This is a genomic window from Halioxenophilus sp. WMMB6 (assembly GCF_033283405.1).
GTDB lineage: Bacteria > Pseudomonadota > Gammaproteobacteria > Pseudomonadales > Cellvibrionaceae > Halioxenophilus.
This window is the reverse complement of sequence record NZ_JAWMQR010000003.1, coordinates 1-57,671: the sequence shown is the minus strand read 5'-3', so window position 1 is coordinate 57,671 and position 57,671 is coordinate 1. Positions and strand designations below refer to the sequence as shown.

General features: G+C 52.4%; 49 protein-coding genes (1 of these 49 running past the window's edge). 26 read left to right on the top strand and 23 right to left on the bottom strand.

Translation table 11 applies throughout. The annotated features are described in order from the left end of the window. Positions 1 to 1,746: the 3' portion of a TonB-dependent receptor plug domain-containing protein gene (locus SBL51_RS09235; RefSeq protein WP_317930629.1), read on the top strand. Its footprint begins 306 nt before the window's first position; only the last 1,746 of its 2,052 coding nucleotides appear in the window; its start codon lies off the left edge, out of view; the stop codon is at positions 1,744 to 1,746. 811 nt (positions 1,747 to 2,557) lie between these two features. Then, a complete protein-coding gene (locus tag SBL51_RS09230) occupies positions 2,558 to 3,874 on the top strand; it encodes a TonB family protein (RefSeq protein ID WP_317930628.1) in 1,317 nt (438 codons plus the stop codon). A 190-nt stretch (positions 3,875 to 4,064) separates the two neighbouring features. Here SBL51_RS09230 and SBL51_RS09225 read toward each other — a convergent pair whose 3' ends face one another. Beyond that, positions 4,065 to 4,313, bottom strand: coding sequence for a hypothetical protein (locus SBL51_RS09225; RefSeq protein WP_317930627.1), 249 nt, complete (start codon positions 4,311 to 4,313; stop codon positions 4,065 to 4,067). A gap of 274 nt (positions 4,314 to 4,587) precedes the next feature. Here SBL51_RS09225 and SBL51_RS09220 point away from each other — a divergent pair, with 274 nt between their 5' ends. Continuing rightward, positions 4,588 to 5,286: a hypothetical protein gene (locus SBL51_RS09220; RefSeq protein WP_317930626.1), complete on the top strand. Its 699-nt coding sequence runs from the start codon at positions 4,588 to 4,590 to the stop codon at positions 5,284 to 5,286. Between the two features lie 7 nt (positions 5,287 to 5,293). Here the strand turns inward: SBL51_RS09220 and SBL51_RS09215 are convergent, their stop codons facing one another. The 3 genes from SBL51_RS09215 to SBL51_RS09205 form a co-directional block, all read right to left on the bottom strand. Next, complete coding sequence (locus tag SBL51_RS09215; protein ID WP_317930625.1) at positions 5,294 to 7,021, bottom strand: SLC13 family permease; 1,728 nt, start codon at positions 7,019 to 7,021, stop codon at positions 5,294 to 5,296. Positions 7,022 to 7,079: 58 nt separating this feature from the next. Continuing rightward, positions 7,080 to 8,816, bottom strand: a complete 1,737-nt coding sequence (gene argS, locus SBL51_RS09210; protein WP_317930624.1) for an arginine--tRNA ligase — start codon at positions 8,814 to 8,816, stop codon at positions 7,080 to 7,082. Between the two features lie 62 nt (positions 8,817 to 8,878). After that, the gene (locus SBL51_RS09205) at positions 8,879 to 9,451 is read right to left on the bottom strand and encodes a tRNA-(ms[2]io[6]A)-hydroxylase (RefSeq protein ID WP_317930623.1); all 573 of its coding nucleotides are present in this window, start codon (positions 9,449 to 9,451) and stop codon (positions 8,879 to 8,881) included. A 243-nt stretch (positions 9,452 to 9,694) separates the two neighbouring features. On the opposite strand from SBL51_RS09205, the gene fabV reads away from it, so the two are divergent. The 6 genes from fabV to SBL51_RS09175 all read left to right on the top strand — a co-directional run bounded on the left by fabV (position 9,695) and on the right by SBL51_RS09175 (position 15,555). Further along, the gene (gene fabV / locus SBL51_RS09200; protein ID WP_317930622.1) at positions 9,695 to 10,891 is read left to right on the top strand and encodes an enoyl-ACP reductase FabV; all 1,197 of its coding nucleotides are present in this window, start codon (positions 9,695 to 9,697) and stop codon (positions 10,889 to 10,891) included. Between the two features lie 59 nt (positions 10,892 to 10,950). Continuing rightward, a complete protein-coding gene (locus tag SBL51_RS09195) occupies positions 10,951 to 11,916 on the top strand; it encodes a lipid A biosynthesis lauroyl acyltransferase (protein WP_317930621.1) in 966 nt (321 codons plus the stop codon). Between the two features lie 163 nt (positions 11,917 to 12,079). After that, positions 12,080 to 12,967: a 4-hydroxy-tetrahydrodipicolinate synthase gene (gene dapA, locus SBL51_RS09190; protein ID WP_317930620.1), complete on the top strand. Its 888-nt coding sequence runs from the start codon at positions 12,080 to 12,082 to the stop codon at positions 12,965 to 12,967. Between the two features lie 120 nt (positions 12,968 to 13,087). After that, a complete protein-coding gene (gene bamC / locus SBL51_RS09185) occupies positions 13,088 to 14,278 on the top strand; it encodes an outer membrane protein assembly factor BamC (RefSeq protein ID WP_317930619.1) in 1,191 nt (396 codons plus the stop codon). Between the two features lie 17 nt (positions 14,279 to 14,295). Further along, entirely contained in the window at positions 14,296 to 15,090 is a 795-nt protein-coding gene (locus SBL51_RS09180) for an MBL fold metallo-hydrolase (RefSeq protein ID WP_317931141.1), read from the top strand. Between the two features lie 174 nt (positions 15,091 to 15,264). Continuing rightward, positions 15,265 to 15,555 carry a PilZ domain-containing protein gene (locus SBL51_RS09175; protein ID WP_317930618.1) on the top strand — a complete coding sequence of 97 codons (291 nt, stop codon included), beginning with the start codon at positions 15,265 to 15,267 and terminating at the stop codon, positions 15,553 to 15,555. Between the two features lie 343 nt (positions 15,556 to 15,898). Here the strand turns inward: SBL51_RS09175 and SBL51_RS09170 are convergent, their stop codons facing one another. After that, positions 15,899 to 16,408 carry a leucine-rich repeat domain-containing protein gene (locus tag SBL51_RS09170; protein ID WP_317930617.1) on the bottom strand — a complete coding sequence of 170 codons (510 nt, stop codon included), beginning with the start codon at positions 16,406 to 16,408 and terminating at the stop codon, positions 15,899 to 15,901. Between the two features lie 278 nt (positions 16,409 to 16,686). Here SBL51_RS09170 and SBL51_RS09165 point away from each other — a divergent pair, with 278 nt between their 5' ends. Further along, on the top strand, positions 16,687 to 17,196 hold the full coding sequence (locus SBL51_RS09165) for a hypothetical protein (protein WP_317930616.1): 510 nt from the start codon (positions 16,687 to 16,689) through the stop codon (positions 17,194 to 17,196). A 22-nt stretch (positions 17,197 to 17,218) separates the two neighbouring features. Here the strand turns inward: SBL51_RS09165 and SBL51_RS09160 are convergent, their stop codons facing one another. Continuing rightward, positions 17,219 to 18,541 carry a phosphate ABC transporter substrate-binding/OmpA family protein gene (locus SBL51_RS09160; RefSeq protein ID WP_317930615.1) on the bottom strand — a complete coding sequence of 441 codons (1,323 nt, stop codon included), beginning with the start codon at positions 18,539 to 18,541 and terminating at the stop codon, positions 17,219 to 17,221. 102 nt (positions 18,542 to 18,643) lie between these two features. Between SBL51_RS09160 and SBL51_RS09155 the strand changes: the two genes are divergently transcribed. Continuing rightward, positions 18,644 to 19,441 (top strand): class I SAM-dependent methyltransferase, encoded by a 798-nt coding sequence (locus SBL51_RS09155; protein WP_317930614.1) that lies wholly within the window; start codon positions 18,644 to 18,646, stop codon positions 19,439 to 19,441. A gap of 20 nt (positions 19,442 to 19,461) precedes the next feature. On the opposite strand, the gene SBL51_RS09150 is transcribed toward SBL51_RS09155, so the two are convergent. From SBL51_RS09150 to moaC, 4 genes are read right to left on the bottom strand one after another with little or no spacing between them, the layout of a single operon-like run. Then, the gene (locus SBL51_RS09150) at positions 19,462 to 19,728 is read right to left on the bottom strand and encodes a hypothetical protein (RefSeq protein WP_317930613.1); all 267 of its coding nucleotides are present in this window, start codon (positions 19,726 to 19,728) and stop codon (positions 19,462 to 19,464) included. An 8-nt stretch (positions 19,729 to 19,736) separates the two neighbouring features. Continuing rightward, entirely contained in the window at positions 19,737 to 20,207 is a 471-nt protein-coding gene (gene moaE / locus SBL51_RS09145; protein ID WP_317930612.1) for a molybdopterin synthase catalytic subunit MoaE, read from the bottom strand. Positions 20,208 to 20,209: 2 nt separating this feature from the next. After that, on the bottom strand, positions 20,210 to 20,473 hold the full coding sequence (moaD, locus tag SBL51_RS09140; RefSeq protein ID WP_317930611.1) for a molybdopterin converting factor subunit 1: 264 nt from the start codon (positions 20,471 to 20,473) through the stop codon (positions 20,210 to 20,212). Between the two features lie 11 nt (positions 20,474 to 20,484). Next, positions 20,485 to 20,967: a cyclic pyranopterin monophosphate synthase MoaC gene (gene moaC / locus SBL51_RS09135; RefSeq protein WP_317930610.1), complete on the bottom strand. Its 483-nt coding sequence runs from the start codon at positions 20,965 to 20,967 to the stop codon at positions 20,485 to 20,487. 481 nt (positions 20,968 to 21,448) lie between these two features. Here moaC and SBL51_RS09130 point away from each other — a divergent pair, with 481 nt between their 5' ends. Then, positions 21,449 to 21,844 (top strand): hypothetical protein, encoded by a 396-nt coding sequence (locus SBL51_RS09130; RefSeq protein WP_317930609.1) that lies wholly within the window; start codon positions 21,449 to 21,451, stop codon positions 21,842 to 21,844. A gap of 155 nt (positions 21,845 to 21,999) precedes the next feature. Continuing rightward, a complete protein-coding gene (locus tag SBL51_RS09125) occupies positions 22,000 to 22,557 on the top strand; it encodes a hypothetical protein (RefSeq protein WP_317930608.1) in 558 nt (185 codons plus the stop codon). Positions 22,558 to 22,620: 63 nt separating this feature from the next. Here the strand turns inward: SBL51_RS09125 and SBL51_RS09120 are convergent, their stop codons facing one another. Together SBL51_RS09120 and SBL51_RS09115 are read right to left on the bottom strand one after the other, a co-directional pair. Continuing rightward, positions 22,621 to 24,006, bottom strand: coding sequence for a leucyl aminopeptidase family protein (locus tag SBL51_RS09120; RefSeq protein ID WP_317930607.1), 1,386 nt, complete (start codon positions 24,004 to 24,006; stop codon positions 22,621 to 22,623). Positions 24,007 to 24,103: 97 nt separating this feature from the next. Continuing rightward, positions 24,104 to 24,919, bottom strand: coding sequence for a pyruvate, water dikinase regulatory protein (locus SBL51_RS09115; protein ID WP_317931140.1), 816 nt, complete (start codon positions 24,917 to 24,919; stop codon positions 24,104 to 24,106). Between the two features lie 67 nt (positions 24,920 to 24,986). Between SBL51_RS09115 and ppsA the strand changes: the two genes are divergently transcribed. From ppsA to SBL51_RS09100, 3 genes are all read left to right on the top strand, one after another. After that, positions 24,987 to 27,377, top strand: coding sequence for a phosphoenolpyruvate synthase (gene ppsA / locus SBL51_RS09110; protein ID WP_411860467.1), 2,391 nt, complete (start codon positions 24,987 to 24,989; stop codon positions 27,375 to 27,377). Positions 27,378 to 27,489: 112 nt separating this feature from the next. Further along, a complete protein-coding gene (locus SBL51_RS09105) occupies positions 27,490 to 28,281 on the top strand; it encodes a hypothetical protein (RefSeq protein ID WP_317930605.1) in 792 nt (263 codons plus the stop codon). Positions 28,282 to 28,481: 200 nt separating this feature from the next. Continuing rightward, the gene (locus SBL51_RS09100; RefSeq protein ID WP_317930604.1) at positions 28,482 to 28,628 is read left to right on the top strand and encodes a hypothetical protein; all 147 of its coding nucleotides are present in this window, start codon (positions 28,482 to 28,484) and stop codon (positions 28,626 to 28,628) included. A gap of 274 nt (positions 28,629 to 28,902) precedes the next feature. Here SBL51_RS09100 and SBL51_RS09095 read toward each other — a convergent pair whose 3' ends face one another. Beyond that, on the bottom strand, positions 28,903 to 30,402 hold the full coding sequence (locus SBL51_RS09095; protein ID WP_317930603.1) for an acyl-CoA synthetase: 1,500 nt from the start codon (positions 30,400 to 30,402) through the stop codon (positions 28,903 to 28,905). A 253-nt stretch (positions 30,403 to 30,655) separates the two neighbouring features. Further along, positions 30,656 to 30,979 carry a hypothetical protein gene (locus SBL51_RS09090; RefSeq protein WP_317930602.1) on the bottom strand — a complete coding sequence of 108 codons (324 nt, stop codon included), beginning with the start codon at positions 30,977 to 30,979 and terminating at the stop codon, positions 30,656 to 30,658. Between the two features lie 308 nt (positions 30,980 to 31,287). Between SBL51_RS09090 and rraA the strand changes: the two genes are divergently transcribed. Continuing rightward, a complete protein-coding gene (rraA, locus tag SBL51_RS09085) occupies positions 31,288 to 31,779 on the top strand; it encodes a ribonuclease E activity regulator RraA (protein ID WP_317930601.1) in 492 nt (163 codons plus the stop codon). A gap of 50 nt (positions 31,780 to 31,829) precedes the next feature. Here the strand turns inward: rraA and SBL51_RS09080 are convergent, their stop codons facing one another. Continuing rightward, positions 31,830 to 32,777, bottom strand: coding sequence for a DUF2971 domain-containing protein (locus SBL51_RS09080; protein ID WP_317930600.1), 948 nt, complete (start codon positions 32,775 to 32,777; stop codon positions 31,830 to 31,832). Positions 32,778 to 33,189: 412 nt separating this feature from the next. Between SBL51_RS09080 and SBL51_RS09075 the strand changes: the two genes are divergently transcribed. Both SBL51_RS09075 and SBL51_RS09070 read left to right on the top strand, forming a co-directional pair. Then, on the top strand, positions 33,190 to 34,212 hold the full coding sequence (locus SBL51_RS09075) for an aspartate carbamoyltransferase (RefSeq protein ID WP_317930599.1): 1,023 nt from the start codon (positions 33,190 to 33,192) through the stop codon (positions 34,210 to 34,212). A 213-nt stretch (positions 34,213 to 34,425) separates the two neighbouring features. Further along, a complete protein-coding gene (locus SBL51_RS09070) occupies positions 34,426 to 34,896 on the top strand; it encodes a hypothetical protein (protein ID WP_317930598.1) in 471 nt (156 codons plus the stop codon). A gap of 30 nt (positions 34,897 to 34,926) precedes the next feature. Here the strand turns inward: SBL51_RS09070 and SBL51_RS09065 are convergent, their stop codons facing one another. From SBL51_RS09065 to SBL51_RS09055, 3 genes are all read right to left on the bottom strand, one after another. Beyond that, the gene (locus tag SBL51_RS09065) at positions 34,927 to 35,976 is read right to left on the bottom strand and encodes a DUF3549 family protein (RefSeq protein WP_317930597.1); all 1,050 of its coding nucleotides are present in this window, start codon (positions 35,974 to 35,976) and stop codon (positions 34,927 to 34,929) included. Positions 35,977 to 36,296: 320 nt separating this feature from the next. Further along, positions 36,297 to 36,593 (bottom strand): hypothetical protein, encoded by a 297-nt coding sequence (locus tag SBL51_RS09060; protein ID WP_317930596.1) that lies wholly within the window; start codon positions 36,591 to 36,593, stop codon positions 36,297 to 36,299. A 201-nt stretch (positions 36,594 to 36,794) separates the two neighbouring features. After that, complete coding sequence (locus SBL51_RS09055; protein WP_317930595.1) at positions 36,795 to 37,295, bottom strand: YchJ family protein; 501 nt, start codon at positions 37,293 to 37,295, stop codon at positions 36,795 to 36,797. A 103-nt stretch (positions 37,296 to 37,398) separates the two neighbouring features. Here SBL51_RS09055 and SBL51_RS09050 point away from each other — a divergent pair, with 103 nt between their 5' ends. Further along, positions 37,399 to 38,592: a 1-acyl-sn-glycerol-3-phosphate acyltransferase gene (locus SBL51_RS09050; RefSeq protein ID WP_317930593.1), complete on the top strand. Its 1,194-nt coding sequence runs from the start codon at positions 37,399 to 37,401 to the stop codon at positions 38,590 to 38,592. 14 nt (positions 38,593 to 38,606) lie between these two features. After that, complete coding sequence (dinG, locus tag SBL51_RS09045) at positions 38,607 to 40,730, top strand: ATP-dependent DNA helicase DinG (RefSeq protein ID WP_317930592.1); 2,124 nt, start codon at positions 38,607 to 38,609, stop codon at positions 40,728 to 40,730. A gap of 3 nt (positions 40,731 to 40,733) precedes the next feature. On the opposite strand, the gene SBL51_RS09040 is transcribed toward dinG, so the two are convergent. After that, a complete protein-coding gene (locus tag SBL51_RS09040; RefSeq protein WP_317930591.1) occupies positions 40,734 to 41,042 on the bottom strand; it encodes a hypothetical protein in 309 nt (102 codons plus the stop codon). Between the two features lie 149 nt (positions 41,043 to 41,191). Here SBL51_RS09040 and SBL51_RS09035 point away from each other — a divergent pair, with 149 nt between their 5' ends. Then, positions 41,192 to 42,739 carry a tetratricopeptide repeat-containing sulfotransferase family protein gene (locus SBL51_RS09035; protein ID WP_317930590.1) on the top strand — a complete coding sequence of 516 codons (1,548 nt, stop codon included), beginning with the start codon at positions 41,192 to 41,194 and terminating at the stop codon, positions 42,737 to 42,739. Between the two features lie 816 nt (positions 42,740 to 43,555). Here the strand turns inward: SBL51_RS09035 and SBL51_RS09030 are convergent. Next, the gene (locus SBL51_RS09030; protein WP_317930589.1) at positions 43,556 to 44,554 is read right to left on the bottom strand and encodes an AraC family transcriptional regulator ligand-binding domain-containing protein; all 999 of its coding nucleotides are present in this window, start codon (positions 44,552 to 44,554) and stop codon (positions 43,556 to 43,558) included. A gap of 351 nt (positions 44,555 to 44,905) precedes the next feature. Continuing rightward, on the bottom strand, positions 44,906 to 47,320 hold the full coding sequence (locus tag SBL51_RS09025) for a LapD/MoxY N-terminal periplasmic domain-containing protein (RefSeq protein ID WP_317930588.1): 2,415 nt from the start codon (positions 47,318 to 47,320) through the stop codon (positions 44,906 to 44,908). Positions 47,321 to 48,954: 1,634 nt separating this feature from the next. On the opposite strand from SBL51_RS09025, the gene SBL51_RS09020 reads away from it, so the two are divergent. The 3 genes from SBL51_RS09020 to SBL51_RS09010 are packed head-to-tail and all read left to right on the top strand — an operon-like array spanning position 48,955 to position 56,147. Then, positions 48,955 to 54,645, top strand: a complete 5,691-nt coding sequence (locus SBL51_RS09020) for a hypothetical protein (protein WP_317930587.1) — start codon at positions 48,955 to 48,957, stop codon at positions 54,643 to 54,645. A gap of 3 nt (positions 54,646 to 54,648) precedes the next feature. Then, a complete protein-coding gene (locus SBL51_RS09015; RefSeq protein WP_317930586.1) occupies positions 54,649 to 55,545 on the top strand; it encodes an RHS repeat-associated core domain-containing protein in 897 nt (298 codons plus the stop codon). A gap of 8 nt (positions 55,546 to 55,553) precedes the next feature. Continuing rightward, entirely contained in the window at positions 55,554 to 56,147 is a 594-nt protein-coding gene (locus SBL51_RS09010; RefSeq protein ID WP_317930585.1) for a tetratricopeptide repeat protein, read from the top strand. 4 nt (positions 56,148 to 56,151) lie between these two features. On the opposite strand, the gene SBL51_RS09005 is transcribed toward SBL51_RS09010, so the two are convergent. Both SBL51_RS09005 and SBL51_RS09000 read right to left on the bottom strand, forming a co-directional pair. Beyond that, positions 56,152 to 56,634 carry a DUF3592 domain-containing protein gene (locus tag SBL51_RS09005; RefSeq protein WP_317930584.1) on the bottom strand — a complete coding sequence of 161 codons (483 nt, stop codon included), beginning with the start codon at positions 56,632 to 56,634 and terminating at the stop codon, positions 56,152 to 56,154. An 87-nt stretch (positions 56,635 to 56,721) separates the two neighbouring features. After that, positions 56,722 to 57,114, bottom strand: coding sequence for a helix-turn-helix transcriptional regulator (locus SBL51_RS09000; RefSeq protein ID WP_317930583.1), 393 nt, complete (start codon positions 57,112 to 57,114; stop codon positions 56,722 to 56,724). Positions 57,115 to 57,207: 93 nt separating this feature from the next. Between SBL51_RS09000 and SBL51_RS08995 the strand changes: the two genes are divergently transcribed. After that, positions 57,208 to 57,564: a transposase gene (locus tag SBL51_RS08995; RefSeq protein ID WP_317930582.1), complete on the top strand. Its 357-nt coding sequence runs from the start codon at positions 57,208 to 57,210 to the stop codon at positions 57,562 to 57,564. Positions 57,565 to 57,671 lie beyond the last annotated feature (107 nt).

Genomic DNA, 57,671 nt, shown 5'->3' with positions numbered 1-57,671 from the left:
CTTTTTTTATACAATGGCGTAGCTCAGCATCCCTATCTACAAAAGGGGTTGTCTACCGTTGAGGCTAATCGCCTCAATCTGCCAGTTTCTGCCATAGACCGCATAGAATTTATCCGTGGCCCAATGTCGGTAATTTATGGAAACAACGCCTTCCAAGGCACGATCAATATTATTACCAACCATAATCAAGAACAGTTTGCAAAATTGGCGATTGGTAGTGATGAGCAAGGTGAGGCTTTTATTCGGGTGAGCCAAAGTTTCGATAATGGCAGCGGTAACTTTCTTGCCAATATCGGAGCAGCGCAGCAGCATGGGTTTTCTGGTAGCTACCGCGATATGCTGGGTGCGGATCAAATTGGTAATTTGGATCCCAATGCGCAAACAACGATGAATGGCAATATGGAGCGAGAGCTCCACTATTTGGATGCCAGCCTTAATTGGCGGGGATGGCAGGCGGATATTAGATATCAAAGTAGTGGATACCCCTTTTTCCCCACCAGTGTTCCGATCCGAGATAACGATTTAACGCTTAAAACTTGGCAGGGATCTTTAAGGTACCACAGGGATATGGGGTCAGAGTGGCAATCCAACAGTTTATTGATAGCCAGTAATGACGAGTACTGCTTGGACGATATCAGTTTTGGTTCACCTAGTTTGAGTGGTTACCAACAGCAGCGGTCGAGCCGCCTGGAGTTTGAGCAAAATTTAATATTTCAGCCGGTAGAGAGTCATTCTTTGTTAATTGGTTATCGCTACAGCGCTCTGGATTCTATTACCAATGATGCTGAAGTAGAACTTTCTGGTAGTTATATTGCCGATACTGATCGTCAAACTGGCAGATATGAGCTGCATGATCTCTTCAGTCAATGGCAGCAAGCGCTTGGTGATCAGTTTGAAGTGGTGCTGGGGTTGCGCTTTAGTCGATTGCCAGAAAAATTTAGATTTACAACCTATAGTGACAAGCTTGGCCAGCCAGCGTTGGTTGAGTATCTCGATACCGAAGATAGAAACCTTATTAATTATCGTGCGGCGTTGCTTTATCAGATATCGCCACGCCAGCAATTTAAAGTTTTGCATGGTACTGCTTCGCAGGATTCAGAAGAGACAATCTTCTCCGATCCAAAGTCTATTCAGACCAGCGAGCTTGTTTATGTGTTGCAAGGTGATAATTGGCAAATAAATCAGAGTATCTACTACAACGAAATTGAGAGCGTTGTACGGCGCGTACTAATGTTCGACGGTAGTCGATTTGTCTCCTCTTCCGTTAATGATGGCGTGTGGCGTACGCGTGGTTACGAAATGAATGGTGAATTCAGAGTGGGGGGGCAGTGGCGTCTCTATACCTCGTTAAGCACTCAGTCAACCGAGGATGTTAATGGTGAGTTGAGCATAGGCTACTCACCCGAAAATTTATTTAAGTTAAAGGTTGATTACCGTGCAGGCGCTAATGTGTGGGCCCTTTATGGTAATTACGTTGATGCCCGTGATACCGATTGGCGTTATGAGGATACTAATAACGATGGTGAACTCGATACGGCGGCAAGATTGGGCAGAAGAGCTAAAGCGTATTGGTTGATAGGGGCTAACTGGCGTTATCAGGCAACAGCCCAACTGTTGTTCAATATCAATATTTCCAATGCATTGGATAAAGATTACCGATACCCCGCTAATGAGGTCAGTAACTTGGAGTATGGTTTGATTGGTGCTGGCCGGGCTATAACGGCTAATGTGCAGCTGGGATTTTAGCGAGTGGTTACCGGTGGCGGCTACTAGCAGTTGTATAGATGCAAAAAGCATATTGCTAGTTTCTAGTGTTTATTGCAGCCTGGGCTAGACGGTAAGGCCTGCGTTTTTTGGCTGCCTTTCTCTTATTTCTCTTGCCCATTTTATTGATCACTCTAAACCGAAATCCCTGGTCTGGAAATTATATCGGAATATTTTAGTTTTCATGGTTTGGTTGACTTGCCTTGCTGTGTAGATTCCCCCAACGCAGAAATTCGCATCAGTTATCTATGTTGAAATAGGTGACGTTATTTGTTCTGCTCACTCAATGCCCCATCGAACAGACTAGTCGTGTGAAGAGAGCCTTATTGGGCGGCTATTAATAAGCGTTTGTAAATGACTGGATAATTGGTGATGGCGGGGTCAACCACAGGCAACTTGTCTACCTTCGATTGTTGTCGAAACTGAGTGACCAGGAATTACAGCTCCTTCATGAGTTCATCTAACAACTTCATTAATTTTGTTCAATAGCGGAGAAAATTTATCGGCATTTGGTTATCAAATTTAATTTCTTAGAGCATTTCCTCATGTGTTCCCAGTTTATGTTGGATTCAGCGACATTTCTCTGCTAAATAATAAAGCTGGCGTTTAAATTAACTCCTCTATATACCCTTTTTGTGTCTATAAATGGCATTCTAGACAAACTTATTCTAAAGCCTGGGAAGGTGGTAAAGGTTGTGAGTAGAGTGGGTGGTTAGGCCGATAGACTTTTTTATTTGTTCCCAGGCTAATTAGACCTTTGGGTGTTTTTCAATAACGGAGTTTTGTGAATCGAATGAATCGATACCTTCAATTGTTCGTTTTACTGCTGGCATCACTCGGTGCGGTGTTTGTGCAGGCGCAGTCTTGGGTCGACGGTAACTTTGCCCGTTACGACCAGTACAAAAGGCCAGTTTTTATTGCGCATCTACAGAGCACTACAGCCAAATTGGAGGCCAGTGATCTATTGGCTGGCCGTTCTGCTTTTCGCTTGGATCTCGCCATAGAAGCTGAATACTTTTCAGATCGACGTTTTAATCGTCTCTGGCGCGAGTCGCTAGGTATTAATGTCGGTGCTGCGCAAATAGCCGATGAGAGTGACAATATTGAGAAGCTCTCCTCTTTTGTGAGCTATGACTTGTACCGCGGGGATCACTTCACCGTGGAATTTCTACCTGGAAAAGGAACATCGCTTCAGGTTAACGCCCTTCCTGCATTGAGTCTGCAAGGCTCTAAATTGGGGGTGTTGATGCTGCAGGGGTTGTTAGGTGATGTACCCTTGTCGTCCGAGTTTAAGCAGGCGATGCTGACACCAACGGCTGACTCCCAAGCGCTGAAAGGAGCCTATGCGGCGCTGCAGCCCGGAGCTCAGAGGGCACAGCAAATTGCCGAAGCTACCGCAGCTCAGGAGGCAACGGAGGAAGAGGTGGCGTCTGCGGAGCCGGAGCCTGTAGCCAAGCCAACACCTAAACCAACACCCAAAGCGGCGCCAGTGACGGTGGCCAGCGCGAGCCCCTCTGCGGCGGCGGAAAAGAGTCGGGCACCGGAAGCTAAAGCTGAGCCGAAACCTAAGCCTGCTCCGGTGCAAAAACCCGTTGTCAAGGTGACGCCACCACAACCGCCGCATCAAACCAAAGTGGCAGCCGCTACGCCGGAGAAAAAGGCGCCGCCTGTAGATTTGGATGACAAAAACAAAAAGACGTCTGTTCAAGTGGCGATGTTAAGCGAGCCGCAACCGAGTGACAGCAGGCTGTTGGCCATGAGTGATGCCCAGTTGCTCAATGCTTCCTCCAAAAAGGGCGATTCCAAAGAGTTGGTTGTGGCTCAACAAGCCTATCAAACCGAGCTGGAAAGGCAGATTCGCAAGTACCAAACTATTCCTTTCTCGGCGTTTACCCGTCGAATGGAAGGGGACGTAACTTTAGATGTCACTGTGGATAGTTCAGGCCGAATTAAGAAACTAAACATCGCTAAGCCCAGCCGGCATAACCTGCTTAATGACCAGGCACTGGATGCCGCCAGCAGTGCAGAGCCCTTTACTCCCATTCCATCTACGCTGGGTGTCGATCAGTTTAGCTTTACCATTGTCTTGAGCTACGACCTCGTCTACTAGCCAACCACATCCAGCCGGAACAAAAAAAAGCGCCCGAGTGGCGCTTTTTGCTTATTTGCTGGTAGGGAACGAGAGGGCGCGATTTGTACAGGTTTTGATCACGTCTTGGATCACGTGAGTGTTGCAGTGCTGGCCCGGCTTCCAATACAGGGTTCAGTTATAGGTACAGGGTTCAGTTATAGGGTGCGGTTTAGTGCTTCTCCCGGCCACGAAAGCTGATGTCTCTATCTTTCTGTAGGGCACTGTAAATCTGGCAGTACTCTTTAAGGGCCTGTTGCAGGGTATTGCGGTGATTTAGGCTGTTCTCATCGCCAAATTCAAGGCCGGCAATCACCTTTTCCAGGTGCAAAATCTGTTGCTCCAAGGTGCGCAATCGGATGCGATTATCCAGGCTCTCCAGCTCCGCCATGGTGTTGTTTCGGTGGCTGCTAAGCTTCATTCGTATTTCCCCTAAGTGGATAGCGCCATTGCGGCTATTGTCAGTACCGACATAGTGTGAAGTGCCGCACTGCCAGCCATAATCCCAGCCCAACAGATATTTTTTTACGATATCGTATATTAATTTGTTTCGGCATTATCGATAACTTTCCAGCAGGGGGTAGGCCGATGGTTAGCTGCTACACTTAAGGGCAAGATTGATTGCGCCTTGGGGCGGTTGCGCAGGTGCTGGAAATACCAACGGCGAAGAGAATAAGGAGCTGGTGAGCTGGGACATGTCTGAACAGGTGTATGAAATTGTTTTTCGGGGGGATATCGTCATTGGGCAACCCATTGACCAAGTGAAGCTGCGTGTGGGCCAGATGTTTAAGCTGGGACCAGCCCAGGTGGACAAGCTCTTCTCCGGTAAGTCTGTGGTTCTGAAACGGGGTTTATCGCAGGAGCAGGCGGCAAAATTCCGTGCCGCGTTTCAAAAGGCGGGTGCTGTCGTTTCGGTGGTCGCCAGTGCGGCGAGGAGCGAAGCCGGTAAAGTCAGCCCTGAGCGAAAATTGAGCGTGGCGCCTGCTGGTGCTTCGGTGATTCCGAGGAGCGCCGCCAAAGAACAACCGACCACGGCCGTTCCCAACCTCGACCACATGAGTTTGCGTCCGCAAAGTGGTGATCTATTGGATGATAGCGAGCGCGCCAAAGCGCCCGTAGCAGCCGTACAGGCCGGGGAGTGGGGGTTGGCGGAGCCGGGTGCACTCCTGGAAACCTTGGCTGACGAGACTATCCCGCTACCCATTATGGAGGCTGATTGGGACGTGGCTGAAGCGGGCGCCGATTTGGTGGAGCCTTCAGCGCCGGCAGTGGCACCGGTGGCGCCCCCTGATTTTGACATTGCGCCGGTGGGTAGTCAGATGGGCGAGCCCAAGTCAGATGTGCCGCTCCCCGAGCCTGATACCAGCCACCTGCAACTGGCAAAAGACAGCTAACTGGGGCTTAAAAAGGGAAAGCCCAGGGCACGAGTAACAGTACGCCAATGCAATAGACCAGAGTCAGTGGTAACCCGGTTTTGATAAAGTCCAGCATCTGATAGTGACCAGGCGAGTAAACCATCAGGTGTGTCTGGTAACCGAACGGGATTAGAAAGCAGGCGCTGGCTCCATAGGCAACCGCCATGACAAATGGCATTGGGTCCACACCATAGCCCTGCGCCGTGGACAGTGCCACGGGAAACACCAACGCTGCCGCTGCATTGTTGGTGATCAATTCCGTTAGCACCAAGGTCATTAGAAATATCCCCACCAGGGCCATCTGTGGTCCATAACCGTTAAACAGCGTCTGCATAAAGGTGGCGATGAGGTCGGCGGCACCGGAACTGTCCATCCCTTTGGCCAGAGTTAGTGCGGAACCGATAATCACCATCAGCTCAAAAGGGAAGCGTCGCCGCAGCTCCTGCACGCTGAGCAGGCGAGTCGCCAAAAACAGCCCCAGCAGTAGCGCCAACCCTGTGAACAGTGGTAACCACCCCAGTGCGGATAGCGCGATAACCGCGGCAAAGCCGACCATGGCAAAAATACTTTGGCCCTGGTTGAGGCGGGAATACTGCAGGCTGCCAGAGAGCACATGAAAGTTACGATCAATGTTGCGGTGTTGGAAGAAATCGGGGCCAATGGCCAGCAACAAGCTATCACCCACCCGCAGTGGAATACGGCCCAATTGTCCGCGTAGCTGTTTCTCTCCCCGCCGAATACCCACTACGCCTGCATTGAACATAGTGCGGAAATCCACCTCCTGCAGGGTCTTATCGGGCAGCTCCGATTCATGGGCAATCACCACTTCCACCAGGTTGGTGGTTAGTAGCTCCGCCGCTTGAGTGCCGAATACGGTCAACCCGGGAAATTTCTGCAGGGTCTGCACCTGCTCCACTTCCCCGGTAAAGAGCAGGCGGTCGCCAGGCTCTAGAATCTCGTCAGGTGTGACTGGCGAAATCTTGCGCGCATCGCGCTCTATCTCCAGCAAATAGAGCCCTTGCAGGCCACGCAGTTTGTTGGCTTCAATGCTCAAGCCGGCCATGGCCGAGTCGTGGTTAACTTCGGCGGTGACAAAGTAGTTGAGTTTGGTTTTGGTGTCGTTATTGCGGTGCTTGGGTAGAAAGCGGGAGCTGATCAAAACCACAATCAGGCCGGCGATGGCAACCGGTATGCCGACCTGGGAAAACTGAAACATGCTGAATTCCGGCAGGCCCGCCTCGACAGCGAAGGAGTCGACTACCAGGTTGGTGGAAGTGCCCACCAGCGTGGTGATGCCGCCGAGAACCGAAGCGTAGGAGAGTGGTATCAGTAGGCGGGAAGGGGCAAAGCGGGTCTGCTTGGTCAGTGTGCTGAGAAAGGAGGCTACCACAGCGGTGTTGTTCAGAAAGGCCGACAAGCTGGCCGCCGTGACCATTAGTTTCAGGCGGGCGAAGCCCTCAGGGCCGAGCAGCAGTTTGGTGGAGAGTATCTCCAGCAGCGGCGAGCGCTCTAAAGCCAGTGACACCAGCAAAAGCAGGAGCAGAGTTGCCAAACCCGGATTGGCGAAGCTCGACAATAGTGCACTGCTGTCAACCAGGCCAAAAGCCAAGTAGGCAAACGCCCAGGTGCAAAACAGTATTGCCGGTTTAACCTTACCGCTCACCAATAGGGCCAGCAACACCACTATCGAGCCGAGTACAATCCAGCTACTCATCGTTCATCCATCGTCCAATTTTAATGCTGTAAATCCCTGCCAATTGATGATGGAGTGATTACATTCTATCCATGACCTCTATGCCGAGCAGTGACAGACCCAATTGCATATGTTCGGCTACTGCTCGGCACAACTGTAAACGGCTATCCCGTGTCGTCTCTTTTACACCGTCCTTCAAAATGGGGCAAGACTCATAGAAGCTCATGTAGAGACTGGCCAGTTCAAACAGATAACTGCACAGTACATGGGGGAAGGCCTCCTTGACCATAAGCTCTATTGTTTCAGGGAATTGCAGGAGTTTCATGGCCAGTTGTCGCTCCTGTGGCTCGGTTATCACCAGAGTGGCATCTAGCGAGGCCGGGTCGACGTTGGCATTGCGGAAAATACTCTGAATACGGGTGTAGGCATACTGCAGGTAAGGCGCGGTGTTGCCTTCAAAACTGAGCATCTTCTCCCAACTGAATATGTAGTCAGTGGTGCGGGTTTTGGAGAGGTCGGCATACTTCACGGCGCCAATACCCACTTTGCGGGCCACCTCAGCCTTTTCCGAGTCGGGCAGGTCTGAGCCCTTGCTGTCGATCAGTGCCCGGGCGCGGTCAACGGCTTCCACCAGCAGCTGCGCCAACTTCACGGTACCGCCATCGCGGGTTTTAAAGGGGGTGCCATCTTCGCCATTCATAGTGCCAAAGCCATGGTGCTCCAGGCTCACCTCTGGCCCGACAAAGCCCGCCTTGCGGGCCAGGGCAAAGACCTGTTGCATATGCAGCCCCTGGCGTTGATCGATGAAATACATCAGTCGATCACCTTTGAGTTTGCCCACTCGGTAACGGATACAAGCCAGGTCGGTGGTGGCATAGAGGTAGCCGCCATCCTGCTTCTGCACAATCACCACGCTTGGATTGCCGGCCTTATCCGCCAGCTCCGGCAGAAAGACCACCTTGGCGCCCTGATCGACTACTGCCAAACCCTGCTGTTCAAGCTCCGCTACCAGTACTGGCAGATCCTCGTTGTAGGCGCTCTCACCCATTACGTTGGCACGGGTAAGGCTGACATTGAGCAGGTTGTAGATCTCCTCGCCGTGGCTCAGGGAGATCTCCCGAAATTGCTGCCACAGGGCTAGCACTTTTGTGTCGCCGGATTGCAGGCGCACCACGTATTCGCGAGCGGTGGTGGCAAATTCCGGGTCTTCGTCAAAGTGCTTTTTGGCGCGCTGATAGAAGGCCTCCAGATCTTTAAGGGCGATGCCGGCCTCGGTGGTCTCCGCCTGGGACTCCAGCTCCGCCACCAGCATGCCAAATTGTGTGCCCCAGTCGCCGACGTGGTTTTGGCGTACCACTGTGTGGCCGACAAACTCCAGTGCCTTGACGATGGCGTCGCCAATAATGGTGGAGCGCAGGTGACCGACGTGCATCTCTTTGGCCAGGTTGGGGCTGGAGTAGTCCACCACCACGGTTTGTGGGGCCGTGGTTTTGTCCACCGATAGAGCGCTCTCACCCAGGCACTGTTGCAGCTCACCGGCCAGCCAAGGCTCGTTGAGGTGGATGTTGATAAACCCCGGGCCGGCGATCTCCACCTGCTCAGCAATGCCTTCAAGATCCAGGTGCTCAACAATCTTGGCAGCCAGCTCCCGTGGGTTGGTTTTCATGGCCTTGGCGGCCGCCATGGCACCATTGGCCTGGTAGTCGCCGAATCCGGCCTTTTTACTGGCGGCAACATGAGCGCTGTACTCGGCGGGGATGCCCGCCTGAGTCATGGCTGCTTGGACTTTGTCTGTCAGAAACTCTCGAATATTCATACGTTCAGTGGCTTCAAAATTAGGTTATCGGTGCTAACGGCCTGGGTGGCCGCGGGGTGCAGCTAGTGTAGCGCCGCTCGCCAGGGGAGGTCTGCGACAATGGCGGCCTCCTGGTCGAGCAGCTGGTCGAGTCGTTCATTGACCAGTGGCGCGGAGAAATATTGTTCAGCCAGGCTGATAAACAGCTCGTGGTGACGGGCTTCAGAGCGGGCAATGGCCTGGTAGAAGGACTTGAGGTCACCTTCGGGCAAGGCCTCACCCACCAGCGCAAAACGTTCACAGCCCCGCGCCTCGATAATACCGGCTACCAGCAGGCGGTCGAGGAAGTACTCATCACGCCCCCGGCGGAAAACCTTGCGGAACTGGTTGATGTAGGCATCTTTTTGGTCATCACCCAAGAGGCCGCCACGTTGGTAGATCAGCTTCACCACTTCGCGAAAATGCTGCATCTCTTCGATGGCGAGATCGGTCATGGCGGTGACCAGCTCGGTGCGGTCCGGGTAGTGCGACAACATGGAAACCGCCATACCCGAGGCCTTTTTCTCGGCCGCTGCGTGATCTTGCAAAAATGTATCAAAATCGGCAAGTACGGCGCTGGTCCAGTCGAACGGTGTGGTGAAGCGCAAAAAGGCCATTACAAACTGCTGCTGTTGCTTAAAGGGAGCGGATTATAGCTAATTTATCAGTGGCTTAGGGCGAAATTTGGCTTTTCTGGGGTCGAAGTGCGTCAAATACTGGCCCTCGCCGTTTTGCTGCCTATAATAGGCGGCCTTTGAACTAACCCTAAGCTGTCGGGGGCCAGGTTGGCTCATCCATTGCGGCAACCCGACAGCCATTTCTACGCAAAGCATCTGAGCGCATAACAAAAAGGTTCCTCTATGATCATCAAACCCAAAGTACGCGGCTTTATCTGTACCAATGCCCATCCTGCTGGCTGCGCGGCCAATGTGAAAGAGCAGATTGAGTATGTCAAAAGCCGGCCAGCCGGTGCCGGCGGCCCTAAAAATGTATTGGTGATCGGCGCGTCCACCGGCTATGGGCTGGCATCACGTATCAGTGCCGCCTTTGGTTATGGTGCCAAGACTTTGGGTGTCTTCTTTGAGAAGCCGCCAACCGACAAAAAAACCGCCTCTGCGGGTTTCTATAATGCCGCGGCCTTTGAGCAGTTTGCCACAGAGGCTGGCCTCTACTGCAAAAGCATCAACGGTGATGCCTTCTCGGACGACGTAAAGGCCCAGGCGATTGAGTTGATCAAGCAGGATATGGGCAAGATCGACCTGGTTATTTACAGTCTCGCCTCGCCACGCCGTATGGACCCTAAAACCGGCACTCTGTACAGCTCGGTATTGAAGCCAATCGGCCAGGGGTACACTGCCAAAAACCTCAACACCGATACCCTGAAAATTTCCGATGTTACCGTACAGCCAGCCAATGACGAAGAGATTGCCGCCACGGTTAAGGTAATGGGTGGTGAAGATTGGCAGTGGTGGTTAGAGGCGCTAAAAGCCGCAGATGTGCTGGCCGAAGGTTGCCAGACCACCGCCTACACCTACCTGGGCGACAAGCTTACCTGGCCAATTTATGGCCATGCTACCATTGGCAAAGCGAAGGAGGATCTGGATCGCGCTGCCAGCGAAATCACCCAAACGCTGCAGGGTATGGGGGGGCAGGCCCGGGTTTCCGTGTTGAAGGCGCTGGTGACCCAAGCCAGTTCCGCCATTCCGGTAATGCCGTTATACATCTCCATTCTCTATAAAGTGATGAAGGAAGAGGGCACTCACGAGGGTTGTATCGAACAGATTTGGCGCCTCTATCAAGAGGGACTCTACAGCGGCCAGCCGCGCCTGGACGACCAAAACCGTTATCGCATCGACGATTTGGAGCTGAAACCGGAGACCCAGGCCAAAGTGGAAGCTATCTGGCCGGCGGTGACCGAAGAGAATCTGTTCGACCTTACCGACTACAAAGGCTACAACGCCGAGTTTCTCAAGCTGTTTGGCTTTGGGGTCGCAGGCGTTGACTACGATGCCGATGTCTCGCCGCTGGTAGACGCCTCTTTTGGTGAAGAAGCCTAACGACGTCGGTATTTGCTCGGTAACACCCAGGCAGCATGAAATTCCCCTACCGAAGCCTAATGCACCCCCGCTATTTGGCAACCCTGTTGCTGATGGGGGGGTGGTGGTTCTTCTCACAATTACCCTACTCACTGTTGGTACAGATAGCCCACCTGCTGGCCTGGGGCGGCCCCTATTTTGCCAAACGGCGGGTCTTTATTATTCAGCGCAACCTGGAGCTCTGCTTTCCGGAACTGAGTGCTGGTGAGCGGCAGCAGTTGTTAAAAAAGAACCTGTTTCACACCTTTCTGGGTGGCTTGGAGATGGGCGTGGTCTTCTTCTGGCCGCGCAAACGGCTGCTGAAAATGGGGGAGCTGCACGGGCTGGAGAACCTTACCTGTCACCAGTCGGGGGTGTTGATGTTGAGTTTGCACAATACCACCATCGACAGCGCCGGCGCGGTGGTGAACCCTCGTGTGGTGCAGTCCGATATGATGTACCGGCCCCACAAGAATCCTGTCTACGAATACTTTCAGCTGCGCGGCCGCGAGCGCCACAATCCGCACAGCCGCTGTATCGATCGCGCCGATGTCCGCGGTGCTATAAAGGCGATGCGACAGGGGCGCTGGTTGTGGTATGCCCCGGACCAGGATTACGGTATCCGGCAGGGGATCTTTGCCCGTTTTTTCGGTATCGAAGCCGCTTCTGTGACAGCAACGGCACGATTTGCCAGGGCTGCCAAGGTGCCGGTGGTGCCCATGGTGCACTACCGCGATGACAATCTGCGCTGGCAGGTGGAGTATGGACCGGCGTTGGAGAACTTTCCCACGGGTGATGACCAGGTCGATGTGCAGCGCATCAACGACTGGGTGGAGAGCGTGGTTCGCCTGCGGCCGGAGCAGTACCTGTGGGTCCATCGACGCTTCAAAACCCGTCCTCCCGGAGCACCTCCACTCTACGGGCGCTACAGCAAGGGGCTCGGCAGGCCACAGCCCAGCGCCTCGGAAGGGGCTTCTGAAACGGTCGACTCAGCCGATAAGCCATGAGTAGCTAAGCTGTTTGGCTTGTTGTCAGTCTTGGGATGGTTACCAATTGGCTTACCCCCAGCTGGGTGCATGCAAATTCGGGGGAATCCATACCGTGAACCTTGTGTGCTGCTGAGTGCGTCAGTACCATACGCGTCTGTTATTAAACCCTCGGAGAAAGTAAATGATCGAAGGTAGCCTGGTTGCCTTAGTCACACCCATGACCGCAGACAATGAACTCGATTGGGACAGTCTGCATAAGGTGGTGGAGTGGCACCTAGAACAGGGCACCAACTCCATTGTTGCCGTTGGTACCTCTGGCGAGTCTGCCACGTTGAGTATGGCTGAACACTTCGAGGTTATTGCTAAGGTGGTCGATCAGGTTAATGGTCGGGTACCAGTGATCGCAGGTACTGGCGCCAACTCCACCCGGGAGGCTATCGAGCTGACCGAAGCGGCCAAAGAACGCGGTGCTGATGGCTGCTTGTCGGTTACCCCGTACTACAACAAGCCCACCCAAGAGGGTCTGTACCAGCACTTCAAAACCATTGCTGGCGCTGTGGCTATTCCCCAAATTCTCTATAACGTACCCGGTCGTACGGGTGTGGATATGGCCAACGATACTGTGCTGCGTCTCTCTGAGGTGCCCAACATCGTAGGCATTAAAGACGCTACCGGTGATGTCGATCGGGCCCGCGATCTGCTGGCTAGGGTGGCGAGCGATTTTGCCGTTTACTCGGGTGACGACCTGACCGCGTTGGAGCTGATTTTGGCCGGTGGCAAGGGCAATATCAGTGTTACCGCGAATGTCTTGCCGGCCGATGTGGCCACTATGTGCGCGCTGGCACTGGCCGGTAAGGCGGACGAGGCCCGCGCCATCAATGACCGGCTGATGCCTTTGAATAAAGCGCTGTTCCTGGAATCCAACCCCATTCCCGTTAAGTGGGCCATGGCCCGTATGGGGTTAATTGCCGCGGGGATTCGTCTGCCTTTGACGCCACTGGCAGAGAAATTCCACGAGCCTTTGGTTGCTGCCATGAAAGAGGCTGGGGCGCTACCCGCCAATGGCTAGAGATTGGCGGGCGATTGTTCGCCCCCGTATTCGCGAAACCTCCAGCGGGTTGCGTGGTCAATAGCGGTTTGTCGAATGGCTTTTCGATACGACAAGCCGCTAATTTATTTGCGATATTGAATGATTGTAATGATAAAAACCCTGCCCAAGTTACCCCTCATCCTTGCCTTTACCTCTCTCTGTTCCTGTAGCCTGCTCGGCGATGGCAGTAAGGCCAAATCCAATGGCGATGACTACCTACGGGCCGAGCCGATTGCGCCCCTTAAAGTATCGCCAGAAGCTCAGGCTCGTCTGCAGGAGATCTATGTTGTTCCGGATATCGATGATTCTGGCTACGACTACGATCAGGAGTTTGAAGTGCCGCGGCCGTTGGCGCTCTCCAGCAGCGTGCTTGAGGACAAGGTAAAGATTCAGCGTTTATCGGGAAATCAGTGGATTTTTATCACTAACTCTCCATCCGAAGTCTGGCCTCAGGTGCGGGAATTCCTGGGTTTGGCCAATATGGATGTCGCTCGTACGGATGCCACCAAGGGTGTTATTGAGACCCAATGGCTGGCATTTAAAGATTCTCCGGAGTCTATCGATCGCTTCCGCATCAATATCGAAAATGGTGTTCAGCCCGACAGTGCCGAGATCCACATTCTAAATATGCGTGTGCCCAGGGGTACCGATTTGGCAACCGTGCAATCCTGGCCAGAGAACTCCAGCGAACCTGCCCGTGAGGCCTGGTTAGTGGATGAGCTATCCAACACCCTCGCCGCCAACCTGGAGCGTTCATCATCATCTCTGCTGGCTCAGACCATTGGCGGCGATTCCAAAGCTTATCTCGATAAGAGCGACAGCGGTGAACCGGTTTTACGATTACGGCTCAGTTATGTACGTGCCTGGGCTTCGCTATTGCATGCGACAGAAGAGGACGGATTCTTCCTGTGGGATAAAGAAAATACGCTGGGGGCTATGTATGTGGCCTACCGTGAGCCTCCCGATGCAGAAGACAAGCCCGGTTGGCTGCGACGTAGCTATCGCCGCATTAAAATTTGGTTTGGCGCTGAAGACCCGACCAAGACGCCGACCACACCCTACGACATAGGCACTCTGTTGAGCCACCTGCCGGACTCCGCCGACTCCCACGAGGTGTTCAGCAAAACTCAGAATTCGGGCCAAGCCTTGAAGGATATTCCCGGTTACCTGCTGGTTGTGCGTGGCGTGGATAACGAAATTGAGATCCGTATCCGAGACGGCTATGCCAAACGGATTGATGAAAAGACAGCGAAACGGCTGTTGGGGATACTGCGTAACAACTTAATTTAGGTGTGGGGTTGGCCAGAGTGAGATATGCGTCGCTGGGAAGTGGCAGTCAAGGCAATGCAACGCTCATCGAAACCGACGAGGTTCTGATTCTGGTCGACTGCGGTTTTACCGTAAAGGAGACTACCCGCCGTATGGAGCGGCTGGGGGTTTCGCCGGGCGATCTTAATGCGGTACTGGTTACCCACGAACACGGTGACCATATCAAAGGCGTGGGGCCATTGGCACGCCGCTTTGGTATTCCCGTCTATATGACCCCGGGCACCTATCATCAGGCTAGCCCGGGAGAGCTGCCCGAACTTCGTTTGATTGAGGGTTATCAGTCTTTTCAGGTGGGCGATTTGCAGGTGACTCCGGTGGCCGTGCCCCACGATGCCCGCGAGCCTACCCAGTTTGTTGTGGCTACGGAGCTCTATCGGCTGGGTATTCTCACTGACCTGGGAAGCTTGTCTGAGCATGTGGTCAACCAATACCGCGATTGCCACGCACTCCTGGTGGAAGCTAACCACGACCCGGCTATGCTCGCCACCGGCCCCTACCCACCGAGCCTCAAGCGCCGCGTTGCGGGGCAATGGGGTCATCTCAGTAACGATCAGGCCTTGCAACTGCTGGAGTTGTTGGATGCCCAACGTCTACAGCAGCTGGTTATTGGTCATATCAGTCAGAAGAATAATTGCCTGGATTTGGTTCAGCGGCTGTTTGCGCCGTGGACGGAAAAATTGCCAATGGTTAAGTTTGCCTGCCAGGACGAAGGTTTCGACTGGCTGGAAATAGCTTCCGCTGATGTCAGCGATATCAAATCCCGGGTGGGTTAAACCCTGCCGGGTCCTCACTAGGCTTTCCAACAGATTGATTTAATGTGAATATTGCGTTTCCATTTGGATGGAACTGCTGCTTGCGGTAGCGAACGTTCACCATCAGTCAGCTTAAGTCAGCTGTAACTGCTAAGCTAAAACAATAACCAAGCCGACAGGTACAGGAGTACTGCTATGCATGAACGTCGTCAGTTTGAGCGACGCCCAACTTCCATTCGTGTTGAAATTCTACATGACGCATTCGGCAAAATAGTTGGTTACGCTCGCGATATCTCCGATGGTGGTGCTTCAGTGATGTTGGAAGGTGAGGTCCGTCCGCCGGTTGGCACCGAGGTGAAGGTTATTTTCAAGAAGGTATCCGGCACGGTCAACGAAGAGCCGGTGGCCATGAAAATAGTCCACCAGCATCGTAATCTGATTGGCTTGATGTTTTGCGGCGGCATTGTGCCACGGCGCTTTTTTTAATCGACCGCTATAGTCGATCCCACTCTTAGTGCATTGCTTGTAACCCCTTCCTTCACTGCGAACAGTGGGGCGCCTGCCTAGGGCCTGTTAACACTAATTTAGCACCTCTGTTGAGCTTGAAATGAGCTCGATCTAGGCGCGAGCCGCGTAGTTTGGTGGGCCCAAATCAGCGGTGAGCAACAACGAGCGAGCTCATTTCAGGCTCAACCCTTCGGGCTGGGGCCAGTTTTTTGCCCAGCGTTGTTGCCAGCCGCTTATGTAGGCCTACTACATGGCACGTCTGGCGCCTAGCTGGGCAAAAAACTGACCTCCAGCAGTGGTGCTAAATTAGTGTTAACAGGCCCTAGCGACAGGTGGCGGGTGCAACCACTGTCAGGCCGGGTAGTTTGCTAAGTTGCTGTAAATCGGTACAGCTCACTGCCTGGTTACCCGTTAAATCCACCCACTCAAGCTTTGGCAAATTAAACAGTTCCTGTACATCTGTTAATTCATTGTTGGCTAAATTTAGCTCGCGCAACTCCGCCATTCCCTGCATGCCAGTCAGCGAAGTGATGCTATTGTCCGAAAGGTTTAGTAGCTGGACCCCTCGAAATTGGCTGAGCCCCGCCAGAGTGCTAATACCGGCGCTGCTGCACAGTAGCCGCTCGAGTGTCGAGGCTTCTGTTACCTGTTGATCTTTTATGTGCTGATTGATGCAATCGGCCAGAGCGGTGTCGTTAGCCCTGACATCGGTGAGCAGGGACGGCGGTTGGTAAACCGACATCTCATTGAGCGACACTTGGTAATTGCTGCAGGCGGAGATAAGCAGGCCTACGGCCGCAACAAGGCTTGGGAAGATCTTTTTTGTGAGCATAGAGGCTGCTTATCCATCGGATTGGTGGTTAAATGAGCCGGCAGTGTAACAAAATTACTGGCATGCAAGCGTTGATCAAAGTGCGAAAGCGGTGGTCTCACCCTGGGTGGTGCCATGCGACGGCGATATCGGGTACTGTGCAGTAGCGACTGGGGATGGAACGAGTGCGTTGGAGTGGAAAAATATCGGTATCGTCAATCACGGCGCTAATAGTTGTGCTGAAGTTGGCCGGTACACCCGTTGCTAGCCAGGCGGGGCAGAACAGTGAGGAAAGTGTAGTGGAGCCCGCTTCGGCAGTAGTCGAGGAGAGTGAAGATACCTCTGGCGAAGCGTCTGGCCTCCTGGATGACGCCCAGTTGCTGGAGCGGATGAGTACAGTCGACCTGGTAATGGCTGTGCGGGTTGATGTTGCACTGGAGCAGATTAACCTGGCACTCTCTCGCGACGGTAATTACGTATCTGAGGGGGTACGCTACGGTGTTACGGTGGATGCGGTATGGAAAGGTTCACCATTGACGGAACAGGGCTTGGTCTACTTCAATGTTCCGCTCAACAAATGTTATCGCACCATGCTCAAAAACAGTGATTACCTATTGCTGGTCAACACCGCAGACGACGGTACCATCCGAATCGAGAGTTGCGATGATATAGTGCCGCGCGAGGTGGTATCCGACCAATTCGCCGCCATCGCAACGCAGGCCGGTTACTCGAGTACAACACCTGCACCGAATAGCGCCACTGATCGAACCGCAAGCTACAACAGTCACACCGCTAACTCTTCGCAGTAACCCCTATTCGTATTAACCCCTATTAGAGAACCCACACTTCCACCCGCTGATTGCGTAGACGGGCGCTGCCGGTATTGGCGGCCACCGGATTGGCGGCGCCAAAGCCTGCCACCGGCGCTACACGAATACCATTGGCGTGCAGCTCAGCTTTCACGGTGATAGCCCGCAGGCGCGATAGTACCAAGGCGCGATCATCTGTCTGTTGCTGGTCGCCAAAACCGACCAGCAATAGCTTCCGGTGTCGAAACGCTTCTGTCTTGGCCAGTTGTATCAGCCGCTCGATATCGTGTTTGGCTTTGTTGTCGAGCTCTGCACTGCCCTCATGGAAGCGGATGTTAACCGACAGACGTTGGGCATCTTTCACCAGTGCCAGGTACTCGGCCGGGCCATCGTCGGGCCGTACCTGCATAGCGATCGGTGTTTGCGAAACAAAGCCTGATTTGGCCACCAGCGCCTGCGCCTCGGCACCGTGTACATAGCGAAGAAAGCGCGCAGGCAGTGAACCCTCTGGTTGGTCAGCGCTGTAGAGATAGAGTCTGCGGGATAACAGATAGTCCTCCGTAGCGATGGCTATTTGCTCAGGTTTAAGTGCATCGACACCACTTTGACCTATGGCTAAGGGCTTGCATTGGGCGATGGCGGCCAAGCCGACAAAGCCGATACCATTCTCATCTTTGGCTACAGCGTCGGCCAATGCCCGGTTGGACTCAAACAGCTGTGCGTCACCACTGAGCGATGGCTGATCGGAGAGCACCAGGGATTTAAAGGTATCGGCTGTTCCTGAGTTGCCATCCCGGGCATAGAGATGGATTTCGGCGTTGGCCCCACCCAGCTCAGCCCAATTAGTGATATGACCAGAAAAGATGGCCGCTAGCTGGTCCAGAGTGAGTTCCGCCAATGGGTTGTGGGGGTGTACGATAACCGCCACGCCATCGATGGCAATGATGTGTTCACTACTAAAACTGCGCATGTTGCCAAGCTGAGAGAGGCCGCGGAGCTCCTCTGAATTGATCGCCCGTGAAGCCATGGCGATATCGGTTGGGTTCTGTTTTAATGCGCCGAAGCCCGTGGCTGTGCCATGGGCTTCGATGATTACGGCAACGGTTTGGTTGGAGCTTGGGGTGAGCGCCTCGACTCGTGTTTCATTACTCAGGTTACCCGGTTTGATAATTACCTGCCGGTAGCCTTGCCCCTGTAAAAAGCCCTGTACCAGTCTTGGTGCCAGTTCGCTGCCAATGGTGTTGGAACCGTGCAGCGTGAATAACGCTTCATGGCGGGTTTGGGCAAGCAGGTGGGGCGAGACTTGCGTCAGCCAGAGCAAGAAAATAAAGGGAAGCAAACGCATGGTCAGATCAAACCTGGTCAATTACTAAAGCTGGGCATTGTTGAAAATTGATGTTGCAAAACGGTTACATGCTATTTGTGTTCTGGTTCGTGAGCTTGCTCCGTGGTCGCTGATATTTCGGCTTACGTAGCCGTGTTGAGCTGCGGATTTGCGGATCGGGAGCGGGCTTTAGCCCAGCGACTGCAGACCCAGTTGGTCAACCCGTCCGATCTACCGTCTGGCCTCAGTTATCTGTTGGCTTACGGTGAGGAAGGCTTGGAACTGATCAATCTTGCGGCTCCTAAAACCCGGCCAATTCGCGTCGATTTTGCCACCGGCAAGGCACAGCATCGGCGTTTATACGGTGGCGGTCAGGGGCAGATGATTGCCAAGGCCGTGGGGGTGTCCAGTCGTTTTAAACCCAAGTTGCTGGATTGCACTGCCGGCATGGGTGGCGATGGCTTTGTGCTGGCTTGCCTGGGCTGCTCGGTAACGCTGTTGGAACGAAATCCGGTTGTCCACGCGCTGTTGGCCGATGGCTTGGCGAGGGCTGCTGCGTTGGGAGAGCCGGAGCTCGACGACATCACCGGGCGCCTGAGGTTGATTAATGATGATGCTATCGGTTATCTGCAAACTCTGCCCGGCGATCAGACCGCCGATGTGATCTATCTGGACCCGATGTTTCCCGAGCGAAAAAAAAGTGCAGCGGTCAAAAAAGAGATGCAGTTTTTTCACTCGCTGGTGGGGGCCGATCTGGATCAAACCGAGTTGTTAATGGTGGCTCGCTCAAAGGCGGTGTATCGGGTGGTGGTAAAACGGCCGCGGTTGGCGGAAGCCATTGGTGAGCAGCAGCCAAGCTTTCAAGTGGTGGGGAAAACCAGCCGCTATGATATTTACGTCAATAAAAAAATACCCGGTTAACGGTAGCGGAAGAGTGGTAGCTATTTTTTAAAAAAGCTAACCAGCCGGATAATAATCATACGTACATGGGCCAGCATGGCGATCAAAAAACCGGCTCCAACCAGTACTATGCCGGCTACTAGAATAATCTCCTGAGTCCAGGAGCTCTCTATATTCATACCGGCGTAAACACCCACCATGCCAGTAAAGAAGAGGCTGGCGCCCAAGCGGAATTGCTTGAAAACATCGACCAGTGACGCACTGTAATGTTGTTTAAGCGCCTGCCAATAGCGATTATTCCTCAGCATGGAGTTAGTTAATCTTTTTGCCAGCGTTGCTTGGCGGCGAGGTCTGATTGCTTGGCGTCTACCCAAAAGTCGCCATCAGAACGCAGCTCTTTTTTCCAGAAGGGAGCATCATTTTTTAGGTAGTCCATTATAAATTCGGCGGCTTGGAAGCTGTCTGCCCGATGGCGGCTGGCAACACCAACAGCCACAATTTGATCACCCGCTTTAAGTTTGCCGATGCGATGGATAATCGTCACTGCCTGCAGAGGCCAGCGTTCAGAGGCTTGTTTGGCTATGCTGGTGAGTGAGCTTTCGGTCATGCCTGGGTAATGCTCGAGTTCCAAACCAAGAATATTTTGGTTGTGATCAAAATCGCGTACCAAGCCACTAAAAAACACAATTGCCCCAGGTGTCGGTGCGAGTTGAGTGAGGGTTGAATAAATTGCGTCGATGGCAAAGTCCTGCGCCTGAACGCCGATTGTGAATAGAGTATCAGTCATCTTTACCCCCCTGTTACCGGCGGGAAAAACGCCACTTCGTCGTTGTCGGTCAAGGCCGTAGTTGCCGGTACTACCGTTTGGTTAACAGCAGAAAATAATTTTTGTTCCATCAGAAAAGATTGCCAGTGGCTGTTGCGTTGGCAGAGATAGGCGATTAGGTCAGCAACTGTTGTCGATTTGCCGCCATTGATCTCATCTAGGTTGATGTGCATCTGGTTGGTGCCCAACTGGTCGCGCAACCGTGCGAAAAAGAGTACCTGGATCATAAATTTGGTAATTAATCTGAGCTGAGTTGCCAGTGGCCACTCTTGCCACCGACTTTTTCAATCACTTTTACATTGGTGATGGTCATGGTTTTATCTACCGCTTTACACATGTCATAGAGCGTGAGTGAAGCTACGGTGACGGCGGTAAGCGCTTCCATTTCAACACCGGTTTTGCCGGATAATTTGCAGGTTGCACGCACGAGAACGTTCATTTCCTGCGGTTTGGGAATTAATTCAACAGCGACCGAAGTAAGTGCCAATGGGTGGCAGAGCGGGATAAGGTCTCCGGTTTTTTTGGCCGCCATTATACCGGCAATACGGGCGGTAGCCAGGACGTCGCCTTTTTTGTGGCCGCCTTCCAGAATTAATTGCAGTGTCTCCGCCTGCATGGTCACCGTAGCCTCGGCAGTCGCTGAGCGCTCGGTGATGGCTTTGCCTCCCACGTCCACCATGTGGGCCTCGCCAGTGCTGTTTATATGAGTCAGTTTTTGCATAGCTGTTATTTGCAACCAGAAAGTCTAAGCCCAAGGGCAGGGCGGTTTGAGGGCAGTATAGAGCCATTTTTTTTTCGGTAACAGGTTCAGAATTGGGCTACACTGGGTTTTATAGCGCAAATACGTTGGTAACCTCTTTAAACTTGCTTTTTTTTAGTTATAATGGCGCCGTAACACATCAGCGCCATTCGGCCCTGGTCTCCAACGATAAGCTTCCAATAAGCTGGTAGATTGGTGCTCACTTCCTGGACTTCGTATCTCTAATAGCCGCACACCCAGTGCGTTTATAGGGGCTTCAGAATATGTGGGTTTAGCTCTCCGCGCGCACCAATCGCCAATTGGGCAATAAAAATATTTAATGTCTTAGGTTCGATTCATTTGTAACCCTGTAGCTGGTGGTTATGAGCAAGACTGCAAAGCGCTGATAGTGCGTAGTGAGCCTGCGCAGACTTAGTCTATTAACTATTTACACGAGAAATAGATGTTAAAACACATAGCTGTAAGATTGAGACGCTTCCACCACGGCCAATTGGCTTTCGATCTGAACAATTCCAAAATCATTAATGCGAATATTGAAAAGCGGGATCCCGCTTTAAAAAATCTTATTGAAGGTTTAATCAGCCGGGGTATGGCCTACACCGTTGACGGTTGCGACCTGTTCTGGTTTCAAATCGATGATGAGCACCCCTTAAGCCATTACGAGCCCATGAATGAAGTTGAAGTGGTGTTCGACAGTGATTGGTTTGAAAAGAAAAAAGACAGCTTTCGTCATATGGCTGGGATGAAATATTTCGATGCCAGTGCCGGCTTGGCTGAGCAATTTGCGATAAAAGATCAAAACAGAAAAATAGCGTATCACCTGGATTCTGCTGCATAAGCGAGTCGTTACCACTATTTTGTTTTCTGCGTAACCGGTTCAGTGCTGAATTTGTCCGGATAAAGTGCGACAGCTGTTAACTGACCGGGAGAGTGTGGCTGCACCTCACAAACATTGGCCGTTACTGTGGCCTGATCGATGTAGGGGTTGAATGTATGAGTCCTCAGTTCGCCATAAAGCCAATTTTGACAGCCACAGAAGCCGCCGAGCTTGTGCTTCAGTTTGGCTTGCGATGCGATACTGAAACGCTGCTGGAGGCGATTACTCAGGCGTTCTCCGACTACATCCTGCTGGCAATGTCGGAAGAGATTGAGAGCCGGCAGCTGCGCGATCAACACTATACCGAGGCGATTTTTTATCTGGAAAAGGCTGCCAAATTGCTAAAAGGGCAACCGCATCCGGCAGGAACCATGGCCAGCAAATTGGACAAGATGCGGCAGACGCTGCAGAAAGTGCTGGCCAATGAGAGCGAGATTGCCGAGGAGCGGGCTAAACGCTTTGTCGAGCTCAACCTGGTGCGTAAGCTGCGCGATGTGTGGCAGATGTACACCAACACCCCTTTTTATATCGGCCTGGATGGCAGTGGCCGATCTCCTCACGACTATCTGGCCACCTGCTTTCGCTACGCCAGTGCTCAATACCCGGAAATAACCTGGTTGGCTGCGGTTAATGACCGCGCAATTGACTATATGATTAAGGTCGTACGGCGCTAACCAGCCCGCAGCAGATCACTGCGGGTTTCTCTTTCTGTTGGTCGTTTCGGTTATTGATGGCGGCTATTTATAGTGATTAGCCAGGTAGGTGAATACCGCCCGCAGTCCCATGGCTTCACCACCGGTTGGGCGGCCGGGCAATTTGCGGTTGTTCCAGGCCATCACATCAAAATGTAACCAGGGGGTCTTTTCGGTTACAAACTCCTGTAAAAAGAGCGCGGCGGTGATCGCGCCACCAAAGGGAGAGGTTGCACAGTTGAGCAGGTCGGCCACCTCGGTTTGCAGGAAGCTGCGGTAGGGCTTGTGCAGAGGCAATTGCCAGACCGGGTCGCCACAACTCTCGCCTGCGTCAGTCACCCCCAGAGCGACGGTTTTGTCGTTACAGAACATGGCGGGCAGTTCTGTGCCTAATGCCACCCTCGCAGCACCGGTTAAGGTGGCAAAGTCGACGATTAGTTCGGGCTGGTCATCGCAGGCTTTGGCTAGCGCATCGCACAAAACCAGTCGCCCTTCGGCGTCGGTGTTGTCAATCTCAACGCTGATGCCTTTGCGGGTATAGATAACATCCCCAGGTCGAAAGGCGTTACCGCCGATGGCGTTCTCCACGGCGGGAATCAACATGGTCAGTCGAATGGGCAGTTTAAAGGCCATGATCAGGTAAGCCATACCAAGGGCGTGGGCAGCACCGCCCATATCTTTTTTCATCAGGCGCATGGCCTGGGAGGGTTTCAGGTTCATGCCACCACTGTCGAAGCAGACACCTTTACCGATGATGGTCACCTTCGGGTCGTCTGGGTCGCCCCAGGTGAGTTGTAACAGGCGAGGTGGGTGTTCGCTGGCTTTGCCCACGGTATGAATGGTTGGAAAGTTATGCTCCAGCAGCTCCCCGTCAATCCACTGACTGAAATCCGCATTAAACTCACCGGCCAGGCGCTCGGCACAGCTGGCCATGTGCTGTGGCATCATGCTGTCTGCCGGGGTATTGATGAGGTCGCGTACCAGGTAAACGCCGCGGGCCATATGCGTGGCTTTGTCAACACAGACAGCGTCGCTCAGGTAGAGGGTTGAACCGGCGTTCTCATCCTTTTTTGTTTTAAAATGGCTGAACTTATAGCTGCCGAGCAGCCAGCCAAAGGCGATTTTATCGGTTAAAGATGGGTCGGTATCCACCAGTTGATAGGCACCATCCGGTAGCGCCGTGGCCAGGTCACCACAGCAGAAGTAGTCTTCTGTATCGACAAAAAATAGTGCCAGATCGATTCGGCCCTCGGCACCGGGCAGCAGAGACACCCCCTTGCCTTTGTAGCCACTATTGGTCAGCCAGGATTGGGTGCTCTCCGGTTGCTGTTCCAACCACTGTTGGTAGTTCTTTAGGTCATCGACACGCAGTGGTGTGCCTTCATTGCCAATGGCGAGCTGGGTTACCTGGGTCAATCTGGGTTCGGTCATGGTCATTCCTACATCGGTTAAATCTGCGCTTTACGCCGGCTTTGCTGCACAAGTGCGAGCAGGCCAGGGGCGGGTGGCGGGTTAGCCTGGGTATCGACTAAACACGTCTTTGCAATTTCTTTTCCATAATGATTTTAGTGGCTATCTCCTCGACGGAAATGGCCGTGGTGTCAATGGTGGGAATACCCCATTTGCGGTACAGAAACAGGGCCTCTTTCACCTCCCAGGCGCACTGTTTAAGCGAGGCATATTTGGAGTCCGCCCGGCGTTGCTGGCGGATATCAGAGAGGCGTGACGGGTCGATGGTGAGCGCAAACAGTTTGTCTTTCTGTTCGCGCAGACTTTTGGGCAGCTCGCCGCGGTTTAAGTCCTCTTCGGTGAGGGGGTAGTTAGCGGCAAAGATACCGTGTTGCATGGCGATATAGAGGCAGGTGGGGGTTTTTGCACTGCGCGATACCCCGATCAAGATCACGTCGGCATCGCCGTAGTAGCGGGTCTTGGCCCCGTCGTCATTTTCCAGAGCAAAATTCACCGCGTCCATCCGAATTAAAGCCCGTTCACCTGTTGGATTATCGTGGCTTTGGCCGACCTGATAAGATGAAACGGCGCCAAGTTCTTTTTCCAGGGAGGGTAAAAAGGTTCCTATGATATCCATTAAGAAGCCCTGTGATTTGGCTATGCGCGCCCGTATTTCCGGGTTCATGATGGTGTCGAATATCAGTGGCTTGGCACCCGTCTTGGCTGCCGCTTCGTCAATTTGGCGAACCGCCTCTTCGGCTTTTTCCATCGTGTCTGTATAAGGCAGGTGTACCTTGTGAAACTTGGTCTCTTTAAACAGTGGTAACAGCGCATTCCCTAGGGTTTGTGAGGTTATCCCTGTGCTGTCTGAAATGAAAAACGCGTATCGGGCTATCATTCGTTCTAATCTCGGGTAAAAGTTCTGATATGGGTTGTTTGTTGTTATCATTCGCCGAAAGGTAATGTCACTACGAGGAGACAACGTGGTCGATCAAATAATCCCCTTCGAGCAGTTGGGAATGAACGATGTTGATAAGGTAGGTGGTAAAAACGCCTCCTTGGGTGAGATGATCAGTAATCTTACCAACCTGGGCGTATGCGTTCCCACCGGCTTTGCCACTACCGCTGAGGCATTTCGTACCTTCCTCAGCCAAAGTGGTATCGACGATCGTATTCACAAAGTTCTGGATGAACTCAATATAGAAGATGTTAACGCCCTGGCGGCTGCAGGCAAGCAGATCCGTCAATGGGTGGTGGAAACCCCCTTCACCCCAGACCTGGAAAAGGCTATCCGTGAAGGTTACACCGCGCTGTGTGGTGATCTGGCCGATATCTCCGTAGCGGTTCGTTCTTCTGCCACCGCCGAAGACCTACCGGACGCCTCCTTTGCCGGTCAGCAGGAGACCTTCCTTAACATTCGCGGCATAGACAATGTGCTGCACTCGGTGAAAGAGGTGTTTGCCTCACTCTTTAACGATCGCGCCATCTCTTACCGCGTACATCAGGGGTTCGACCACAAAGATGTCGCCCTGTCGGCCGGTATTCAGCGCATGTGTCGCAGTGAAACCGGCAGTTCCGGTGTGATGTTCACCATCGATACAGAATCCGGTCACCGCGATATGGTGTTTATCACTGCCTCCTATGGTTTGGGCGAGATGGTTGTTCAGGGGGCTGTCAACCCGGACGAATTCTATGTTCACAAGCCCACCCTGGAGAAAGGCCACCGCAGCGTGATTCGCCGTACGCTGGGCTCGAAAGCCGCCAAAATGGTTTATGGGGCCAAGGCCGAGGCCGGCAAATCCGTGGAGGTTGTGCCCGTGTCTGAGGAGTTGCGCAAGCAGTTCTCCCTAAGCGACGACGATATTCTCGAGTTGGCCAAACAGGCCATGATCATTGAAAAACACTATGGCCGCCCGATGGATATCGAGTGGGGTAAAGATGGCGATGATCAAAAGCTCTACATTCTGCAGGCCCGTCCCGAGACTGTCCGCAGCCAGATGTCCACCCAAAAAATGGAGCGCTACCGTCTAAAAGAGACCAGCGACCTGTTGATTACCGGCCGGGCCATTGGCGACAAGGTTGGTGCTGGCAAGGTGCGTGTGGTTTCCGGCCTGGAGGAGATGGACCAGGTTGAAGATGGCGATGTATTGGTTACCGATATGACCGACCCGGATTGGGAGCCGGTTATGAAACGCTGTGCGGCCATTGTCACCAACCGTGGTGGTCGTACCTGTCACGCGGCGATTATCGCGCGAGAGCTGGGCATTCCAGCGGTTGTCGGCTGTGAAAACGCCACCAGCACCTTAACTACTGGCACCGAGGTGACGGTAAGCTGTGCCGAAGGCGATACCGGTAATATCTGGTCGGGCCTCCTGGAATTCGAAATCATCGCCACCGATACCTCAGAGATGCCGGCGTTGGATATCGACGTGATGATGAACGTTGCCAATCCAGATCGCGCCATGAGCTTCGCCCAGCTGCCCAACAAGGGTGTTGGTTTGGCCCGTTTGGAGTTCATTATCAACCGCCAGATTGGTATTCACCCTAAAGCGCTGCTCAACTTCGACCAGCAGAGCGACGAACTTAAGGCTACCATCACCGACATGGCCAGCGGTTACGCTAATCCGGTGGACTTTTATGTCGAGAAAATTGTAGAGGGTGTGGCCACCATTGCGGCCTCCTTCTACCCGCACAAAGTCATTGTGCGGATGTCTGACTTCAAATCCAATGAGTACGCCAACCTGGTTGGCGGCCGTCAGTACGAGCCCGAAGAAGAGAACCCGATGATCGGTTTCCGTGGTGCCTCGCGCTACATCGCTGAGAGCTTCCGCGACTGTTTCGAGCTGGAATGCAAGGCCATGAAGAAGGTGCGTGGTGAGCTGGGCCTGGATAACGTCTGGTTGATGATTCCGTTTGTGCGCACAGTCTCGGAAGCGCAAGCCGTTGAGCAGATTCTGGCGGATAACGGCCTGGTTCGTGGTCAGGATGGTTTGAAACTGGTGATGATGTGCGAACTCCCCTCCAATGCGGTTCTGGCCGACGAGTTCCTACAGTACTTCGACGGTTTCTCTATTGGCTCCAACGATATGACTCAGCTGACCTTGGGTCTGGACCGGGACTCCGGTCTGATCGCGCATCTGTTCGATGAGCGTAACGATGCGGTTAAGAAAATGCTGAAAATGGCCATCGAGGCTTGTCGTGCACAGGGTAAGTACGTCGGTATTTGTGGCCAGGGGCCATCGGATCACCCGGACCTTGCTCAGTGGTTGATGGAGCAGAAAATCTCATCGGTTTCGCTGACTCCCGACACGGTTCAGGAGACTTGGATGTTCCTGGCCGAGAGTGCAAAATAAGCTAGAGTTTCCGGCTAAAATTTCAGGACGAAAGAGACAAACGTGATCTGAATGGCTACCGAAATTGTGCTCGGTAGTCATTCGGTGGTCTCAAACTCAAGTTAGGATGCTTATGAAGCGACACATCATTTTGACGCACGGCCGGTCAGGCAGTAATTTTGTTGCCAACTCGTTGAATCTTCATCCGCAAGTCGTAAATTATGGTGAAGTGTTCGGACACTGGACGGTACCCAGCAAACTGAATAAATTCGGAAAGCTCTTTGGGCGAACCGACAGCCAGTTTCTTGATTATCTCTACCGCAGTTCAACGGTTTACTACTTCGCCCAGTTTTGGTCGGCATTATCCCATATGCGCGCCGGTAAACCGATCAATTTCAAGCGCCGCTCTACTATTACCACCTTGGGTGTTAAAGAGTTTGGTATGCACTTCGATCGCTTGGGGTTGGACGATTATCTCGCACAAAACCCCGATATATCCGTTATCTATCTCTACCGGGAAAATAGCTTGCAGCGCTATTTATCCGTGTTGTCGTTGAATAGAAACCGGGTTATTGCCACAGAAGGAGACGTTTCCATTCCAAAGCTCACAATCGATGTGGCGGAAATGATGACCTCAATCGAAGTGTTGGAACAAGAGCTGGCCTACACCCACAAACTAGTCAGAAGCTTGACCCAAAACCCTGTCCTGGAGATTAAATACGAAGAGGCCTTTGCCGGGCCGGAATCACTACAGGCCATGGTGAAGGATGTGTGTGAATTTTTGCAGATCGATCCGATCAACCAAACCAGTAAACAGAAAAAGATTCTCTCCTCCTCCTTTCAGGAGGTTATTGAAAACTACGGAGACTTTGTTGCAGCCCTAAAGGCGAGCCCCTACGCGCATTGGCTGGAGGCGGGTTTATAAATAGTGGTTTAAAGCTTCTGAGATCTACATCTTCTGGTTCTGGTTCTGGTTCTGGTAAAAAAAGGCCCGCTTTCTGCGGGCTTTTCATTTTCAGTATGGCGGTTAATACCTATTTGACTGTTAACAACCAGGCCTGCTATCACTAACAACCAAAACCCAAAACCCTGTGCTTTGGATTTACCCGTCTGAGGATGGAAATCATGATTGTGATTATCCATGGCTCCTATCGTGATGAGGGTGTTATCGATCAGTGCCTGGCGATTGACAGGGCAGAGCTGGAGAGGGCTGGTGCAACCGTAGCGCAGGTGGATTTACGTAACTATCCCGTCGAGTTTTGCCACAACTGATAGAGAAGCTGGAAACGGCTGAGGGCGATGTTCTGGCCTGTTCTACTAGCTGTGGCACGGTCACGGCTCAATTTAAGCAATTGGTGTTGTTGCCGCTCTTAGGCAGGCAGCAAACGTATTGGGAGAAAAACCAATCGGAAAACAGTTGTCGGGCTGGTGGTGATCAATCCGTTACTACAGCTCGCCAGCCGAGAACACAAGCGGTTAGGCAACCTGGCTCGTCGATTGGCAGCATTCGCGAAGTAAAGCGGACGGAGCAAGTTGAAGGTTTGGCTCACACCTGTCCCAACTGCGTTTTCAAATCCGGCTTGGTCACCTTGCCCATGGCATTTCTGGGTAGCGCTTCAACCATGTGTAACCGCTTGGGAATTTTGTAGGCCGACATCTTATCGCTGCACCAATGCTTTAATTCGTCGTAATTTAAGCTGCAGTTGGGCTGTAGTACAGCTACTGCCGTAACCGCTTCCCCCCAGGTTTCATCGGCCAGGCCGAGCACCGCCACTTCGCTAATGGCAGGGTGGTTGAGCAGGGTGCCCTCTATCTCCAGGGCCGATAACTTGTAGCCACCGGATTTAATAATGTCGATGGAGGTGCGGCCCATAATGCGATAGTAGCCATCTTCAATAACCGCCATATCGCCGGTGCAAAACCAGCCATCGACAAAAGATTCGGCAGTCGCTTTTGGGTTTTGCCAATATTCCAGAAATAGGTTGTCACTCTTTATTTGAATTTCACCTGGCTCTCCCTCGCCGAGCACCAACTGATTGTTTTCATCCGCCAACCTCACCGCCACTCCGGGTAGCGGTTGGCCAACCGCACCGGCTCGTCGTTCGCCATGATAGGGATTGGAGATGCCCATACCAATTTCCGTCATACCGTAGCGCTCTAACAGCACCTGCCCGGTAAGTAGCTGCCACTGGTTAAACAGGGGTACAGGGCAGGCGGCGGAGCCGGAAATATTCAATCGCATCTCGGCAAAACCCTGGCAGATTGCCTGCACTTCAGGCTCGGGTAGGGTGGCAAAATAGTGAATTAATTTTACGTAAATGGTGGGTACCGCCATAAATACGCTATAGGTTTTTTCAGCGATTTGCCGGCTGATGGTCTCAGTGTCAAATTTTGGAAACAGATGCACCGTGGCTCCGGCCCAAAGGCCGCAACACAAAACGTTGATGATGCCGTGAATATGGTGTAACGGTAAAAACAGTGGTATCACGTCGTCGTTTTGCCACTCCCAGGCCTGAAGCAGACAGGTGATTTGCGCGCTCAGGCTGTGAAAGGTGTGCACCACTCCTTTGGGTTTACTGGTGGTACCGCTGGTAAACAACATTAAGGCTTTGCGCTGATTGGTTAGCCGGGGTGGTGGCGATTCCAGCGCTGGTGCCATCAGCTCGGCCACGGTGGCAATGGAAATATTCAACTCTTTACAAAGGCTACGCAGTTCATCGCTCTGGTATTCTGGGTTCACTACCAACAGCGAGGCCTGTGCACAACTCAGATAGTGTTCCAGCTCGCCGATAGCCGAGGCAACATTGAGCGGTACTGCAATGCCACCCGCGCGCCAAACACCCAGTAGTACTGTTACATAGTCGAGACTGGCGGGGATGAAAAAGGCGATGCGCTGCTCGTTGAGCTCACTGCGCCCGTGCAACAGGCCGCTGGTAAATTTTGCCACGTGGTGGTCAAGCTCGGCATAGCTATAGCTTTGGTTATTTTCCACCAGCGCGGTCTGTTGGTTATTGGGCAGAAGAGAGGGAAACCATTGGGTCGACATAGAAAGCCCTGCAGACAAAATTTGAATAGCGGGAATTCTACCGGCATGGCACGAATGAGCCAAACTGGACCGGTAAAATTATGCTGGTCAAATTGAGTGAGCCAAATTATAAGGCGAGCTGTTGGGTGGGCTGGATGTGCAGGCGGGAATAGTTGTTCGGTGGTCAGTAGCGAGATAACGCCGCCGAGTCGCTGACTCAGCGTGGGCGGGAATGCGGGCACCTCGAAGGGCGCCCGTTCTACAACGCCAATGTTTAACTGGGGTACCAGCTACTGCCCCAGCCACTTTCCATTACCTGCCCCCATTTGTTACCGGTCATCTCTGAGGGGCGGCAATGTTCGATGATGTCCTGCCGAAAATCGCCCTTAAACAGGGGGATTTCGTGGGTTTCATTGCTTTGCTCCAAACTGAAGAACATCTGCACAGTTTCCGGTGGGTAGACTGAAAGGTCTGCGCGATGGGCGACAGACAGGTTGCCGTGCATAAAGTCTTTAAACTGGAGATAAATATCTTCGTAGCTTTGCCCGTACAGGGTCATCTCGCACTCTGTGGTAAATCGAAATTTGATGCAGGCCATGACTAAACCCTCCTTTCTGACACCAAAATTAACTATACGCCCAAGCGTTGGTATGGGTGTGGCCAGGGTTTAAACCAATTTGCTGTAAGTTTATTAACCTTGGTGATATCGCGTTGCTGACCATCACAGAAGAGCAGAATTGGCAATTAGTGTCTAAGTTCGAGGTGCGCTCAGGTCACCGATAGCTGCGCCTGCTGTCTGGGACTACTAAAGGAGTAGGCGTGGTTCATTGTCTCGATATTTTATTTTGCGCATAATCGAAACACGTTTAAGCCCCTCTCTATTAATCACTCAGAAGCGCAAACACTATGACCAATTGGACGACCCCCGATCTTTGTGACGCTTTCCCCGATGATGTTCAGGTCCTGCAACCGATGCTCCGCAATTTTGGTGGCAACCACAGTTTCGGTGGTGAAATCGTTACCATCAAATGCCATGAAGACAACTCTCTGGTAAAGGAGCAGGCGTCGCTGCCGGGGAGAGGCCGGGTTATGGTGGTCGATGGGGGTGGTTCACTGCGCAAGGCACTGTTGGGCGATATGATCGCCGAGGCGGCGGTTAAAAATGGCTGGGCGGGATTGATCATCTACGGTTGTGTGCGTGACGTCGATGCACTGGCTGAGCTGCCGTTGGGCGTTCAGGCGCTGGCTAGCATCCCATTAAAAACGGAAAAACGCGGTATTGGCGATTTCAATCGCAGTGTCTCTTTTGGCGGGGTTACGTTCGAGCCTGGTGCCTTTGTTTACGCCGATAACAACGGTGTTATTGTTGCACCCAAAGTGCTGTCGTTAACCGAGTAAGGTTGGCGAAATAGCTGGCGGGCTGGGTCGCTGTAGCCTGCCTGGGCCGGTTAAAGCGTGGCTTGAGAGGTTTCGTTCAGGCCTTGGGCTGCGGGCGGGTTCAAGCGTTCGAACTCCAGCTCGAAGTTGTAGCCGTGCTGATGGCCAACAAAAATTCTCACCTTGGGGTTGGCCGCTTTGGCCAGTTTCGCCAGCGATTGTTGCACGCTTTCTGGTGTGTTCACGCCAAAATAGATAGCCACCAGATCCTGCCCGACGAAGCGCACATCGCTAAAGTACTCCTCTTCGCTGCCGTGGCTGTGCAACTGCTTCTCGGAGGCCAACTTCAGGCAGCGCCACTCTTTTTGTCCGGCAAACGCTTTTGGCTTCGTCAGAAATTTGTTGGCAAATTCTGCTGCAGGGTTGACCGAAGTACTGCGTACGATCGCATCCAGTTGATCTTTCAGGCGGGTGATTTCAGGCCGGGTATCCTGGTAGGTCACCTTTCTGGGGTTGGTGAAGCTGCTGTCATCGCCACAGCGAAAACGCAGGGCAACACCTCGGTGGTTGTCCGCAAAGAACTGCCAGGCTTCCAGGTTATCGGGCTTTGCAAAAAAACTGCAGATGCGCAGGCGTCTGGCATAGTTGCGCCAGGCGTCCATCAGTTGGTCGATCTGCGCCTGGCGGGAGATCACCATCTGTTCCAAAAGGCCGTGTAATACCTGTTCCGCCTCTTCCGGTGTGTGAAACCGATCTTCAGAGCGCCAGCGTCGTATCGCCTGGAGCATGGGGGTGTTGCCCATCGGCGTCTCCGCGCTGAAGATCAGGTTCACCGCCTGTCGAACCGTCGCCTTTAACAGGTCGTCCTGAGTGAAGTTCAGTTGACTGTTGTACGACAGTTCGAACGGGTCTGAAAAAAGGTGCGGGGCGCTCCAGCGTAGTGCTTGTGAGGTGAGGACTTTTTCAGCGGTGGTGGCATCGCAATACTTAACGAGACTGTCAGTTGATTGATTGACCACGATCTATCCTTCTTGACTTCACGACGTGAACTGGTGCCCCGCAATTGACTGTGCCTTGGGCAACAGTTGATCTATCGGCATAGCAGCCAAAAAGTTTATCGATTTTCTTCATCGCCATACCTGGCATTTGCCTCCTAACCCCTGTGTGGTTCATTTTGTGGTTTTACGATCTTGTTCTTTTTATATGGGCAGCAGCAGCGGCACCTACTCGAGGGCGCTGCTGGCAGATGTTAAATCATTGTGAGCCTGGCCTTGAGCCGCGGCGGTTTTCCAGCGTCGGCCGCTCGTCAATTGCTTGCTCAGTACATTAGAATAGTGCCGTTTCTGCGCAAACTGTAGCTTTACCTCATATTAGGAAAGCTCATTCCATAAGCTTAGCGCAGTTTTAGAATTTTTTTGTCCAGGAGGCAGCGTGAATCTAACCGGCAGTCATATATTGTCTATTTCTCAATTTGACCGGGAGACGATTGATCATATTTTTAGTGTTGCCGATAGAATGACGCCCTACGCAGCCAGGAAAAAGGTGACGCGTGTATTGGAAGGGGCCATTTTGGGGAATATGTTTTTTGAACCCAGTACCCGTACACGGGTCAGTTTTGGTTGTGCCTTTAACCTGTTGGGCGGCGAGGTACGGGAAACCACCGGTTTTCAAAGCTCTGCCATCGCCAAGGGCGAGTCGCTCTACGATACCGCCCGGGTACTCTCCGGTTACAGCGACGTCATCTGTATGCGCCACCCGGAAGCGGGCTCGGTGGCGGAGTTTGCCGAGGCCAGCCGGGTACCGGTAATCAATGGTGGCGATGGCCCCAATGAGCACCCGAGCCAAGCCCTGTTGGATCTCTACACCATCCGCAGCGAGCTGGCGGGCAAAGGGCGCGGTGTCGATGGTATGCGTATCGCCATGATTGGCGATCTCAAATATGGCCGTACCGTCCACTCCCTGGCCAAGCTGCTGTTGCTCTACCGCGATATTCAGCTAATTCTGGTCTCTCCCAAGGAGCTGGCTATGCCGCCGGAGATTATCGACCAGCTGCGCAGCGTCGGCCACAGTGTGAAGATCACCGACGAACTTACCGAAAGCATTCAACACGTCGATATCGTCTACTCCACCCGTATTCAGGAGGAGCGCTTCCAAAGTAAAGATGAAGCCGACCTCTACCGGGGCCGTTTTCGCCTCAACCAGGCCATCTACACCCAATTTTGCGAGCCCAACACGGTGATTATGCACCCGCTGCCACGGGATTCACGGGCGGATGCCAATGAGCTGGATAACGATCTCAACCAGAACCCCAATCTGGCTATTTTCCGGCAGACGGATAACGGTGTATTGGTGCGTATGGCTCTGTTTGCCCTGGTATTGGACGTAGCCGACCTGGTCGACAAATACGCGCAAGAGGTGCGCTGGTATAACGCCTCCCGCAACTACCAGGGCTGACGTTTAGCCCATTGCCTGTAGGGGGAGTGGCAAAATCAGCTGCCATTCCTCGCCCTTCTTATTCCTCTTAGTTCGTGGTGTTATTTAAAAACCATTCTTGTAATAAACAAAACTAATAAGCAGGAGATTTCTGTGACAACTCGCACAGTTCGAATGTGCGCTCGGTATTACTCTGCGTAACAACGTTAAACGAATAACTCAGAGGGTGGAAAGATGAATCGGTGGCTACGTAATTGCAGTTTAATTGCGACAGTGTCGCTCTTTTCCAGCATCACTTTTGCTGCCGATGATAGTCAGACAACGCGCTCTAGCTGGTTGCTGGCCAAGTACGACCAGAATGGCGACTCGCGCATTACCGCCGAAGAGATTGCTCTGAAAAAACACAAGGTGTTCCGCGTAATGGATGGCGACGGTGATGGTGACGTGGACGTGGGTGAGTACCTGCACAGTGATGCCAAGCGCCGGGAAGCGATCCTGAAGGCCCGCTTCGACAAGCTCGATCTGGATCACAACGGCAAGATCAGCGACTCCGAATACAGTTCATTTCTAGGGTTGTTTGCCAGTATCGATGACGATGGTGATGGCCACTTAAGCGCCTCTGAGATGTCAGCCGCCACCCCCGAACCCAGCTACGAAACCCGCTGCTTGTGGGTTTTCTGCCTGCGTACCGAGTCCGAAGAGTAACTACTCCCTAAAGCAAGCCTGCCGGCGGGGCTAAACCCCCGCCTCTTCCAGCCTTTTAAAGAGTGCGCCGATGGCCTCCACCAGCGTTTCAGAGCGGTTGGGATGGCGCAGTGCCTGCATCAGGTGCGGGCGCAACTCCGGCAGCGCCATCAAATCAGCCAACACCTGAATAAAATTGTCGTGGCCAAGTTTGGCCAGCATCTCCAAAAACTGTAAGCCCAGCTCCACATCGGCCAGATCGTCGCTGCAGCGCGAGGCGATGGCGGCCACCACCTCCACATCCACCTCGGGCATCATCGCCATCGCTTTTACCAGTGCCTGCCGGCGCAGGCCGGTTGCCTGGCTGTGGGATATTCCCCGAATCGCGGCGGCAATCACATTGGTGGCCGGTTGCGATTGGCCGAGCTCGGCCTCCAGACGGTCGATCAGTACCTGAGTCAGGCGTACATCGATAGCCTCGTGCTCCAACAGTTGCGCCAGGCCGATAAAGGCCGGGGCGGGCACGGTTTTCAAGGCGGTTTGCAGCAGCGGCTGGTGCTCCTGCCAGCGCGCGGCGATATCGGCCAACCCCTGAATGCCCAAACTCTGCCAGCCCTCATCCGAAGGCTTGGCCAGGTAGTCCAGTGTTGGTTGATAAAAGCGGCTGGGCGGGCGCTTCAGTGTGGCGCTCACCTTGGCGTGAAAGGCGGCTTGGCGATCTTCGGGCAGGGTGAAGGCGTAGGGGTTGTTGTCGAGTACCGCGGCCAGCTCGTGGCCAGACTGGGCACGTTGAATATTGCTGCCTATAGACAGCAGCAGTTGTTGCAGAAACCGGTCGCGCTCGGCAGGGGCGATAAAGCCCTGCTCATCCAGCGGCAGCTTGAGCGACCAGACCATGGGGCTCTCCTGGTTCTGCTTCGACCAGAACACCACACCCAGCCAGGCGTGGCGCAGGTAGGGGTGAGGGTAGGGCGTCTGCAGCAGATCGGCCTTGGTGAATTGGCTGGCGGGCAGATTTTGGATGCGCCGGCCTAAATCGAAGTAGCGGGCTTCCGCTCCCAGGTATTTGAAGAAGCCGGTAATGCCCTCAACTTTATTCATCTTGTCTCACTGCGCTATTGAATGGGTCAAAAGGCTGGCCATTGTAGCCCAGATTGACCCCCGGTGTGGGCGCCATGAGGGTGAAATTCGTCGGCTATACGTGCCCTAGGTCGGATCTGTATGGCCTTGATACGCATAATAATTCTAATGAGCGGAGCGATTTGACGATCTCTTCGCTGGTGCGCTATGCCCGCTCGCCCATGCTGATCGACCAGCACTGTTACCAGCCTGGTCAGAGCTGAAACTGCCGCTCACCGGCATCGCTACCAGATGCCGGAGTGGCCAAGAGGTTAGCAGCTGCCTCGGCGGCCGTGCCTGAGCTATGTGTCGGCGGCCTCCGGCGCTACCCCCAGCGAGTGGTAGAGGCTGATCGAGACTAGCAGCTGGCCCGCGGTTACCTCTTCACCCTCCTCAACCAGCATTTTCTGCACCTGGTCTGATACCTGGGCACTCTCCTCCACGTAGTGTTTCGGCTCCAGTGTGCCGGCTGCGCTGATGCTGTTTTCTATCTCCCCCCGGCTCACCACCTGAGTCAACTGATTGGCGGATGGCGAGCCCGCTGGCAGCAGCAAGCGCCAGAGAATAGCCAGCACCAACAAAAACAGGCCAGTCAGCAATAGCCTGCACCGCGTGAAATAGTCGCCTAGCAATGTCATGGTCGACCTTATAAAGAGAGCGAATGGGTAATCGGGACGGGGGATTGTGGCAGGCAACTGTGCAAACAGTTTGCAAATGGGTTGAAAATATCAGGCCGGTTGGCCGGAAGCGGAAAATTGAGTGGGCGTGGTTGACGCTATACCGGCCGGCGTGTCACCAACTTAGCCGGCGCAGCAGCGTTTGAATTTTTTGCCAGAGCCGCAAGGGCAGGGTTCGTTGCGGCCGATGGCCAGCTCGGCCAGGCCCTGGCCGGCGATAAACCGCCACAGCCCGTCGCGCTTCTCAAACTGTGAGTGCTCGTGGTGCTGCTCCAGCTTACCGTTGCTGTTGTTGCGATAAAAAGCCGCAAACTCCACCTCACCCTGGCTATCAGCGGGGCCGCCCGCACGGGTTCGCAATATCTTCAGGGCAAGCCAGGTTTTGTCGGCGCACCAGTCGGCCATGGCGTGGATCTCCTCGGCGGCGCTGCCGGTTTGCGGGCCGGTGTCGTAGAGGTACTGCCACAGGCCCAGGGCGTAAGCGCTAAAGCGGGAACGCATGAGGCGCTCTGCCGTTAGTGCGGCCCGGGGCAACTGGTGACACAATAGGCAGCAGTCACGGTAGTACTTGCCACTGCCACAGGGGCAGGGTTGCTGGCTGGAGGGAGTTAGAGGTTCGGCCATTGGTAGTATTTATGCGGGTTTTTCGGTATGTTTGCGCCTTTTTCGGCCCATTGGGGCCGAGCGCCGCCCTGGAGTAACAGGGCCTACACGCTACACTGAGATTATGAGCAATTTCGACGACATCCGCCCCTATAACGATGCAGAAGTTCTGCCAACCATACAAAAACTGCTGGCAGAACCAGAGCTGCTGAGCGCCGTCGCCAGCCTTAAATTTCCAGAAGCCAGTAAGCGCTTCCCGAAATTGCTGGCCATGTTGGCCAAGGGCTTTTTAAGCTGGGAGCTGCGTGGCGTCAACACCGTGGCCGACTGGCAAATCGTGCTGGAACGCTACCTGAAGAAGAATCTTGATGCCACCACCGCTGGCATCTCCTTCTCCGGCCTGGAAAATCTCGATCGCAACGGCCCCTACCTGTTTGTCAGTAACCACCGCGATATCGCCATGGACCCGGCCTGCATCAACTGGGTGCTGCACCACAACGGTTTTTCCACACTGCGCATCGCCATTGGCGATAACCTGCTCTCCAAGCAGTATGTCTCAGACCTGATGCGCTTGAATAAAACCTTCATCGTCAACCGCTCGGCCAAGTCGCCCAAAGAGAAATTAAAAGCGGCCAAACACCTCTCGGCCTATATTTACCACTCCCTCACCCAGGACAAATCCAATATCTGGATCGCCCAGCGTGAAGGGCGGGCCAAAGATGGCCGCGATATCACCAACCGCGCCATTATCAGCATGTTTGGCCTCAATAAGCCCAAGCAGGAGTCGTTCAGCGACTACATCGCCGAGTTGCGTATCGTACCGGTGGCTATCTCCTATGAGTGGGACCCGTGCGACACCGCCAAGGCCAACGAACTGCACCATTTGCAAACCGTGGGTGAATACGCCAAACAGCAGCACGAAGATGTGGAGAGCATTGCCAAGGGTATCGCCGGTTTTAAAGGCCACGTGCACATGGCCTTCGGCGAGGTGCTGGGTACCGGCTTTAACGATGCCGAAGCGGTGGCGCTTGAGATTGAACGCCAGATCCACGCCAACTACGTGCTGCACGCCAGCAATCTGGCCGCCTACCAGCAGCTCTACAAGCAGGTGCCCGAGGCGCTTACCTTTGGTGTAGAGGGCACTCACTTCCATGCCGATGAACAGGAAGCCGCGGTGGCCGAGCTGCTACGCCGGGTGAACAGTGTGCCCGACCAACACAAAACCATTCTCCTGGCCGGCTACGCCAACCCGGTGTTGTCGAAGCTGGCCCACCTCGATGCCCTGGGGGTTGCCAACGCCACCCAGACACAAGCCTAAACGGCCGGGTGGGCATGCTCAGCGCTGAATCCAAACAGGCCATCCAAACCGCGTACAGTCGCTTCCTGAAAGGGCGCGGCCTGCAGGCGCGTTACGGCCAGAAGCTGATGATCGCCGAAATCGCCCGCACTCTGGCCGGTGTCGAGCTGGATGAGAACCACCAGCGGGTGGGCGGCGGCCACGTCTGTGTGATTGAGGCCGGTACCGGTACCGGCAAAACCGTCGCCTACCTGCTGGCGGCCATTCCCATCGCCCAGCTGCTCGGTAAAAAGCTGGTTATCTCCACCGCCACCGTCGCTCTGCAGGAGCAGATTCTGCACAAGGATTTGCCCGAGTTGAAAGAGAACTCCGGCCTGGAGTTCTCCTACACCCTGGCCAAGGGGCGCGGCCGTTACCTCTGTTTGAATAAGCTCGATCGCATCCTCTCGGAGCAGTCTGGTGGCGTCGATGCCATGCCGGCACTCTACGAAGATGAGCAGCCCACCATCGACGCCGATGCCATGCAGCTCTACAACAATATGATCAACGCCCTGGCGGCGGGGGATTGGAGCGGCGATAAGGACGACTGGAAAGATGAACTCGAAGACCGGCTCTGGTTTCGGGTGACCACCGACCACCGCCAGTGCACCGGCCGGCGCTGCTCCAACGTTACCAGTTGCAGCTTCTTCAAGGCCCGCGAAAGCCTGGCCAATGTCGATGTGATTGTTACCAACCACGACCTGGTATTGGCCGACCTGGCCTTGGGCGGCGGCGCTATTCTGCCGGCGCCGGGCGATGCCATCTACGTGTTTGACGAAGGCCACCACCTGCCCGACAAAGCCCTCAACCACTTCTCCCACCACCTGCGGGTGATCAGCACCACCCGCTGGCTGGACCAGTGCATCAAAAGCATTACCACCATGTTGGGCGATCTCAGCCAGTCGAGCGATTTAACCTATCTGATCGACCAGCTGCCTAAGCCTCTGGAGGCCTGCAAAGGGCAGATGGAGCGGCTCTGGCCGCTGCTGCAATCCCTGGCCGGCGACCTGGCTGAGAGCAGCGAACACAGCCCGCGCTACCGCTTTGACCAGGGCGTCGTGGGGGAGGACCTGCAACAGCTGGCGGCAGAGCTGAAACAGAGTTTCAGCGACCTGCACCTGGTGTTCGATAAGATCGCCATCGAGCTGGAAGATCTGCTCGAGGATCGCCACAGCCCGGTACCCAAGGTCGACATTGAAAACTGGTTCCCAGTGGCGGGTTTGTGGTCGACCCGGGCCGAGGCCTGTTGGCAGCTCTGGGCCAGCTACGCCCAGCCCGACCCGCCCGGCGCCATGCCCAAGGCGCGCTGGTTGACCCTGTTCGATACCGGCGCCTATGTCGATATTGAAATCTGTTCCAGCCCCATTCTGGCGGCTAATAATTTACAAGTAAGCCTATGGGATCACTGCTGTGCGGCGGTGGTCACCTCGGCCACGCTATCGGCCCTGGGCCACTTCGAGCGTTTTCGCATGCGCGCCGGTACCCCGGCCGAGGGCAACTACACCCTGGTGCCAAGCCCGTTCGACTTCACCAAAGCCGAGCTCTCTATCCCCGCCGACAGCGCCGATGCCGGCAATAACGCCGCCCATACCCAGGCCCTGGTGCAACAGCTGCCCAAGCTGATCGACTACCAGCAGGGCTCGCTGGTGCTCTTCTCCTCGCGCCGGCAGATGTTGGAGGTCTACGAGGCACTGCCGGCCAAACTGAAGAAGCTGATTCTGCTACAGGGGGAGCGCTCCAAGCAGGAGACCATCCGCCAGCACAAGTTGGCGATTGATGACGGTGAGGGGAGTGTGCTGTTTGGCCTGGCCAGTTTTGCCGAGGGGTTGGATCTGCCCGGCGACTACTGCCGCCACGTGATTATTGCCAAGATTCCCTTTGCCGTGCCGGATGACCCCATCGAAGCGGCGCTGGCGGAGTGGATTGATCAGCGCGGCGGCAACGCCTTTATGGAGATCAGTGTGCCGGATGCCGCCATCAAACTGGTACAGGCCTGTGGCCGCCTGCTGCGCAACGAGAGCGACAGCGGCAAAATTTCCATTCTCGATAACCGCATGCTGCGCCGGCGTTACGGGCAGGCGCTGCTCGACAGCCTGCCCCCCTACAAGCGCAGCTTTTAACGGCTACTCAAAGGGTTTATCGGATGGGGCGCTGCCACCCTTCTCCAGGCTGGCATCCTTGGCCACCCCTTTGTGGAAAATCCCCTCCAGCTCCGGCATTTGTGTGATCAGTTGATCGTGGTCGAGCAGGTCGGCCAGCAGGTTCCCGTCCAGGTCGTACACTGTGTAGAGCGGCTTACTGCCGCCCAGATGAATAATCACCCGGTGGCTGTTGGTTTCCAGCACACCCACCGGCTCCGGCCTGGGCTCTTCGGCCTGCACAGAGGCAATGCCGATTGTGGTTAAAAGAAGGGCGGCGAAAAGACGTTTCATGGGGACCTCGGTGTTCTGCCTACTTTGCGGGTAACTCACGTTAGACTAGCGTTAAACATTGAGTTCAGCCGGCCGAAAGTATAACCGGGGCCGTTGCTAACGGTAACCACCACAAAACTAATCACACAGGAATGGGGAAACAGCAGCCCATGGCGCTAGTGGAATACGAACAACTGCGTGGTCAGGTACAGGCTTGCCTGGATAGCCGTCAATTCGCCAAGGCCGAGCAGCTACTGCAACCGTTACTGGCCACCTTCCCCAGTGATGCCAGCCTGCACTATCAACTGGGGGTGGCCAAAGCGATGGCCGGCCGGGAGCCGGAGGCAATAGGCCATTTTCAGCAGGCCATCGCTTGCGATAGAGGCTATACCCTGGGTTACAACGGCCTGGCCCTGGCGCTCTCTGCTCTGGGCGATTATCAGCGGGCGGCCGAGGTGTGCGCGCGCGGCTTGCAGGAACCCAACCCCAACCTAAAACTCTACTCCAGCTACGCCTCGGTGTTGCAGAAGCTAAGCCGCCTGGGCGAGGCCAAAACCGTGTTGCAAGCCGCTTTGCAAACAGCCGGTAATCAGCCAGGGCTCTGGTGTAACCTGGCGGCCGTATTGGCGGAGATGAGTGATAAGCCCGGTGCCATCGGTTGCTACCAAAAGGCCCTGCAAATTAATCCCAACCTGGTGGGCCTGCACGATCGCATTGCCGAGCTTAACGAGTACCAGAGCGAAAGCGACCCGCACCTGCAGACGATGCTGAATTGCCAGCAGCAAGCGCTGCCACCCGGACCGCGGGCCGAATTGCACTTTGGCTTGGCCAAGGCCTTTGAAAAGCTAAACAACTACCAACAGGCGGCCAATAATTACCGGGCTGCCAACGACTTGTTTCGCACTGTGGCTCCCTACCAGCATGAGCAGACCGAGCAGCAATTCAGCGCCATCAAACAGTGTGTAAACAGCGAGTTTATCGAGCGCTTCAGCCAGTTTGGCAACGCCGATGCAACACCCATTTTTATCGTCGGCATGCCGCGCTCGGGTACCTCGTTAGTCGAGCAGATTCTGGCCAGCCACAGCCAGGTGTATGGTGCCGGTGAGCTCAATTTTATTAAGTCGCTACTGCTGCGCAGCCATGGCCTGCTGCACGAAGATTTCGGCCTTGCCCTGCAAAATATAACCGGCGAAAAACTCTCGGGAATAGCGGCGGAGTATCGGCGGCTGCTGCACCAATTTGATGGCAACGCCCGTTTTATTACCGACAAAATGCCGCACAACTTTCGCTTTATCGGCTTGATTCACTGTCTCTTCCCCAACGCCAAAATTATTCACTGCCAGCGTGACCGGCGCGATGTGGTGGTCTCCAACTACAAAGCCAATTTTGTAGCGCAAATACGCTACGCCAGCGGCTTGGAGAGCAGCTTCCAGTTCTACGATGCCTATGAAGATTTAATGGCCTATTGGCGGCAGCTGTTGCCGGGGCGATTTTTGGATTTTCAATACGAAGAGCTGGTGGCGGACCAGAATGCGCAGACCAAACGCCTGCTGGATTATTGCGGACTACCTTGGCAGGAGGAGTGCCTGGCGTTTTATAAAAACCAGCGCAGTGTCGCCACCGCCAGTTCCAGCCAGGTAAAGCAACCACTCTACAACTCCGCCGTCGCCTACTGGCAAAACTTCGCCCCCTACTGGCCGGAGTTGGAGACGGGCTAAGTAATTGAGTCCTCTAAAAACACTGATCACTGCCCTTGCCCAATGCCAACGACTTGAAAATACAGATTCCTAAAGGGTTACCCGTGGGCCGCAGCACAAGGATGTGCTGTTCAGACACCGAAGGAGTCTGCGAGCCCGAAAAGCCAAGAGACTTCACACAGTATCGCCAGGATTTTAATCGGCGACAACACCCAAAAATCAGGAAGATTTTTGGGTGTTGGTAGGTAAAGAACAGGTAAACAGCAGCACAAGGATGTGCTGCGCAGACACCAAAGGTGTCTGCGAGCTGATTAAAATCCAGAGACTTCACACAGTATCGCCAGGATTTTTCGGGCGACAACACCTAAAAATCAGGAAGATTTTTGGGTGTTGGTAGGTAAAGAACAGGTAAACAGCAGCACAAGGAAGTGCTGCTCAGACACTAAAGGTGTCTGCGAGCTGATTAAAATCCAGAGACTTCACACAGTATCGCCAGATTTTAATCGGCGACAACACCCAAAATCAGGAAGATTTTTGGGTGTTGGTAGGTAAACAGCAGCACAAGGATGTGCTGCTCAGACACCAAAGGTGTCTGCGAGCTGATTAAAATCCAGAGACTTCACACAGTATCGCCAGATTTTAATCGGCGACAACACCCAAAAATCAGGAAGATTTTTGGGTGTTGGTAGGTAAACAGCAGCACAAGGATGTGCTGCCCAGGCACGGCCAGTGCCTGCGAGCTGAGTGAAACCAAGAGATTCCACGTAATATCGTCGTGTTTTGCTCAGCGACAACATAAAAAATCAGGAAGATTTTTTATGTTGATAGGTAAACAGCTTACCACTGCTGCTTACCTTCCAGTTTATCCACCAACAATTCGTTTAATCGCGGCTCGTCGTTGGGCATTAACGCCGATAAAATCAGCTCGGCCGGGGCGTGGAATTCGGTGAGGTAGTAGTTGGCTTTTTCGGAAATCTGCTGCTCTAACAGATCATCAAAACTGAGCCCTTGCTCGGCCAGATGTTGGCTTAAGCTTTCTGGAGTGGTTGCCATATAGCTGGCCAACTCCTCCAGCGTACAGCTGGCAAAGCTCAAGCGCTGATTAATGATCAGCTTGGCGCGGGCCAGCAGATCATTGCCGGTCATCACCTCCTGTTGCAGGGCCTCGATATGCATCTCTACGCCGCGCAACAGGTAGGCGTCGGCGCTGGTGATGTTGAACTCCAAATAGCCCTCAGGGAAGTGAATGGCATCCACAGCCTGGTTAAAGGCCAGGTCGCACTGGAAGAAGTCGTGAAAGGTGTAGGTAAAGCGGGCACCTGGGTCGGGGAAGCTGAAACTCACCCGGCTGGGCCGCCAGAGATTACCCGACAGCTGGCAAATGAGCTGGTACATCTGGGCCGTGCCAAACAGGTTGCGCTGGCGAAAATGTTGGCTGCCGAAGGGATTGGCCGGCTTAAACAGGGTAACCAGGCCATCACTAACTTGGTGCTGCCAGGGGCCAGTGTCGCGGTAGAAGGCACCATATTGGGCTGCCTTATCCAATGCCTCTTTGAAATTGCGGCTCAACGACATCACCCTGGCCGGTAAACCCAGCTGCGGTGCCTGCAACAGATTGGCCGCGTGCAGGGCTAGATCGTGGCAGTGGTAATCCTGGGCCAGGTACTCAAACAGGCTGTTAAACAGCAGGCTGGGCACAAACTGATCCGGCGTTTTTAGCAGGTCCGGTGGCAGGCCCATTTTGATAACAGCATCTTCTAATTCAATGCCGAGATTTTTAGTGGCCAGACGCAGGCTGTTGAGCACATCTGCGTCTTGGGAAACGATTGGCTTCATATATTGCGACTACCTCATCCTTGACCAGCCATCTTTGCAATTTGTGTACCGATGGTCATTTCAATACCAGCAGTGACTTGTGTGCCGGTGCCATCGGTACTGAAACCGTCAAATTATCGGGCTTTTGCCAATTTGTCCGCTTCAGCTCACCAATAACCGCTAAAGGGTGGCAATGGGCCGAGTACTGGTTCCTTGTTGGGGATGGGCGTCGATGGGCTACCGCCAGCGAACCTGCCTGCGGCTGAAGAGCTGCCGGGTGAATAACAACACTGAGTAGTGGGGAGGATTAACGGCCAAACCATTTAAGGAGGGTGGGCTGGGCTTTTGGTTGGGGTTTTGGTCTGCGCCTGCTTAATTAATAATCAGCTGGAGTCTTTTTAGTTTGCCCTTAAGTGATACCAGCGTCCAGCCGATGAGGACCAGGTAGAGTGCGATAATTGCGAGTGAAATAAGGCTTACCCTGGTTAACGCCTGAAGATAGGGGGTGTTATCCAGGCTTAGTGACAGACTGCCCAGTACCGCTTGCGGATCACCCATAACAATGGGAGCCTCTGCCGAGTTTGCCTCAAGCAGCGCGGCCAGCCAGTGGTCAGCCTCTGGCCGGCTGAAGGTGATGGTCTCTCCGTTCATGGGTTGTAAGGTGAGTGCCTGGTATTGGCCCCGGTTAAATTCCGCCTTCACCAAGGGCGTCAGTGAATCGTTTGGCTGTGTGAGTGGTTGTGTCCAGCGGTTGGCCAGGGCCACCGCCAATTGCTGGGCGTCGCTTTGCAATTGCTGGCTGGTGACCGCTGCCGTCTGCTGCACGAGCAGCCACAGGCCACCCGTTAGCACCACCAGGCCAATCAGCAGCATGCCCACATGACTATTAAACAGTTGGCCAATTTTATGGACGATGCTGTTGCGGTAGTCGAGGCTGGCCTCAATAAAGGTGATCTCCTCCGCGGACCAAGGCTGGGCATCGGCATATTGTAAGGCTTCGGCCCGGCTTAGGTTGGCGCCGCGCAGCAGATGTTGAGGCTCATTACTGCGTTGCCAGCGGCTCATGGTTAAGTGCACCTCCTCACGCCATAAACGCAACTGGCGTTGTTCATCGGCCAGAGATTTTAAACGCGGCCAATACAGCAGTAGGGAGTCGTGCACCAGCTCAATCGTGCGTTCACCGCCGCTCTCCTCCTGCATGGTGAGTAGCCGCGCTTCCAAAAAGCGCTCTAACACCAACTCCTCAGCAAATCGGTGGCTGAAATGCGCATAGGGTTGCGACACGCGGTTGTAGCGCTGCTGCTCATCGCAGAGAATCAACTGGCTGAAAATCACGGTAAAACGGGCTTTCTGTTCGTCGGTTAACTGGTCGTAAACCGCTTCGGCCTCATCGGCAATAATCGCCTGCAGGCCACCGACTTTGGCAAAGTGCTTAAAGGTGATGGCTCTGCTCTCTTCGGCCTCTTCCACCAAGCGGCTCATTAACAGGCTAAGGTGGGCAAGCGAGGTGCGTGGGTTTTGCAACCCCACCAGAATATTGGCCACCACATCCGTATCGATATCAAAGCCCGATTTTTGAATCGGTTTTTGCACAATATCCAATAATTGGCTTGCTGTGGGCTCGAAGAGAAAAAAGGTCTCCTCCTGCAAGCGGAGTTTAATCTCCAGGCTGAGCTGGCTCTGCAATTGAAGGTAGAAGTCCGAGCGGCAAATTAAAACCACCGCCACCCGGTTGCAGGCCAGCAAGCCGTTAATCGCTGCCAGCGCCTTTTGCCGCAGCGGTTGTTCCACCGCTAACAGCTCTTCGGCCTGGTCGATCACATACAAAAGCTGGCCGCCGCTTTCGTCGCTACCCAAAACCTCATTGATAGTATCGGCCACCGAGGCGTCGCTGCACTGCTCGCCAAACTCCGCCAAAAAATCGTTGTGGTTGGGCCGGGTAAAATAGGCCTGCCAGGCTGGTTGACCGCCTGGGTTGGGCGCTGCCAAATAGGGTGCCACCCCGGCGCGCATCAACGACGATTTACCCACGCCACTGTCGCCCACCAAGGCCAACAGTTGGCAACCGTTGATGAATTTTTGGCAGAGGCTCTCTATCTCTGCTTCTCGGCCATAAAAGATATCGGCTTGTGATTGGTTGTATTCGAGCAGACCACAGTAGGGATTTTGTTGCCAGGTGGCCTGGGCTAACTCCTTGGTTTTTTCATAGTCGGCCAGGCGCACCAGGGTAACCAGATCTTTGGCAATGGCCGCGTGAAACTGCTCTATACCGTGGTATTTGTGGTAGTAACCGCGCAGCGAGGCATCGCCGTTATCAAAGCGTTTAAAAAAGAGGTTCACCTGCTGTTGCTGCTTTAACGCTTCGTCGAGGTTGGCGTCTTCCGCGGTTAGCAGAATCGGGTCGGTACGGCGGTAGACCAAAATACGTGGCTGCTTGGGTGAGTGCAGGGCGTTTTCAAACTCCCACTCGGTGCAAGAGAGGTAGGCCTCGCCGTTGTCTTTTACCAAATCGGGTGAGGGCAGGGGCTCGCCAATCTGCCCCCAGAAAATTACCACCACCAAATCGCAATCCGCCGGTTCCACCACCTGCCGGTGCAGGCGCACCTGTGGCCCCTGGTTGGCCACCGCCAGAGTAAGCCGCTCCGCCTCCTGCCAACTGACCAGTTCAATATCGGCAAACTCCGTGTTTGCCACCGCCAACTGCTCTATCGCCTCCAACACCAGCTGACGTTCAGCAGCAACATCCGCGGGGGCGGCGATAAATATTTTTAAGTTAGCAGCAACCATGCAAAACCTCGTAACGGGTCTGTGGGCGAGCGGGGTCGTGGTAGAGAGAAGAGCGCAGCTGGTGATACTGGCATAGTGAGGCGGGAATTTGAATGGTTGAGTGCAGTTTTGTGGAGTGATTTAGCAGTTTATTGCAAGGGGGAGAGGAGGTGCCGACGGGTAATTCCGCTGATGGGAACTTATAAAGCAATAACAGCGGATGCTGTTAATAGTGACAGGTTATTAGTGAGAGGGGCGCGGATTGGAAATTAAGAGGCAGTTCTTAACATAAATTGATCCTTTTATTTGGGGTGGAAAAGGAAATTAGGTATTGGATTGGAGCTAGCAGTTTAAGTGAGATTATCTATATAAAGCGAAATTGACTCTTACTGAGAGACAAGCTCGGTGTTGTTGAAAAACTATATAAAGGTACATGCCATTAATGATAAATGAGGGTGCTTCAGTTGAGATTGGCAATTTGAGTTCGGTGTAAATCAGAGGTGCGAAATCTTTTTGGTCAACTATTAATTCTGTCGCAGTGCTTTATTTGAAGTGTGATGATTAATTAGCTGGTCATGGGTAAGAGATCAGAAGATAAACCAGTCACCGAATTAGAAAGAGTAGTCCACAGAGTAGAGTCTGTATCACATGGGTGCGGAGCTCTACGTTTTATTATAGGTTTTTCTCAAAAAATAATAGATTGGCATATTGCATGGGGTTCTGTGTGTGGCCATTGGCATGCTTTGCCAATTTTCAAAATTATCGTGTCAGGAGCGGGCTGGTTGTTTAGCACTATTTTTCTGAGTGAGGAGTTGTAATTTAGTATGGAAATTGCGCTCGACGATAATGATTAATGAAAATACCAGATTTATTTTTTGCAATAGCTGTAACTGATTGTTAAGAGATGTTGCCACCTTCTGGTGGCGCAGGGTATTCCACTGATGATGCGCATGATATCCGTTCGCTAATAATGGTTGCATAGATATATATATTGATTCTTCTTGAGTGGGTTGGTGTGGCATTGGTGGTATAGGTGTTGAATATTGTTGGGTGGTATTGGTCGTTTTAGTTGTTGAACAATTTATTTTGGTGTGATTTGTGCGGGCGCTGTTTTTATGATGCCAATTGGGTAAGGAAAGTTTTTTGTTGGGGGGTATTTTGGGAGAGCTAATTTTGGCCCGGGGTTCGATTATTTTATGAAATTTTGGTGTAAAAAATTACAGTTATGCGTGGTGGATATAAAACAATTGATTATTAAAAATAGCTGACGCCCAGTTTTTTTTAATTAGGGGTTAGGAAATCGGTTTAATTGATTAATAAAGTGGGAGATTTATTGTGCGAATGTATTAAGTTGTTGAGTTTTCTGAGTTAATCGGTTGTCTGGCCTATTGGTGGTAGCTTGTTTGACAAAAAAAATATGTGATCGTTAGAATTTGAAAAATAAAGATAAAAATATTTTTGAGTGGTGGCTCTGAGCCTGGGTTGTAGGTCTCATCCTGTTTGGGTTCTCGATGTAATGCTCCCTTAAGTAATGTGAACTGTCTGCTTGAGGTTTCAATCAAGGGGTTGGAGTTCCTGCTGTCTGCTTAAAATAAAAAGTAATTTATTAATGAGGTAGCCGGAAAATTTATTGATTGCTAAAAGGGAAAATTCTAGTGACGCCAGTAAAACTATTTAAATTTTGTTCGTTTTTACTCTGTTTGTCCTTGCCGTTGCTGGGAAGGGCGGCTGCATCCGACACATTGCCCTACTACGCTATGAACACTATGAAGGTCTCCGAAAGTATTACTCCGGAGACCACAGAGTTACTGGGTGAACGATTGGATTTGGCAACGGGCTCACTAACCTTTGGTCATACCGACGTTTCTCTAGGTGGCACCAATGGGATGGATATTAGTATTTCTCGAGCGTGGCGTAGTAGAAGCCGGAACGAGCGCGACTACGATATGGCGGACTGGGAATTTGAGATTCCGCATATAAGGGCAAATGTTCTACAGGACAGTAGTGGTATTGTTGGGTCGCCATGGGGGGAGGGACATCAATGCAGTGGGCCGCAAGAGCCGGGTGATGTTGAGGCCGGGTCGTACACCGATATAGTGCGTGCACTAGAGTATTACGATGGTATTAATTTAGTGGTTCCCGGGGTTGTCAATGATAAGGTGTCAGAGTTTGAAAGTGCGCCTTGGATTCATAAGACTAAATCAAACTGGCGATTAAAATGTATTACGCGTGCAGACGGTGAAGAAGGGTATCTTGCCCAATCTCCAGATGGCTTGACATACAAGTTTGACATTCCGGTGATTAAAAAGGCGAATACGATAGTAAAAAATCACAAAGCTGTATATATCTACTACTACTATTTGTATGTCTCAAAAATTAAAGATCGTTTTGGTAACGAGATAAGTTTTAATTACCAGGACGGGAAATTAACAAGAGTCAGTTCGACGGACGGTCGGGTAGTTACCATTGCTTACAATGCCAACAATTATGTGGAGTCTGTTACCACTCCCAAAGGTGTTTGGGGTTACGAGTATACCCAATTTGGAAATAGTTGGTTGCTTTCTAACGTCAACTTGCCTGATGGAAGCGCCTGGAGCTTTGATTTTCATGAGCTGATAACTCTCAATAATAAGCTCGAATTAATGCCTGATGAGGGGCCGTATTTTTCCTGTTATGCCAAGGATAGTGAATATGTCGCAGAGATTACCCACCCTTATGGTACTAAAGGAATTTTTACTGTTCGTCCTACCACTCAATGGAGAACTGGCGTTCCGTTAGTGGATGGTGCTATTCCCTCGACCCGGGATTGTTTTGTTGCGGCCAGTGTTGCCAGTAAAACACTGGAAATTCCCGGCAAGAGCCCCATTGGTTGGAGATATCAGTACTCACAAAACGCAGGTGCTTATACCAATGCGCCTGAAGAGGCGGTGGGTATCTCTCATCCGGTTCCTACTTGGGTCGATTCTACAGAAGTGAAATCGACCTCGGTGTTCGCTCCGGATGGATCTAAAACGGTATATATATTCTCCAGAAATTTTGACGAAACAGAGGGCTTTAATTACCGTACAGCGCACTACGATACCGACGGCACTACTCTATTGCGCTACGTGGATCATCAGGGCGAAATGGGTACTTGCAGTACCAGCATTATATTCTTAACCGGTAACCCATGGCCGCAACAGTGCGGTATGAGAACTACTAAAGATGTGACTACTGAGTTTTCCCAATCCACTCAAACTACTTTCTCAACAGAGTACAGTGATTTCAATGACTACGATAAACCAACCGTCGTCAAGGAGTACAACAGTATAAGCTCAGCGTGGAATCGAACTTCCGCCTCAATCTTTGAACAGTACGACAGTGACAACGCAGCCTATCAACTGCTCAATGTTGTCGCAGAGACCAAGCTGTCCACAAATGGAGGTGGCCCCACTACTGTAGCGGAGACGGACTATTATTTGCCGGCTGATGCAGAGAAATATCTCCCTAAAGAGAAGCGAATGTATGGGGTGTGGGTAAATCGCTATTACTATCATTCGAACGGTGAGTTGAAAAAAATTGAATACAATAGGCCAACAGATCAAAATGTTAGTCAATGGATAAAGTACAGCAACTATAAGCAGGGTATCGCACAAAGTATTTCTTTACCGAGCCCGACTGGAGCCGGTGTACTTTCGGCTTCAATGGTTGTCGGTAATGATGGCCGCATAAACTCGGTAACCAATTTAGATCAGGTTACGACCAACTACGATTACGACTCGCTTGGGCGCTTAGAATTAATCGACTACAGCGGACCTTTTGCATCAGTTAATCTCAACTTTCAACAAGCGTCATCTACCGAGCTTGCTTCGTTAGGTCTTCCCGCCGGTTTGTACAAGCGTACCCGCACCTTAGATGCTCTGACTGAAACTAACTATTTTGATGGTCTGTTGCGGCCAATACTAACGGTAAGGGCCGATACCAATTCAGGGATAAAGTATTATAAGAAACAAGAGTTTGATCATTATGGCGGGGTAATTTTTGAATCCTATTGGTCAGACAGCGCCGCAATTACTGACGGTATACTTTATAGATATGATGGTTTAGGGCGGCAAAAAGAGGTAACGCAGACTGTAGACCAAACCAGTGTTACTACCGACTACCTGTCGAACAACAGGGTTCGCAAAACTGACCCCAGGGGCAACTCTACCACGACCTCCTATTTGGCGTACGGCAGCCCGACTAATGAGAATGCAACGAGCATTAGTGCCCCAGAAGGTGTTCTTACTACGCTAAATTACAACCTGTTTGATAATGTTACAGCCATCACCCAAGGGGGGGTTACCGAGAGCCGCTACTACGATAGCTATCAGCGCCTGTGCCGGGTTGCTCGCCCAGAGACCGGCAGCACTGTTTACAGTTATTTATCGGGTGGGCAGCTCGCTTGGCAAGCCAAGGGTCTGTCTTTAACCGGGTCTGGCTGCCAAACTGCCGCTGCAACCGAAGCAGATAAAATATCCTTTGAGTACGATAATCATGGTAACAGCGTTGCAACACTCTACCCGGATGCAACGCCCGATATTATTTCCGTATACGACAACCTGGGGCAACTAACCTCAGTCTCAAGTTCCGATGGCAGTAGTTGGACCTACGATTACAATGAATTGGGGTTGTTGGAACATGAACTATTAACCGTTGGCAGTTACTCCTTCCATATTCAACACGATTTCAATGTGCGTGGCGATGAGAGCAGCTTAACCTATCCCTCTAATGTAACGGTAGACTATGCGCCAGATGCCTTCGGTCGGCCGACAAAAGTTGGTTCTTATGCAAGTAACGTAACCTATCATCCCAACGGCTCGGTACATTCGTTTGTTTATGGTAATGGAATTGTACACACCACTAACTTGAATTCTCGTCAGTTGCCGGAAGTCTTATCCGAAAAGCAAGGCTCCACAATCCTTGCGGGAAAAGGCCTAATCTATGACGATGCTGGTAATATTTCTGATATTACCGACTTGCACGACAACTACTATAACTTGAGTTTGGGTTACGATGGTCTTAATCGCTTAACAGAAGCCAACGGCCCGTGGGGATTGGGTTCTATTGAGTATGACCTGCTGGGTAATATCAAATATAAAACCTTGGGTGATCAGCAGTTAAGTTATCAATACAATGCCACAACCAATCGTCTTGCCACCGTTACCGGCGCCACTAACAAAAGTTTTAGCTACGACAACCAGGGTAATGTAACCGGTAATGGTGAACGTACGTTCGAATTTAATAAAGCGAACCAATTGGAAGCCAGTGGTGACCTAGCCTTTACCTACGATGGTCATAATCGCCGAATCACTAGCACAGGGGGTGGTGAGGATACTTTTTCGGTTTATAGTCTGCGTGGCCAGCTGTTGCATAAACTGGCCAGCACAGGCACCAGCTATGACTATCTCTACTTGGGCAGCCGTATGGTGGCTAGGGACGATCACGGTGCGCAACAGCTACCACCTTCGGCGGCTCCCACACTGACTATCGATACTACTGTAGGTGCCATAGGGGATGTTGCTCTCACGTGGAGTGGGGTGAGCGGGGCTGCTTTTTATCTGTTGCAGCAGCAGGACAACGGCCATTGGTTATCACGATCCAACTCATACGAAACCACGGCATCGGTAACCTTTACGGCAAGTGGTGATTATCCGTTTCGGGTGGCGGCCTGTAATACAGCCGGCTGTGGGCCTTTCTCGCCCGTACAGAATGCCTCTATTTTATTTGCGCCTGTCGCACCAGGCAGTATCACTGTGCCCAGTGGTACCCAAACCAGTGGCAGCTACACGGTAAGCTGGAGCAGCGTTGGCTATACCAATAGCTACAGCTTACAGAGGCGGAAAGATGCTGGCAGCTGGGCAAATGTTTATACCGGTTCAGCCACCAATAAGAGTATTAGTGGCCAAACGAACGGTAGTTATCGCTATCGAGTAAAAGCTTGTAACAGTGTGGGTTGTTCGTCGTACAAAACATCGGCGAGCTTCACGGTGTTGTTGCCTCCAGCTGTGCCTGCATCCCTAGCGGTGCCTACAAGTGTCGATGGTGACGGGGCCTTTACCGTTAGCTGGTCAGCTTCGGCCACGGCGACAAGCTACCAGTTACAGCGGCAATTTAACGGCGGTTCTTGGGTGGCTATTGCTAATCAGGCTGGTACCAGTGTCAACCGTAGTGGCTTGGCGGATGGTAATTATCTCTATCGCGTAAAAGCCTGTAACGTAACTTGCTCCGGTTGGAAAACCTCAACAACGGTTACCGTTCTGCACCCCCCTACAGTGCCGGGAAGTATAACTGTGCCGTCATCGACCAATACTTCTGGCAGCTACACTATCAGTTGGGCTGCGGTGTCTGGCGCTACCAGCTATCAGTTGCGCGAGCAAAAGGATGGCGGTAGTTGGGTATTGGTTCATAATGGTAGTGCCGCCAGCAAAAGTTTATCGGGCAAAACCAGCGGTAGCTACAAATATAACGTGCGAGCTTGCAATGCTGGAGGTTGCTCTGCTGATAGAACATCAGGCAGTTTTACGGTGTTGTTACCGCCGGCAGCTCCTTCCTCAATTACTGTGCCTACCAGCACCGACGCAGATGGAACCTTCACCGTTAGCTGGTCCTCCGCCGCCACTGCCACCAGTTATCAACTTCAGCAGCGGTTAAACGGCGGTAGTTGGGCCACCATAGCCAATCAGGCTGGCACGAGTGTCGCCCGCAGCAATCTTGCTAATGGCAGTTACGTTTATCGAGTGAAAGCCTGTAATTTAACTTGCTCGGGTTGGAAGACGTCCACATCGGTTACCGTGTTGCACCCTCCCGCTGCACCGTCATTAACGCTGCCGACCTTGGTGGGGGATGGTAACTTTACAGTGAGTTGGAGTAGTGTTAATACCGCCACCAGCTATGTGTTGCAGCGTAAAATTGGCAGCGGCAGCTATAGCAATGTCTATTCCGGTAACGCTACCAGCCAGAGTTACAGCAATCAGACTGAAAACAGCTACTCCTTCCGAGTGCATGCCTGTAACGCCAGTGGTTGCAGTGGATGGGCGACTAAAACCGTGGTGGTGGACTACCCCATTATTAACTCCCTTACGTTAAATCCAACGGTGTTAAGCACACCTGGTAGCTTCACCATTTTCTGGTCCTCTAGCAATACCATCAAGTGCAAACTGACCTTCGATGGTGGGGTCCTCTACAAGGATAATTTGGCGGCATCAAGCTCAACTTCGGCTTTTGCTTCGACAGATACTAACGTCACGGTTACCTGCTCCTACGGTAGCCGTTCCGCCAGCAAGTCCGCCAAAATTACTGTTAAATACGACACTCCAGGACTCTAAGCAATGACTTGTAAAGCAACGCTTACTCTACTAATCAGCCTGTTATTTATCGTTGTTGGCCGGGCCGAAGCAAAAGTTACCTATTACCATACTGACCAACTGGGTTCGCCCATTATGGTAACCGATGCCCAGGGTGGGGTGGTGAGCCGCAGTCACTATCAGCCCTTTGGGGCGGCGTTGGATGGACTGCAACAGGATGTTGGCTATACCGGGCATCAACAGGACTTTGATCTGAATTTGGTGTATGCTCAGGCGCGGTATTACAATCCGGAGATTGGACGGTTTTATTCGGATGATCCGGTTGGGTTTAGGGATATTCACTCATTTAATCGTTATGCTTATGCCAACAGTAATCCGTATAGGTTTGTGGATCCCACTGGGCAGGAGTCTAGTTCGTTGCAGGATTTATATCGACGGTCGGTGAGTGAGCATAGAGAGGGTCTTTCTGAAGGGGCTGGGGATCAGAATGATGATGCACAAGAGATGCAAAGCGAAAATGGTCCAAGTCTTTGGGAACGCATAAATCCTTTCTCTGAGCAAAATTTGAAGTTGAAACATGCTGAGCTTCAAAAATATTGTGAGCCTAATTGTACAAACAGTATTTCTCCAGAAATGGCGGAAACGTTTAGTGAGCTAACTGGGGGAACTTTAGGTGCCGCTGGGCTAGGCCGTTTACCAAGCGCTGCTGGGCGTTTAACGGTTACAAAGCCTAATGTGAATGTTGATGGAAAATTTCTCTGTTTGGCAGGTTCGCTATGTGCTATGACAACAACGAATTCTGGAAATGTTGTCTTAGATGGTACGGTTGATGATGTTGTTCGAGTTCTTAGGCAGACTGAGAATATACGAAGGCGAACAGAGGTAGATAGCGCAATACGCACTGTTATTGAGAGTCAGTAATACAATTTATGTATAGAAATATTGAGAAGGATGATTTTGATGGCCGTTGGATTGATGCTGTTGATTTATATCGAAAGGGTGATAAAACGGGTGCATTGTTTCGATTCAAAAAATTGGCTCAAGAAGGTTGTGCTGCGGCTTTGGTTGAAATCGGTAATATTTATGAGCGAGGCGGTGGTGGTGTAAGTAGTGATGTTTTTGAGGCGGAAGTTTGGTATTTGCGTTCAGTAGAAGTTTTAGATGATCCTAAAGCTCACTTGGCATTAGGGCGTATTTATCTTGATTTTTCTGGTTTCTCTCAACGCTTTGATAAAGCCCATTATCATCTTTCTTTATTGGAAGATTCTAGTGAAATGGGCGCATTTTATGGCCTTGGTTTGATTTATGAGAAGGGGTTAGGTGTCCGAGAGGATGTAGAAAAAGCTTTGGCGTTTTACCAGAAGGCAATGACGCTTGGTCATATAGGAGCCTTGCGAAATGCTGCAAGGCTTTTGTTTAAAATACAGCCTGGTACAGCGCTTAAACTTTGGTTGCGTTATACGCGCTTGTCTTTAAGTCTGGGAAAGAGACTCAAAATTGACCGAAGAATGTTAGTGGCCTAATTGTTTAAAATTTGTAAGCTAAACTTAGAAGGGCTTTTATTATTCTTCCTAAGAAGATACCAATAAAGCTAGATGCCACCCCTGCTAAAAACATTAGTGATAATGCGACTAACGGGTATTCTATGAAGATAAAAGATTCTTGAGGTTTTTGAGGGTTATAAAAAATATTTATTTTCCCTTGTTCTAATGAATCTACTTTGTCTCTAGATATGAAAATGAAATCTAGAGGCATTAGCCTGTTGTTTGTATATTGTTTGCCTAATACTAGATAGTTGTATTTTAGTATTGCGACGTCTTTCCCCCATGCTCCACGTGCAGGACTTGACCGATTTTGAATATAAGCGAATTCCAAGTTTGCAGGTGTGTGCTTCCATGATGTTTTAAGCTCTTGTACGTTGAAGTGTATGTATGTCGACAAAGTAATGAGTAGTAACCCAATACCGATTAGAAAAACCTGAAAAGCTTTTAGAGTTGATATTGTTTGCATTCTTTATTTTGGTAATTCTAGGGACAGTTTACTTAATTATTTTCTTTTAGCTGCGAAGCCCTGGTCAGAGATGGCCGGGGCTTTTTGTTAGGCCGATTGCTGCTGTTTAATCAGGGCATCGAGCATCTCGGTGATAAACTTCTGTTTACTCTTAGGCATGGAATGTATCTGTTCCATTTGCATCTGTAACGTGGAGGCAGGTCCCCGCTTGGGGGGAAGGGCTGCTATCCCGATAAGCTGTTCCAGCGGTACAGCAAAGAGCTTGGCCAGTGTTGGCAGCATAGAGGCTGGAATCTTGCGGGAGCCAGCCTCGTAAGCCGCTATCAACTGCTGTGAAATTCCCAAATGTTCTGCTAGCTGGGCTTGTGTCCAACCCAGCTCCTTCCGTAACTCCGATACACACTTACCGAGCGTTTTAAAAAATACCTTATCGTCTTGGGTCATTTGCTCATCCAGAAAGCCATAGGAAATTGTCGGCATAGCATAACACCGTTTTTAGCCTGTTCCAGTTTTGTGGTTGACGGTACTACAAAGTGTGGTAATCTGCAAAGCAGTGCCAGATTCAATTGGGTTATGGCGAAGCCTCTGCGAATTGAGTTTGCTGGCGCGTTGTACCATGTGACGGCTAGAGGTAATGCCCGTCAAGATATTTTCCTCGACGATGAAGATCGTCAATATTTCCTGGAGTTATTACACCGAGCTTGTGAGCGCAACTTTTGGTTGTGCCACGCTTATTGCTTGATGTCTAACCACTACCATCTGTTGATTGAAACCGAGGCGCCGACCTTATCCAAAGGGATGAAACATATCAACGGTGGCTATACCCAGGCGTTCAACCGTCGTTATGGCCGTGTTGGCCATGTTTTTCAAGGTCGATTTAAAGCGATATTGGTTGAGCGAGCAAGCGCTGGGGTCAGGCCTTACATTTGACATTCCGCAAAATTACTCTAGCATAGGCCAGAAATCTCTCTAAGAATCCGGAGTGGGTTATGGCGAGGCCTCTACGAATTGAGTTTGCTGGCGCGTTGTACCATGTG

Coding starts and splice junctions, on each gene's coding strand:
- SBL51_RS09055 (WP_317930595.1), bottom strand. CDS start 37,295: ATGGCCGAACCTCTAACTCCCTCCAGCCAGCAACCCTGCCCCTGTGGC.
- ppsA (WP_411860467.1), top strand. CDS start 24,987: ATGTCACTACGAGGAGACAACGTGGTCGATCAAATAATCCCCTTCGAG.
- SBL51_RS09175 (WP_317930618.1), top strand. CDS start 15,265: ATGCATGAACGTCGTCAGTTTGAGCGACGCCCAACTTCCATTCGTGTT.
- SBL51_RS09230 (WP_317930628.1), top strand. CDS start 2,558: ATGAATCGATACCTTCAATTGTTCGTTTTACTGCTGGCATCACTCGGT.
- SBL51_RS09030 (WP_317930589.1), bottom strand. CDS start 44,554: ATGAAGCCAATCGTTTCCCAAGACGCAGATGTGCTCAACAGCCTGCGT.
- moaD (WP_317930611.1), bottom strand. CDS start 20,473: ATGATCCAGGTACTCTTTTTCGCACGGTTGCGCGACCAGTTGGGCACC.
- dinG (WP_317930592.1), top strand. CDS start 38,607: ATGCTCAGCGCTGAATCCAAACAGGCCATCCAAACCGCGTACAGTCGC.
- rraA (WP_317930601.1), top strand. CDS start 31,288: ATGACCAATTGGACGACCCCCGATCTTTGTGACGCTTTCCCCGATGAT.
- SBL51_RS09160 (WP_317930615.1), bottom strand. CDS start 18,541: ATGCGTTTGCTTCCCTTTATTTTCTTGCTCTGGCTGACGCAAGTCTCG.
- argS (WP_317930624.1), bottom strand. CDS start 8,816: ATGAATATTCGAGAGTTTCTGACAGACAAAGTCCAAGCAGCCATGACT.
- SBL51_RS09120 (WP_317930607.1), bottom strand. CDS start 24,006: ATGACCGAACCCAGATTGACCCAGGTAACCCAGCTCGCCATTGGCAAT.
- SBL51_RS09205 (WP_317930623.1), bottom strand. CDS start 9,451: ATGGCCTTTTTGCGCTTCACCACACCGTTCGACTGGACCAGCGCCGTA.
- SBL51_RS09070 (WP_317930598.1), top strand. CDS start 34,426: ATGAATCGGTGGCTACGTAATTGCAGTTTAATTGCGACAGTGTCGCTC.
- SBL51_RS09125 (WP_317930608.1), top strand. CDS start 22,000: ATGAGTCCTCAGTTCGCCATAAAGCCAATTTTGACAGCCACAGAAGCC.
- SBL51_RS09105 (WP_317930605.1), top strand. CDS start 27,490: ATGAAGCGACACATCATTTTGACGCACGGCCGGTCAGGCAGTAATTTT.
- SBL51_RS09195 (WP_317930621.1), top strand. CDS start 10,951: ATGCACCCCCGCTATTTGGCAACCCTGTTGCTGATGGGGGGGTGGTGG.
- SBL51_RS09170 (WP_317930617.1), bottom strand. CDS start 16,408: ATGCTCACAAAAAAGATCTTCCCAAGCCTTGTTGCGGCCGTAGGCCTG.
- SBL51_RS09095 (WP_317930603.1), bottom strand. CDS start 30,402: ATGTCGACCCAATGGTTTCCCTCTCTTCTGCCCAATAACCAACAGACC.
- SBL51_RS09000 (WP_317930583.1), bottom strand. CDS start 57,114: ATGCCGACAATTTCCTATGGCTTTCTGGATGAGCAAATGACCCAAGAC.
- SBL51_RS09010 (WP_317930585.1), top strand. CDS start 55,554: ATGTATAGAAATATTGAGAAGGATGATTTTGATGGCCGTTGGATTGAT.
- SBL51_RS09005 (WP_317930584.1), bottom strand. CDS start 56,634: ATGCAAACAATATCAACTCTAAAAGCTTTTCAGGTTTTTCTAATCGGT.
- SBL51_RS09090 (WP_317930602.1), bottom strand. CDS start 30,979: ATGGCCTGCATCAAATTTCGATTTACCACAGAGTGCGAGATGACCCTG.
- SBL51_RS09215 (WP_317930625.1), bottom strand. CDS start 7,021: ATGAGTAGCTGGATTGTACTCGGCTCGATAGTGGTGTTGCTGGCCCTA.
- SBL51_RS09065 (WP_317930597.1), bottom strand. CDS start 35,976: ATGAATAAAGTTGAGGGCATTACCGGCTTCTTCAAATACCTGGGAGCG.
- SBL51_RS09035 (WP_317930590.1), top strand. CDS start 41,192: ATGGCGCTAGTGGAATACGAACAACTGCGTGGTCAGGTACAGGCTTGC.
- SBL51_RS09150 (WP_317930613.1), bottom strand. CDS start 19,728: ATGCTGAGGAATAATCGCTATTGGCAGGCGCTTAAACAACATTACAGT.
- SBL51_RS09050 (WP_317930593.1), top strand. CDS start 37,399: ATGAGCAATTTCGACGACATCCGCCCCTATAACGATGCAGAAGTTCTG.
- moaC (WP_317930610.1), bottom strand. CDS start 20,967: ATGCAAAAACTGACTCATATAAACAGCACTGGCGAGGCCCACATGGTG.
- SBL51_RS08995 (WP_317930582.1), top strand. CDS start 57,208: ATGGCGAAGCCTCTGCGAATTGAGTTTGCTGGCGCGTTGTACCATGTG.
- SBL51_RS09025 (WP_317930588.1), bottom strand. CDS start 47,320: ATGGTTGCTGCTAACTTAAAAATATTTATCGCCGCCCCCGCGGATGTT.
- bamC (WP_317930619.1), top strand. CDS start 13,088: ATGATTGTAATGATAAAAACCCTGCCCAAGTTACCCCTCATCCTTGCC.
- SBL51_RS09100 (WP_317930604.1), top strand. CDS start 28,482: ATGATTGTGATTATCCATGGCTCCTATCGTGATGAGGGTGTTATCGAT.
- SBL51_RS09040 (WP_317930591.1), bottom strand. CDS start 41,042: ATGAAACGTCTTTTCGCCGCCCTTCTTTTAACCACAATCGGCATTGCC.
- fabV (WP_317930622.1), top strand. CDS start 9,695: ATGATCATCAAACCCAAAGTACGCGGCTTTATCTGTACCAATGCCCAT.
- dapA (WP_317930620.1), top strand. CDS start 12,080: ATGATCGAAGGTAGCCTGGTTGCCTTAGTCACACCCATGACCGCAGAC.
- SBL51_RS09220 (WP_317930626.1), top strand. CDS start 4,588: ATGTCTGAACAGGTGTATGAAATTGTTTTTCGGGGGGATATCGTCATT.
- SBL51_RS09015 (WP_317930586.1), top strand. CDS start 54,649: ATGACTTGTAAAGCAACGCTTACTCTACTAATCAGCCTGTTATTTATC.
- SBL51_RS09225 (WP_317930627.1), bottom strand. CDS start 4,313: ATGAAGCTTAGCAGCCACCGAAACAACACCATGGCGGAGCTGGAGAGC.
- moaE (WP_317930612.1), bottom strand. CDS start 20,207: ATGACTGATACTCTATTCACAATCGGCGTTCAGGCGCAGGACTTTGCC.
- SBL51_RS09130 (WP_317930609.1), top strand. CDS start 21,449: ATGTTAAAACACATAGCTGTAAGATTGAGACGCTTCCACCACGGCCAA.